53 protein-coding genes (1 of these 53 only partly in view) are annotated in these 57228 nt (G+C 71.3%); 40 read left to right on the top strand and 13 right to left on the bottom strand.

All coding sequences use genetic code 11. From position 1 onward, the window contains the following. The 3 genes in view from LK09_RS16165 to LK09_RS16155 are tightly spaced (at most 34 nt apart) and all read left to right on the top strand, a layout consistent with a single transcriptional unit that may run on beyond the window. A protein-coding gene (locus LK09_RS16165; RefSeq protein WP_039401823.1) for an SDR family NAD(P)-dependent oxidoreductase crosses the window boundary here: on the top strand, positions 1 to 319 show its 3' end. Its footprint begins 443 nt before the window's first position; 319 of the gene's 762 nt are visible here — the last part of the coding sequence; its start codon lies off the left edge, out of view; its stop codon occupies positions 317 to 319. Between the two features lie 19 nt (positions 320 to 338). Further along, complete coding sequence (gene dapA / locus LK09_RS16160; protein ID WP_039401821.1) at positions 339 to 1316, top strand: 4-hydroxy-tetrahydrodipicolinate synthase; 978 nt, start codon at positions 339 to 341, stop codon at positions 1314 to 1316. A 34-nt stretch (positions 1317 to 1350) separates the two neighbouring features. Further along, positions 1351 to 3024 (top strand): ribonuclease J, encoded by a 1674-nt coding sequence (locus LK09_RS16155; RefSeq protein ID WP_039401818.1) that lies wholly within the window; start codon positions 1351 to 1353, stop codon positions 3022 to 3024. 55 nt (positions 3025 to 3079) lie between these two features. On the opposite strand, the gene LK09_RS16150 is transcribed toward LK09_RS16155, so the two are convergent. After that, a complete protein-coding gene (locus LK09_RS16150; protein ID WP_039401815.1) occupies positions 3080 to 8161 on the bottom strand; it encodes an SCO7613 C-terminal domain-containing membrane protein in 5082 nt (1693 codons plus the stop codon). 61 nt (positions 8162 to 8222) lie between these two features. Beyond that, entirely contained in the window at positions 8223 to 8963 is a 741-nt protein-coding gene (locus LK09_RS16145) for a Pr6Pr family membrane protein (protein WP_052226901.1), read from the bottom strand. Between the two features lie 301 nt (positions 8964 to 9264). Between LK09_RS16145 and LK09_RS16140 the strand changes: the two genes are divergently transcribed. From LK09_RS16140 to dapF, 10 genes are all read left to right on the top strand, one after another. Beyond that, complete coding sequence (locus LK09_RS16140; protein ID WP_039401813.1) at positions 9265 to 11979, top strand: FtsK/SpoIIIE family DNA translocase; 2715 nt, start codon at positions 9265 to 9267, stop codon at positions 11977 to 11979. A 1-nt stretch (position 11980) separates the two neighbouring features. Beyond that, positions 11981 to 12550: a CDP-diacylglycerol--glycerol-3-phosphate 3-phosphatidyltransferase gene (gene pgsA, locus LK09_RS16135; protein ID WP_039401811.1), complete on the top strand. Its 570-nt coding sequence runs from the start codon at positions 11981 to 11983 to the stop codon at positions 12548 to 12550. Next, entirely contained in the window at positions 12547 to 13053 is a 507-nt protein-coding gene (locus tag LK09_RS16130; RefSeq protein WP_039401809.1) for a CinA family protein, read from the top strand. Before pgsA ends, LK09_RS16130 begins: the two co-directional genes overlap by 4 nt. A gap of 149 nt (positions 13054 to 13202) precedes the next feature. After that, positions 13203 to 13511, top strand: a complete 309-nt coding sequence (locus tag LK09_RS16125) for a helix-turn-helix domain-containing protein (protein ID WP_039401807.1) — start codon at positions 13203 to 13205, stop codon at positions 13509 to 13511. Between the two features lie 4 nt (positions 13512 to 13515). Further along, on the top strand, positions 13516 to 13743 hold the full coding sequence (locus tag LK09_RS16120; protein ID WP_039401805.1) for a DUF3046 domain-containing protein: 228 nt from the start codon (positions 13516 to 13518) through the stop codon (positions 13741 to 13743). A gap of 285 nt (positions 13744 to 14028) precedes the next feature. Next, positions 14029 to 15081: a recombinase RecA gene (recA, locus tag LK09_RS16115; protein WP_039401802.1), complete on the top strand. Its 1053-nt coding sequence runs from the start codon at positions 14029 to 14031 to the stop codon at positions 15079 to 15081. A gap of 17 nt (positions 15082 to 15098) precedes the next feature. Continuing rightward, on the top strand, positions 15099 to 15902 hold the full coding sequence (locus tag LK09_RS20905; RefSeq protein WP_052226900.1) for a regulatory protein RecX: 804 nt from the start codon (positions 15099 to 15101) through the stop codon (positions 15900 to 15902). A gap of 45 nt (positions 15903 to 15947) precedes the next feature. Then, positions 15948 to 17498, top strand: a complete 1551-nt coding sequence (gene miaB, locus LK09_RS16105; protein WP_039401799.1) for a tRNA (N6-isopentenyl adenosine(37)-C2)-methylthiotransferase MiaB — start codon at positions 15948 to 15950, stop codon at positions 17496 to 17498. After that, a complete protein-coding gene (gene miaA / locus LK09_RS16100; RefSeq protein WP_039402027.1) occupies positions 17495 to 18400 on the top strand; it encodes a tRNA (adenosine(37)-N6)-dimethylallyltransferase MiaA in 906 nt (301 codons plus the stop codon). The genes miaB and miaA overlap by 4 nt, the downstream gene beginning before the upstream one ends. A gap of 39 nt (positions 18401 to 18439) precedes the next feature. Continuing rightward, complete coding sequence (gene dapF / locus LK09_RS16095) at positions 18440 to 19303, top strand: diaminopimelate epimerase (protein WP_039401796.1); 864 nt, start codon at positions 18440 to 18442, stop codon at positions 19301 to 19303. A 24-nt stretch (positions 19304 to 19327) separates the two neighbouring features. Here dapF and LK09_RS16090 read toward each other — a convergent pair whose 3' ends face one another. Beyond that, positions 19328 to 20284, bottom strand: coding sequence for a Dyp-type peroxidase (locus tag LK09_RS16090; RefSeq protein ID WP_197061082.1), 957 nt, complete (start codon positions 20282 to 20284; stop codon positions 19328 to 19330). Between the two features lie 24 nt (positions 20285 to 20308). After that, positions 20309 to 20950 (bottom strand): class I SAM-dependent methyltransferase, encoded by a 642-nt coding sequence (locus LK09_RS16085; protein ID WP_039401790.1) that lies wholly within the window; start codon positions 20948 to 20950, stop codon positions 20309 to 20311. Between the two features lie 93 nt (positions 20951 to 21043). Between LK09_RS16085 and hflX the strand changes: the two genes are divergently transcribed. Continuing rightward, positions 21044 to 22552, top strand: coding sequence for a GTPase HflX (gene hflX / locus LK09_RS16080; protein ID WP_039402024.1), 1509 nt, complete (start codon positions 21044 to 21046; stop codon positions 22550 to 22552). Between the two features lie 12 nt (positions 22553 to 22564). On the opposite strand, the gene LK09_RS16075 is transcribed toward hflX, so the two are convergent. Then, positions 22565 to 24490, bottom strand: coding sequence for a prolyl oligopeptidase family serine peptidase (locus LK09_RS16075; protein ID WP_039401787.1), 1926 nt, complete (start codon positions 24488 to 24490; stop codon positions 22565 to 22567). A gap of 175 nt (positions 24491 to 24665) precedes the next feature. On the opposite strand from LK09_RS16075, the gene LK09_RS16070 reads away from it, so the two are divergent. Then, positions 24666 to 25598, top strand: a complete 933-nt coding sequence (locus LK09_RS16070; RefSeq protein ID WP_039401784.1) for a methylenetetrahydrofolate reductase — start codon at positions 24666 to 24668, stop codon at positions 25596 to 25598. Positions 25599 to 25648: 50 nt separating this feature from the next. Here LK09_RS16070 and LK09_RS20900 read toward each other — a convergent pair whose 3' ends face one another. Next, positions 25649 to 27151: a hypothetical protein gene (locus LK09_RS20900; RefSeq protein WP_156138861.1), complete on the bottom strand. Its 1503-nt coding sequence runs from the start codon at positions 27149 to 27151 to the stop codon at positions 25649 to 25651. Positions 27152 to 27278: 127 nt separating this feature from the next. Next, on the bottom strand, positions 27279 to 27893 hold the full coding sequence (gene lexA, locus LK09_RS16060; protein ID WP_231563110.1) for a transcriptional repressor LexA: 615 nt from the start codon (positions 27891 to 27893) through the stop codon (positions 27279 to 27281). 389 nt (positions 27894 to 28282) lie between these two features. On the opposite strand from lexA, the gene LK09_RS16055 reads away from it, so the two are divergent. Genes LK09_RS16055 through LK09_RS16025 form a run of 7 tightly spaced genes read left to right on the top strand, consistent with a single transcriptional unit; the run spans position 28283 to position 33604 of the window. Then, the gene (locus LK09_RS16055) at positions 28283 to 28630 is read left to right on the top strand and encodes a LysM peptidoglycan-binding domain-containing protein (RefSeq protein ID WP_039402018.1); all 348 of its coding nucleotides are present in this window, start codon (positions 28283 to 28285) and stop codon (positions 28628 to 28630) included. 22 nt (positions 28631 to 28652) lie between these two features. Next, a complete protein-coding gene (locus LK09_RS16050; RefSeq protein WP_039401779.1) occupies positions 28653 to 29738 on the top strand; it encodes a histidinol-phosphate transaminase in 1086 nt (361 codons plus the stop codon). After that, a complete protein-coding gene (gene hisB, locus LK09_RS16045; RefSeq protein ID WP_039401776.1) occupies positions 29735 to 30352 on the top strand; it encodes an imidazoleglycerol-phosphate dehydratase HisB in 618 nt (205 codons plus the stop codon). Before LK09_RS16050 ends, hisB begins: the two co-directional genes overlap by 4 nt. Further along, complete coding sequence (hisH, locus tag LK09_RS16040) at positions 30349 to 30993, top strand: imidazole glycerol phosphate synthase subunit HisH (RefSeq protein ID WP_039401773.1); 645 nt, start codon at positions 30349 to 30351, stop codon at positions 30991 to 30993. The genes hisB and hisH overlap by 4 nt, the downstream gene beginning before the upstream one ends. Before the next feature lie 60 nt (positions 30994 to 31053). Then, entirely contained in the window at positions 31054 to 31800 is a 747-nt protein-coding gene (priA, locus tag LK09_RS16035) for a bifunctional 1-(5-phosphoribosyl)-5-((5-phosphoribosylamino)methylideneamino)imidazole-4-carboxamide isomerase/phosphoribosylanthranilate isomerase PriA (protein WP_039401771.1), read from the top strand. Then, the gene (locus LK09_RS16030) at positions 31784 to 32569 is read left to right on the top strand and encodes an SseB family protein (RefSeq protein WP_039401768.1); all 786 of its coding nucleotides are present in this window, start codon (positions 31784 to 31786) and stop codon (positions 32567 to 32569) included. The genes priA and LK09_RS16030 overlap by 17 nt, the downstream gene beginning before the upstream one ends. A 39-nt stretch (positions 32570 to 32608) precedes the next feature. Then, positions 32609 to 33604: a methyltransferase domain-containing protein gene (locus tag LK09_RS16025; protein WP_039401765.1), complete on the top strand. Its 996-nt coding sequence runs from the start codon at positions 32609 to 32611 to the stop codon at positions 33602 to 33604. Positions 33605 to 33607: 3 nt separating this feature from the next. Here the strand turns inward: LK09_RS16025 and LK09_RS16020 are convergent, their stop codons facing one another. Beyond that, positions 33608 to 34009 (bottom strand): DUF1844 domain-containing protein, encoded by a 402-nt coding sequence (locus LK09_RS16020; protein ID WP_039401762.1) that lies wholly within the window; start codon positions 34007 to 34009, stop codon positions 33608 to 33610. Positions 34010 to 34264: 255 nt separating this feature from the next. Here LK09_RS16020 and infC point away from each other — a divergent pair, with 255 nt between their 5' ends. From infC to LK09_RS16000, 4 genes are all read left to right on the top strand, one after another. Further along, positions 34265 to 34891, top strand: a complete 627-nt coding sequence (gene infC / locus LK09_RS16015; RefSeq protein ID WP_082008337.1) for a translation initiation factor IF-3 — start codon at positions 34265 to 34267, stop codon at positions 34889 to 34891. Positions 34892 to 34954: 63 nt separating this feature from the next. Beyond that, entirely contained in the window at positions 34955 to 35149 is a 195-nt protein-coding gene (gene rpmI / locus LK09_RS16010; protein ID WP_039401759.1) for a 50S ribosomal protein L35, read from the top strand. 33 nt (positions 35150 to 35182) lie between these two features. Continuing rightward, entirely contained in the window at positions 35183 to 35572 is a 390-nt protein-coding gene (gene rplT / locus LK09_RS16005) for a 50S ribosomal protein L20 (protein WP_039401755.1), read from the top strand. Positions 35573 to 35649: 77 nt separating this feature from the next. Continuing rightward, the gene (locus tag LK09_RS16000) at positions 35650 to 36450 is read left to right on the top strand and encodes a TrmH family RNA methyltransferase (RefSeq protein WP_039401754.1); all 801 of its coding nucleotides are present in this window, start codon (positions 35650 to 35652) and stop codon (positions 36448 to 36450) included. Between the two features lie 92 nt (positions 36451 to 36542). Here LK09_RS16000 and LK09_RS15995 read toward each other — a convergent pair whose 3' ends face one another. The 3 genes from LK09_RS15995 to LK09_RS15985 all read right to left on the bottom strand — a co-directional run bounded on the left by LK09_RS15995 (position 36543) and on the right by LK09_RS15985 (position 39467). After that, complete coding sequence (locus tag LK09_RS15995) at positions 36543 to 37631, bottom strand: ABC transporter substrate-binding protein (RefSeq protein WP_039401751.1); 1089 nt, start codon at positions 37629 to 37631, stop codon at positions 36543 to 36545. A 67-nt stretch (positions 37632 to 37698) separates the two neighbouring features. After that, positions 37699 to 38619 carry an ABC transporter permease gene (locus LK09_RS15990; RefSeq protein WP_231563103.1) on the bottom strand — a complete coding sequence of 307 codons (921 nt, stop codon included), beginning with the start codon at positions 38617 to 38619 and terminating at the stop codon, positions 37699 to 37701. After that, positions 38616 to 39467 carry an ABC transporter ATP-binding protein gene (locus LK09_RS15985; protein WP_082008331.1) on the bottom strand — a complete coding sequence of 284 codons (852 nt, stop codon included), beginning with the start codon at positions 39465 to 39467 and terminating at the stop codon, positions 38616 to 38618. The genes LK09_RS15990 and LK09_RS15985 overlap by 4 nt, the downstream gene beginning before the upstream one ends. A 160-nt stretch (positions 39468 to 39627) precedes the next feature. Here LK09_RS15985 and LK09_RS15980 point away from each other — a divergent pair, with 160 nt between their 5' ends. From LK09_RS15980 to LK09_RS15925, 12 genes are all read left to right on the top strand, one after another. Beyond that, on the top strand, positions 39628 to 41238 hold the full coding sequence (locus tag LK09_RS15980; RefSeq protein WP_039401748.1) for a sensor histidine kinase: 1611 nt from the start codon (positions 39628 to 39630) through the stop codon (positions 41236 to 41238). Next, complete coding sequence (locus tag LK09_RS15975) at positions 41235 to 41939, top strand: response regulator (protein ID WP_039401745.1); 705 nt, start codon at positions 41235 to 41237, stop codon at positions 41937 to 41939. The genes LK09_RS15980 and LK09_RS15975 overlap by 4 nt, the downstream gene beginning before the upstream one ends. 29 nt (positions 41940 to 41968) lie before the next feature. Next, positions 41969 to 43036: a phenylalanine--tRNA ligase subunit alpha gene (pheS, locus tag LK09_RS15970; protein WP_039401743.1), complete on the top strand. Its 1068-nt coding sequence runs from the start codon at positions 41969 to 41971 to the stop codon at positions 43034 to 43036. Continuing rightward, a complete protein-coding gene (gene pheT, locus LK09_RS15965; protein ID WP_039401740.1) occupies positions 43036 to 45543 on the top strand; it encodes a phenylalanine--tRNA ligase subunit beta in 2508 nt (835 codons plus the stop codon). Before pheS ends, pheT begins: the two co-directional genes overlap by 1 nt. A 43-nt stretch (positions 45544 to 45586) precedes the next feature. Next, on the top strand, positions 45587 to 46330 hold the full coding sequence (locus LK09_RS15960; RefSeq protein WP_052226916.1) for a dienelactone hydrolase family protein: 744 nt from the start codon (positions 45587 to 45589) through the stop codon (positions 46328 to 46330). Between the two features lie 221 nt (positions 46331 to 46551). Next, positions 46552 to 47640: an N-acetyl-gamma-glutamyl-phosphate reductase gene (argC, locus tag LK09_RS15955; protein ID WP_039401738.1), complete on the top strand. Its 1089-nt coding sequence runs from the start codon at positions 46552 to 46554 to the stop codon at positions 47638 to 47640. Continuing rightward, positions 47637 to 48794, top strand: coding sequence for a bifunctional glutamate N-acetyltransferase/amino-acid acetyltransferase ArgJ (gene argJ / locus LK09_RS15950; protein WP_039401736.1), 1158 nt, complete (start codon positions 47637 to 47639; stop codon positions 48792 to 48794). Before argC ends, argJ begins: the two co-directional genes overlap by 4 nt. Beyond that, positions 48791 to 49693, top strand: coding sequence for an acetylglutamate kinase (argB, locus tag LK09_RS15945; protein ID WP_039401733.1), 903 nt, complete (start codon positions 48791 to 48793; stop codon positions 49691 to 49693). Before argJ ends, argB begins: the two co-directional genes overlap by 4 nt. Further along, complete coding sequence (locus LK09_RS15940) at positions 49690 to 50898, top strand: acetylornithine transaminase (protein WP_039401731.1); 1209 nt, start codon at positions 49690 to 49692, stop codon at positions 50896 to 50898. Before argB ends, LK09_RS15940 begins: the two co-directional genes overlap by 4 nt. Continuing rightward, entirely contained in the window at positions 50895 to 51830 is a 936-nt protein-coding gene (argF, locus tag LK09_RS15935) for an ornithine carbamoyltransferase (RefSeq protein ID WP_039401729.1), read from the top strand. The genes LK09_RS15940 and argF overlap by 4 nt, the downstream gene beginning before the upstream one ends. Further along, the gene (argH, locus tag LK09_RS15930; protein ID WP_039401725.1) at positions 51827 to 53251 is read left to right on the top strand and encodes an argininosuccinate lyase; all 1425 of its coding nucleotides are present in this window, start codon (positions 51827 to 51829) and stop codon (positions 53249 to 53251) included. The genes argF and argH overlap by 4 nt, the downstream gene beginning before the upstream one ends. 61 nt (positions 53252 to 53312) lie before the next feature. Then, positions 53313 to 53957 (top strand): SatD family protein, encoded by a 645-nt coding sequence (locus LK09_RS15925; RefSeq protein ID WP_039401722.1) that lies wholly within the window; start codon positions 53313 to 53315, stop codon positions 53955 to 53957. 9 nt (positions 53958 to 53966) lie between these two features. On the opposite strand, the gene LK09_RS15920 is transcribed toward LK09_RS15925, so the two are convergent. Then, the gene (locus LK09_RS15920; RefSeq protein WP_039401721.1) at positions 53967 to 54560 is read right to left on the bottom strand and encodes a hypothetical protein; all 594 of its coding nucleotides are present in this window, start codon (positions 54558 to 54560) and stop codon (positions 53967 to 53969) included. Between the two features lie 69 nt (positions 54561 to 54629). On the opposite strand from LK09_RS15920, the gene tyrS reads away from it, so the two are divergent. Continuing rightward, a complete protein-coding gene (gene tyrS, locus LK09_RS15915) occupies positions 54630 to 55931 on the top strand; it encodes a tyrosine--tRNA ligase (protein ID WP_231563101.1) in 1302 nt (433 codons plus the stop codon). Between the two features lie 36 nt (positions 55932 to 55967). After that, positions 55968 to 56762, top strand: coding sequence for a DUF4184 family protein (locus tag LK09_RS15910; RefSeq protein WP_039401718.1), 795 nt, complete (start codon positions 55968 to 55970; stop codon positions 56760 to 56762). Between the two features lie 168 nt (positions 56763 to 56930). On the opposite strand, the gene LK09_RS22045 is transcribed toward LK09_RS15910, so the two are convergent. Beyond that, the coding region (locus tag LK09_RS22045; protein ID WP_231563100.1) for a hypothetical protein at positions 56931 to 57228 on the bottom strand (298 nt) is incomplete at its 5' end.

Genomic DNA, 57228 nt, shown 5'->3' with positions numbered 1-57228 from the left:
CGCCGTCAAGGGCTGGCTCGTGCAGTTCAGCCGGTGGGCGAACGCCCGCTACGGCCCGCGCGGCGTCACGGTGACCGCCGTCTGCCCGGGGTGGGTGCACACCAACTTCCACGAGCGGCTCGGCCTGCCGCCGGGCGAGGAGGGGATCCCGGCGTTCCTGTGGCTGAACGCGCCCCAGGTCGTCCGCGAGGGTCTGCGGGATGCCGCACGCGGCCGATCCGTCTCGGTTCCGTCCGTGCGCTACCGCGTGATCCGGCGCCTGCTGCCGCTCCTGCCCGACCACGTCGGCGCGCACCTCGGGGAACGCGGCCGAACCTAATCCCGATAACCTGGGGTACATGACACATTCGGGCAATCCCTTCGGTCAGGTGCTGGTCGCGCTCGTCACTCCGATGACGGCCGACGGCGAAGTGGATTGGCCCAGCGTCGAGAAGCACATCGACGACGTGATCAACGCCGGCTGCGACGGCGTCGTGGTCACCGGCACCACCGGCGAGACCTCCACCCTGACCGACGCCGAGAAGCTGCGCCTGGTCGAGGTCGGCAAGTCGGTCGCCGCGGGCCGCGCCAAGATCATCACCGGCGGCGGCTCGAACGAGACCGCGCACGCGATCGAGCTGTACAAGGCGAGCGAGAAGGCGGGCGCCGACGGCGTCATGATCGTCACGCCGTACTACAACAAGCCGACGCAGGCCGGCATCCTCACCCACTTCCGGCTGGTGGCCGACGCCACCGACCTGCCGGTGATCCTGTACGACATCCCCGGCCGCACCGGTGTGCCGATCCAGTACGAGACCATCCTGCGCCTGGCCAAGCACCCGAACATCCTCGCGGTCAAGGATGCCAAGGGCGACTTCAGCGAGGTCAGCCGCGTGCTCAACCAGACCGACCTCATGTACTTCTCCGGTGACGACTCGAACGTGCTCCCGCACCTCGCGATCGGTGCCACCGGCCTCATCGGCGTGACCGCGAACATCACGGCCGCTCCGTACCGCACGATCGTCGACGCGGTCAACCGCGGCGACCTCAAGACGGCGACAGCCGAGCACAAGCGCCTCGAGCCGCTCGTGCGTGCCGCGATGACGCACGTGCCCGGCACCGTGGCGACCAAGTACATCCTGCACGGCCTCGGCCGCATCTCCAGCCCCCGCGTCCGTCTGCCCCTCGTGGGGCCGGAGGAGTGGGAGGCCGCCAAGATCGAAGACGAGCTGGCGCTGGTGAAGGACGTCCCGGGTGCCGACTTCTCGGACTTCCGCCCCGACCGCAACGCGGCCGCCGGCGGTGCGCTGCCGAAGGTGTCCGGCACCACCCGCTGAACCGCCCCGGGCGACAATTTTCGATAGGAACGCGATGACCAACCCGACAAACCCGCCCGCACTCCAGCCCGGCACCCTGCGTGTCATTCCGCTCGGCGGGCTGGGGGAGGTCGGGCGAAACATGACCGTGTTCGAGTACGAGGGCAAGCTCCTCGTCGTCGACTGCGGCGTGCTGTTCCCTGAGGAGCACCACCCCGGTGTCGACCTGATCCTGCCGGATTTCGAACCGATCCGCGGGCGGCTGGACGACATCGTCGGCGTCGTGCTCACGCACGGCCACGAGGACCACATCGGAGCGGTGCCGTACCTGCTCAAGCTCACACGTGACATCCCGCTGATCGGATCCGGCCTCACGCTCGCCCTCGTCGAGGCGAAGCTCAAGGAGCACCGCATCAAGCCGTACACCCTCACGGTGCGCGAAGGCCAGCACGAGAAGGTCGGACCGTTCGACCTCGAGTTCATCGCGGTCAACCACTCCATCCCCGACGCCCTCGCGGTCGCGATCCGCACGCCCGCGGGCACGGCGCTGGCGACCGGCGACTTCAAGATGGACCAGCTGCCGCTCGACGGTCGCATCACCGACCTGCGCTCGTTCGCGCGCCTCGGCGAAGAGGGCGTGGACCTGTTCCTGGTCGACTCCACGAACGCCGACGTGCCCGGGTTCACGCCCACCGAGCGCTCGATCGGCCCGGTCTTGGACCAGGTGATCGCGAAGGCCCCGCGCCGGGTCGTCGTCGCGAGCTTCTCCAGCCACGTGCACCGCGTGCAGCAGGTGCTGGATGCCGCACACGCCCACGGTCGCCGCGTCGCGTTCCTCGGACGCAGCATGGTGCGCAACATGACGATCGCGTCCGACCTCGGCTACCTGAAGGTGCCCGAGGGCGTGCTCATCGACTACAAGAAGGCCAAGGACCTCCCCGACGACCGGATCGTCTACATGTCGACCGGTTCGCAGGGCGAGCCGATGGCGGTGCTGAGCCGCATGGCGAACCTCGATCACGCGATCGAGCCGGGGCCGGGCGACACCGTCATCCTCGCGTCTAGCCTGATCCCGGGCAACGAGAACGCGGTCTACCGCGTCATCGACGGGCTCACGAAGCTCGGCGCGACGGTGGTGCACAAGGGCAACGCGAAGGTGCACGTGTCGGGGCACGCGGCGGCGGGCGAACTGCTCTACTGCTACAACATCCTGCGTCCGCGCAACGTGCTGCCGGTGCACGGCGAGTACCGGCACCTGATGGCCAACGCGAAGCTCGCGCAGGACACCGGCATCCCCTCCGAACGCACCATCATCGGCGAGAACGGCACCGTCGTCGATCTGCGCGACGGGGTGGCGTCGGTCGTCGGCCAGCTCGACCTGGGCTTCGTGTACGTCGACGGTTCCAGCGTGGGCGAGATCACCGACGCGGACCTGAAAGACCGGCGCATCCTCGGCGAGGAGGGCTTCATCTCGGTGATCGTCGTGGTGGATGCCTCCACCGGCCGCGTCATCTCCGGTCCCGAGGTGCACGCCCGCGGCGTCGCCGAGGACGACTCGGTGTTCGACGACATCGTCCCCAAGATCACGGCGGCGCTCGCCGAGGCGGCCGGCAACGGCGTACGCGACAACCACGCCCTGTCGCAGGTCGTGCGTCGCACGATCGGGCGCTGGGTGGCTCAGAAGCTGCGCCGTCGCCCGATGATCGTGCCGCTGGTCATCGAAGCCTGATCGTCCGCCGGCGGGACTCGGTCGAGCCCGCCGGCGAGCCGGATCGCTCCCGGTGTCACCGGAGCGCGGCCACCGTGCCGATCACGCGCTTCGCGAAGCGCAGCTGCCGCTCGTAGGTCGCGGCGATGACGATGAGGATGACGCCCGCGATCGCGAGCCATAGCCACCACCACACCTGGGCGTAGGCGAGCGCGATCATCGGCCACAGCTGGTTGATGCCGTGCACGGCCAGCACTCCCGCGCCGAGCAGGAACGGCGCCTGCAGACGGGCGAACACGCCGACCAGCATCAGTGCGAAGGCCACGACGCCGAGCGAGACGAGCCGCCACGTCTGCGGGTCGCCGAAGTCGGCGACGAGCGACGGCACGAGCAGCACGCTCAGCCCGGCGCCGAGGGCGGGCCAGCTGTGCAGCGACGGATCACGACGCATGCGGACCGCTCCGGCCGTGGTCATCGCGGCTCCGGCCACCACCGTGACCAGGTCGACGGGATCCACGACGCCCGCGAGCATCGTGACGCCCGCGGTGACCAGCAGAGTGACGAGGACGGTCCAGACGGTGAGCCGGTGCGCCAGGGGCGGGATGCCGGGCAGCGCCGTCAGCACGTGCAGCATCCCGAGGATGACGACCGGTGCCAGGGCGAGCAGCACCGGACGCGGGAGATCGGTGCTGAGAAGCACCGGAACGGCGGATGCCACGACGACCGCGGAGGCCAGGGCCGCATCGAGCCGGGCGTTCGTGACCGTGTGCCGCTGCCGGCGGATGACCGCCCAGAGACCCGCTGCGAGGGCGAACGCCGCCCACGCGCCGATCGCGACGGTCACCGGTATGGCGATGCCCGGCAGCACGGACGACGACGCACCCGACTGAGCCTCGCCGCCGAGCTCGATCGCGCGGATCGCCGCCGCGCCGGTCGACGCCGTCAGCGCCGAGCAGAGCGCAATCAGTCGCAGCGGGGTACGCCGGAAAAGGCGCGGGATCCACGGGATCGCGACGATGAGCGCGATTCCGACCCCGGCGAGGACCACCGGGCGCAGGGCGGAATCCCCGCCGGCGAGGGCGCTCGGGACGACCGCGACGGCGGCTCCCGCCCACACCGCCGCCGCGCGGCCGGAAAGGGCGCCGCCGACGAGAACCGACGCGCCCACAGTCACCGTGACGAGGTCGAACGGATCGATGTGGTCCAGAAGCAGGATGACAGCGCCGACCACGGCCGACGCGGCCACCGCGGTCGCCCCGACGAGCGGGTGAGACCAGGGCCTGCGCCCGGGGATGCAGACCGCCACTCGCAGCGCGGCGAGGGTCAGGAGCGGCGGCAGGACCACCGCCAAGGGCTGGGTGCCGTGAGCCAGCAGGACGAGCACGGGGAGCGTGGCGACGGCGATCGCGCTGGACGCGACCCAGGGCGCGACGTCGGCACGCACCTCGCCCAGCCGGTCGAGCAGCACCGCGCCGACGAGGCCGCCCACCAGGACGATCGCCGCCCAGACCTCGGCGGCCCACGGCATCCCGGCCCACGGCTCGGCGGCGACGAGAGCAGGATCGGCGGCCACGGCGAGCCCGCGGACGGCCGCGGCGCCGACCGCAGCGCCGGTCGCGGCGGCGAGGGCGATCGTCCGAACCGGAACCGAGCCCACGCGGCGCGGGATCCAGCGGGAGACGCCGAAGACCACGGCCGCCGCCGCGACCAGGAGGAGCGGACGCAGCGCCGGGTGATCGCTCGCGGCGACCGAGGGGAGGACCGTGATCGCCGCCCCCGTCCAGGCGAGCCAGGTCCGCCCGCCCAGGATGCCCGCGGTGACCAGCGACGCCCCGACGAGAATCGACACCGGATCGAACGGGTCGATGCCGCTGACGGCGATGCTCACGGCGCCGAGTCCGACGACCGACGTCAGCGACGCCCACCGCGACGCCGCCGCATCCAGCGGCCACAGCGTCGGCAGCGCCGTCGCCGCGTGCACGACGCCCAGCACGACGATCGGCGCCAGCAGCATCCACATCGGCACAGACGGATGCAGGCACAGCACGGCGGGCGGGGCAGCGGACAACAGGGATGCCGCGCCGGCTCCGGCGCCCGCGACGCGGGACGGCACCGCCGCGATCCGTGCCGCGAGGGCAGCGGCCGCCAGTCCGCCGACGAGGGCGGCTGCCGCCCAGACGTCGGCCGGCCAGTCTCCGTGCATCGCCAGGGCGACGCCGTGCACGGTCGCGGCTCCGGCGACGGCGACGCCGCCGGCGGTCACGGCGATCAGCCGGACCGGGATGCCGCGCCAGCGCGTCGCGAACCACGGCGACAGGGCCAGCAGCAGCACGCCTGCGCACACCGTGAGAACGGCCCGCAACGACGATTCCGCGCCGGCCACGACGCTCGGCAGGACGGCGACCCCGGCCCCCGTCCAGGCGAGCGCGGAACGACCGGCGAACCGGGCTGCGGACGGGTCGGCCGCAGCCGGGCGGCGGAAGGCGAGCACCACCGCGATCGCCGACACCACGGCGGCGGTCGGAATCGTGTACGCCTCGACGGCGCCCGCCCCGGCCTGATGCAGTGCCGTCCACAGGGCCACCAGCCCCAGCACAGGCGTCAGCCAGGCCAGGTGCCGCCACGGCGACGTGCCCGCGGTGGGCTCGCCATCGATCGAGGCGATCAGGTACGGGATCGGGGCGGCGAGCAGGACGACCAGCCACGCCTGCGGAGCGCCCGCGGCTCCGGCGATGGCGGCCGCGCCGACGAGGGCGCTCGACGAGAAGAGCGCGACGGCCGTGGACCGGCCGGCCGGGACCCGGATGAGCAGGGCGCTCGCCGTGAGGACGAGTGCCACGGCCGACACGGCGACCCAGCGCAAGCCCCGGTCGATCGCGAGCAGCGGCAGCACATGCCAGACCGTGACGGCAGCGGCGATGGGCAGGAGTGCAGCCAGGCAGGTCCGCAGGTGCGACCGGCGGTCGACGGTGACCCCCACGCCGCACACGACGGTCAGCACCAGCGTCGGAACCCAGGCGCCGGAGGCGGATGCCGGAGACGTCGCCGCGGTGGCGAGGCCCGCGGCGGCGCCGAGCAGCGCCGGAGCGGAGACCGCCCAGGTCGCGACGCGGTCGAGGGGGCGGACGGCGAGCGCTGCGGCGAGGACCCCGGCGGATCCGAGGACGAGCCACGGCCCGGCGCTCGTCCACGGCTCGACGAGGGTGATCCGTGCGGCCGGCGCCCACAGCGGCACCGCAGCGGCCGACACGCACAGCACCGCGGAGGCGATCGCGAGATGGATCGCTCGCGCCGGCATCCCGCTCGCGCTCGGCCACACCCGGGGCGCGAGCGCCGCACCGACCACGCCCACGGCGACGAATGCCGTCGTCGTCGGCAGGAAGAGCGCCGCGTCGGTCCAGGCGATCGCGAGGAGCAGGATGCCGGCCAGCATCTCCGCCGTCGTCAGGACGACGCGCAGGCCCGGTCCGTGCAGACGCGTCGCGAGCCCGAGCGACACGACCGCGATCGCGACGTCGGCGGTGGCGGAGAGCGCGGGGTCCGGGTACGTGGCGGCGGCCAGCGCCGCCCACGCGAGGAACAGCGCCGGCAGCCACGGCACCGCGCCGAGCCGGCGCCGCACGAACAGCGACGCGCCCGCCGCGACCGCGACCGCGAGGGGCGCGACCGCGGCCGCGGCACCGGTGACGACCGGACCGTACGACGCCGGCGCCCCGTCGCCGCCGACGAGCCATCCGCCCGCCGGAGCGGCGGCCACCGTGACGGCGCGCAGGACGCCGAGCAGCAGACCGGGGAGCGCGGCGATCGTCGTCACGACCGCGGCCGAGAGGACGGCCCCGCCGCCCACGTTCGGCCGGATGCGTCCACGGAGTGCAGCGATGCCGGCGGTGACGAGCCCGGCGCCGGCCGGTGCCACCCAGGCGCCCGCCTCGAGGGCCAGTTCCTGGGTGGCGGCGACGACGGGGGCGAGGGCGGCTGCGCCGCCGGCGACGACCGCGCAGACCACGCGCAGCCGGCGTGCCCGGACCGGGACCGCGGCGATCAAGGCGCCCCACATCCCGGCGGCGACCCCGAGAGTGAGGAGCGCGTGCCAGGGCAGGTCGGGCAGTGCATCCGCGGCACCGAGGACGGCCCCCAGCCCGAGCACCCCGCTCTCGACGGTCATGACCGTCGCCGGTCGCGAGCGCGGCAGCAGTCGCGCCGCGACGCCGACGAGGAGTGCGGCGAGCCCGCCCACCCAGAACCGGGTCGAGCCCTGTTCGGGAGCGAACGACGACGCGAACAGCGCAGCGCCGATCGGGGCGAGACCGGCAGCCGCGTAGCCGGCCGAACGGAGCCCGGTCAGTCGCCGCGCCGCGGCGAGGGCCGCAGCCAGGATGAGGGCGGTACCTCCGTAGTAGGCGGCCTCGTCGATCGTCCCGCTGCCGAAGGCGTCGTTCGCGCGCACGATCCACACGTCCAGCAGGAGCAGCACGATCGCGACGATCCCGACGCCCTCGCCGGTGACGATGAGGCCTCGCCGCCGCAGGAACCAGGCGAGGGCGAGCACGCCGATGCTGCCGACCGCGATGATCAGCGATCGCACCTCGAGGCTGGCGACCAGGTACGCCCAGAACAGGAAGACGACGGCGGCGACCGACGTGAGGATGACCCCCACGCTGAGGATCGTGAACTGCATGCTGAAGCGGTGCGCGAAGGCGCGCGGCCGCGGCTCGTCCGCGGGCGCCGGTGCCGGCGCGGGCGCAGCGGCGCTCGGGGCGGCTGCCGCCTCCGGGGCCGGTGCGGCGACGCGGGCGGCCTCGGCCCTCGCGGCGGCCTCGGCCTGCTCTGCCGCCTGCCGCTCGTCCTCGCGCCGACGCGCGGCCTCCTGCTCGCGCCGGACCGCCGCCGTGTGCGCGTCCCGCAGCGCCTGCTGAGTGCGCACCGAGACGAGCATCTCGGTGCGCTCGCCGACGAGCCGCTGGATGCTGCGTCCGGCCTCGAGGACCGGGGCCAGGCCCGGCATCCGGACGTCGAGGCCGCAGACCGCGCACACCATCGTGCTGATCGGTGTGAAGCAGATCGGGCACTTCGCGGTGTCGGCGAAGGCCGTGGGGTCCGCCGGCCATTGCGGCGGCATGACGGTGGCGGCGCCACTGCCGCCCAGAGAATCGGACATGGGATCAGCCCTTCATCGACGACGTTCGCGCGTCGGCTCTCGGTGGTCGGTGCGTCCGGCGTCAGCCGTGGACGCGCGGCCGCAGCCGCGAAGCGCGAGCGGTGTCGTGCCGGGGCACGTGCCGGTGCCGGTGCGTCAGCAGGATCAGGGCGCCGCCGGTGAGCACGAACGCGATCGCGATCGCGGCGATGTAGGTCAGCGGCGTCGCGTACCCGGTCGGCCCGTTCGGGTCGAGGAACGGGTACGGATACCAGTAGGCCGTCGATCCGTCCGGCGCGGGCACGAGCGGCCCGCGCGCCATCGTGTAGACCGCCCACAGCAGCGGGATGCCGACCACGGCCGACAGGGCGCTCCAGCGCAGCCGGCGCCGCCGCGGCCCGAAGACGGCGTCGACGACGATGAAGATCGGCAGCACCACGTGCAGCGTCTCGATCGCCCAGTGGTCGAGGAAGGCCACGACCGGCGGATCGGCCGCCGCGACCGCGGACGGGATGCCGCGCAGCAGCGCGTTGTAGACGATGCCCAGGATGATCACCGCCGCGCTCGTCGTGACCAGCGCGTTCGCGAGCGGCGCCGACTCCACGGCATCCGCCGGCGCGTCCGATCCCCGTCGGGCGGCGATGAGCAGCACCACGACCGTCGCCGTCGAGCAGACGATCGTGAACAGGCTGAAGTAGTTCGCCAGCACCAGGCCCAGATCCTGATGCATCCGCTCGGCGCGGGCGACGTTGACGATGAACCCTGCGATGACCCCGGTTGCCGCAACGGCGGCTGCGCCGGTTCGCCATGTCGACCAACTCATGGCCGGCTCCTTTCCCCAGCGGGGCTGCGGCGCCCCCGTGGTGCCGCAGCCCCGAACCCCCCGGCCGAGGACCCCCCTCCTCGACTTCTTCCAGCGTGGCAGGGCGGCGCCCGGCTGTCTGTCGGCACTTCGGGGGACATCTGCCGGGAGGAAACTCCGCAGAACGGGCGATTTTGTCGGTATTTCGGGGGACATTTGTCCCCATTTCGGGGGACAAGGGCCCTCGCGCGGCCTGTTCCGGACCTCGGGCGGATGCCGCGTCATTCCGGCCGATGTCCGAGGCCTGTCGTACCGTGGAGTAATGGCCAAGAGCACCGGCTCGACCACGCGTGGGCGCACGCCCGCGAAGTCCGCGTCCGCGGGCTCGTCGTCGCGCGCCCGCAAGCCCGCGCCCACCCCCAAGCGCTACGTCGACCAGCCCGACCGGCCCCCGGTCGTCCAGCGGGCGTGGATGGGCGTCGCGCACGGTGTGGGCGGGCTGTTCCGGGCGTTCGGCCCCGAGACCCTCGAGAAGGAGCAGCGCCGCGACGGTCTGCCGTTCCTCATCGTGCTGCTGGCGATCGCCGGGGCCGTGGTCGAGTGGTTCCTGATCGGCACGCCCGCGTCGGCGAACATCAGCGCCTACTCGGTCGGCGCGCTGGTCGGCCGGGTCGCCTTCGTGATGCCCGTCATCCTGGTGATCCTCGCCGGCTGGCTGTTCCGGCATCCCGCCTCGGTGCACGACAACGGCCGCATCGGGATCGGGTTCCTCCTGTTCGTCGTCTCGCTCGCCGGCATCTGCCACGTCGCCGGGGGTCGCCCGGCGCCGAGCCAGGGCCTGCCCGCGCTCAGCAAGGCCGGCGGCCTGTTCGGCTGGATGGTGGGGGAGCCCCTCGCCATGCTCCTGACGAACATCGGCGCATACATCGTGCTCGGGGCGCTCGCGGCCCTCAGCATCCTGATCCTCACCAAGACCCCGCCGAACCGCATCGGCCGGCGCCTCGGCGACCTCTACGCCTGGATGTTCGGGGCCGAGCGCCGCGAGCAGGCGCCTGCCGCCGCGACCGGACCCACGGTCGCCTTCACCCCCGACGAGCAGGCGGACGACGCCGACCCCGCCCTGCCGTGGTGGCGCCGCAACAAGTCGGGCCGCGAGAAGGACCCCGACCACGACGTCGATTCCGAGGCGCTCACCGAGCTGCTCTCGCCCGGGCAGTCGCAGGGCGGCTTCGACAAGGCGATCGCCACGACCGAGCCGCATCACGCCACCGACGACCTCACCGAGGTCGTCACGCGGGCCGTGCTCGCGGGTGCGCAGAAGGCCGCATCGGCCGCGCGCACCGGCCTGAAGGACGACAGCCTCACCGAGGTCATCGACGACGGCACGCTTCCCGGGCTGTCCGGCATCGGCGGAGCGAGCGAAGGGATGCCGCCGGGCGCCCCGTACCGTCTGCCGGCGGTGCAGACCCTCGCCGCGGGAAGCCCGCACAAGGCGCGCTCGGAAGCGAACGACGCCGTCGTCGCGGCGATCACGAGCGTCCTCGAGCAGTTCCAGGTGAATGCGCGCGTCACCGGCTTCTCGCGCGGGCCGACGGTGACCCAGTACGAGATCGAGGTGGGTCCGGGCGTCAAGGTCGAGCGGATCACCGCGCTGACCAACAACATCGCCTACGCGGTCGCCTCCAACGAGGTGCGCATCCTCGCGCCGATCCCCGGCAAGAGCGCGATCGGCGTCGAGATCCCCAACACCGACCGCGAGATCGTCACCCTCGGCGACGTGCTGCGCTCCAATGCGGCGCAGACCTCGACCCATCCGATGACGATCGGCGTCGGCAAGGACGTCGGCGGCGGGTACGTCGTCGCGAACCTGGCCAAGATGCCCCACCTGCTCGTGGCCGGATCCACCGGTTCGGGCAAGTCGAGCTTCGTGAACTCCATGATCACGAGCCTGCTGATGCGCGCCAAGCCCTCCGAGGTGCGCATGGTGCTCATCGACCCCAAGCGGGTCGAGCTCACGTCCTACACCGGCGTCCCGCACCTCATCACGCCCATCATCACGAACCCGAAGAAGGCCGCCGAGGCGCTGCAGTGGGTCGTCAAGGAGATGGACATGCGGTACGACGACCTGGCGTCGTTCGGGTTCCGCCACATCGACGACTTCAACAAGGCGGTCGTCGCCGGTGAGATCCAGCTGCCGGTGGGCAGCGAGCGCGTGCTCAAGCCCTACCCGTACCTGCTCGTGGTCGTCGACGAGCTCGCCGACCTGATGATGGTCGCGCCGCGCGACGTCGAGGACTCCATCGTGCGCATCACGCAGCTGGCGCGCGCGTCCGGCATCCACCTGGTCCTGGCCACCCAGCGCCCCTCGGTCGACGTCGTGACCGGCCTCATCAAGGCGAACGTGCCGTCGCGCCTGGCCTTCGCGGTCACCAGCGTCACCGATTCGCGGGTCATCCTGGACCAGCCCGGCGCCGACCGGCTCATCGGTCAGGGTGACGGCCTGTTCCTGCCGATGGGCTCGTCCAAGGCCCTGCGGGTGCAGGGCGCCTGGGTCAGCGAGTCCGAGATCGAGAAGGTCGTCAAGCACGTGACCGGGCAGGCGCGCCCCGACTACCGGGCCGACGTGCAGGCCGTCGTCGAGAAGAAAGAGGTCGATGCCGACATCGGCGACGACCTCGAACTGCTGCTGGCGGCGGCGGAGCAGATCGTCTCCACGCAGTTCGGGTCCACTTCGATGCTGCAGCGCAAGCTGCGCGTCGGCTTCGCGAAGGCGGGCCGCCTGATGGACCTGCTCGAATCGCGCGAGATCGTCGGCCCCTCCGAGGGGTCCAAGGCGCGCGACGTCCTGGTCACCCCCGAGCAGCTGCCCGAGGTGCTCGCGCGGCTGCGCGGCGAAGACGTCCCCGCACCCGCGCCGGCGGGTGCCGAAGCCGACGACCGCTACGGCACCGATGCGGTCGAGAAGCAGTACGAGGGCGTCCCGGTCGACGACCAGGACGGCGACGAAGACGCCTGGCAGCTGACAGGACGCGACTGACATGGCGGTTCCCCGGCAGCTGCCGAACACCATCACCGTCATCCGCATCCTGTGCGCGCCGGTCTTCCTGTGGATGCTGCTCGCCGACGGCGGTCAGAACGGCGCCCTGCGCTGGTGGGCCACGGTCCTGTTCGTCGTCGCCATCGCCACGGACGGCATCGACGGATGGCTCGCGCGGCGCAACGACATCGTCACCGATCTCGGAAAGATCCTCGATCCGATCGCCGACAAGGCGCTCACGGGGTGCGCGTTCGTCGGGCTGTCGATCCTGGATGAGCTGCCCTGGTGGATCACCGTCATCGTGCTGGTGCGCGAGATCGGCATCACGATCTACCGCTTCATGGTCATCAGCGACCACGTGCTCGCCGCGGCGTGGATGGGCAAGCTCAAGACGGTCGCCCAGGCCGTCGCGCTGACGCTCGCCCTCGCGCCGCTGTGGACCCTCGTGGGGGATTGGATCTTCTGGGTCAACGGCATCACGATGACGATCGCCGTGGTGCTCACGATCGCGAGCGGCATCGACTACGTCGTCAGCGAGGTGCGCGGCCGCCGCGGCAAGGCGGCCGGGTGAGTGCGTCCGGAGCGGATGCCGAGGCCGCGACGCTGCTGGCCGCGCTCTCCGCGCGCGGCTGGTCGGTCGCGGTGGCCGAGTCGCTGACCGGCGGGCTCGTGGTCGCGTCGCTCGTGTCGGTGCCGGGTGCATCGGCGTGGGTGCGCGGGGGAGTGGTGGCCTACGCGACGGAGCTCAAGCAGTCGCTTCTCGGCGTCGATGCGGCGCTCCTGGCCGCGCACGGCGCCGTGCATCCCGAGGTGGCGCGGCAGATGGCGACCGGCGTTCGCCGCGCGGCATCCATCTCCGGGAGGGATGCCGACGTGGGCATCGCGACCACCGGCATCGCCGGACCGGACTCGCCCGACGGGCAGGAGGTCGGCACGGTCCACGTGGGCATCGCCTGGCCGGGCGATGACCTGGTGGTCTCGCTGCAGCTGCACGGCACGCGCGACGAGATCCGCATCGCGTCCGTGCGGCACGCGCTGCGCGCCGCGACCGATGCGATGACACGCGCGGAATAGGCGACGCGCCGTTTCCGTTCTATGTGACGTATCCCCAGCGAGTGGGAAGATTCACGGGTTAGGGTGAGGATGACGTCAGGTAGACTGGCCAGCCAATCGAGATCGCGGCGCACAGCACGTCCGGGGGCGACAGAATGAAGGGGGCTCCGATGGTTCTGGTACGACAGGAGATCGGCGACGTTCTGCGCGATCTCCGACTGCAGAAGGGCCGTACCCTTCGCCAGGTCGCAAGCAAGGCGTCGGTCGCGCTCGGTTACCTCAGCGAGGTCGAGCGCGGGCAGAAAGAGGCGTCCAGCGAGATCCTGGCGTCCGTGGCGGATGCGCTCGACACCCCGGTCTCGGTGATCATGCACGAGGTCGGCGACCGCATGGCCGTGATCGAGGGGCTTCACCTCGTTCCCGACGTGGTGCCCGACGACCTCGTCGCCTCGGTAGGACCCGAGCTCTCCCTGCGCTGACACGGTGCGACGAAGCGAGTTCGATCGCGCCGTCGAACGCGAGTTCGGCGCGCGCGCGGCATCCTTGGTGACCGACCTCGGCCTGACCGGCGTCGGCGGCCGGACGGCGCGCGAGGCGCTGGATGCCGGAGTACCTCCGCGGGAGGTCTGGATGGCGCTGTGCGAAGAGACCGACGTTCCCCTGTCGCGCCGGCACGGCGCGGGGCGTCAGGAACCGCACGCTCGGCGCTGAGCGCCGCGATCCCGCCCCGATCTTTTCGGCGTGTCGTCGAAGATGCGTTCGAGGACTGCGTAGTCTGTCCACAAGGTGATCGTCCACGTGACTTTCCACAGTACGGGGCCCGATCGGACCTTCTCGAAGGGCCGATGTCGGACCCCCCTCGTACTGTGAGCGGTGGTGAACGACACCGACGCCTTGTCGCAGTCTCCCGGACGGCCCGGCCGCCCGGAGCGCGACAGCCTATAGGCGGCAGAACCGAGACCGGAGACATCCGGAGACGCATCCTCAGGAGGAGCAATGCCCACTCAGGCAGACCGCGAGAAGGCCCTCGAATCGGCCCTCGCACAGATCGACCGCCAGTTCGGCAAGGGCTCGGTGATGCGTCTCGGCAGCGACGAGCGCGCGCCGGTCGAGGTCATCCCCACCGGATCGATCGCGCTGGATGTCGCGCTCGGCGTCGGCGGCCTGCCGCGCGGCCGCATCATCGAGATCTACGGCCCCGAGTCGTCCGGTAAGACCACCCTGACCCTGCACGCCATCGCGAACGTCCAGCGCGCCGGCGGTATCGCAGCTTTCATCGACGCTGAGCACGCCCTCGACCCCGAGTACGCCAAGAAGCTCGGCGTCGACATCGACCAGCTCCTCGTCTCGCAGCCCGACACCGGTGAGCAGGCCCTCGAGATCGCCGACATGCTGGTGCGTTCCGGAGCGATCGATCTCGCCGTGATCGACTCGGTCGCGGCCCTCGTGCCGCGAGCGGAGATCGAGGGCGAGATGGGCGACTCACACGTCGGCCTGCAGGCCCGCCTCATGTCGCAGGCGCTGCGCAAGCTCACCGGTGGTCTCAACCAGACCAACACCACGATGATCTTCATCAACCAGCTGCGCGAGAAGATCGGCGTCTTCTTCGGGTCGCCCGAGACCACCGCGGGCGGCAAGGCGCTCAAGTTCTACGCCTCGGTGCGTCTGGACATCCGCCGCATCGAAACCCTGAAAGACGGCGCCGACGCGGTCGGAAACCGCACGCGCGTCAAGGTCGTCAAGAACAAGATGGCGCCGCCGTTCAAGCAGGCGGAGTTCGACATCCTCTACGGTGTGGGCATCTCGCGCGAGGGCAGTCTCATCGACTTCGGCGTCGAGCACGGCATCGTGAAGAAGTCCGGCTCCTGGTACACGTACGAGGGCGATCAGCTCGGCCAGGGCAAGGAGAACGCCCGCAACTTCCTGATCACCAACCCCGATATCGCCGCCGACATCGAGCAGAAGATCAAGGTCAAGCTCGGCATCGGCGTGCCGCGCGCGGCGGCTGACGAGCCGGCCGACGAGCTGGCGAAGAAGCGCACCGCCTGAGGTCCGGCGGGTCGACCATGGATCAGTGGCACGGGAGCGACGAGACCGAGCGCGACGACCTCGCTCCTGTCATTCCGCTGTTCGCCCAGCGGATGCCGACGCCGACCGGCGCGGCATCCGCTCGGGCGATCGCCCCGAACCATCCGGCGTTCGCCGGCGGCGCCCGCACCGGCCGCGACGACGCCGAAGCAGCAACGGCCCCGCGCGCTGCGCCCGAACCGCTGCGGCCGTCGCGATCGCATTCGGTGCGGTTCGTCGAACTGGATGAGTCCGAACCGGCAGGGTTCGACGCCGACGACGCCGGCCACGACGCCGCGGGGCCGGCCGTAGCCCAGGCGCACGCGGAGTTCGCGGAGAAGGCGCTGCTGCGAAAGCTCCGAACGCGGTCGCTCTCGGTCCGCGAGGCGAGAGCAGTTCTCGTCGGGTTCGATCTGGCCGGAGAGGCGGTCGACGACATCGTCAACCGCTTCGAGCAGAGCCGCTACCTCGACGATGCGGCTCTCGCGGAGCAGCTCGTCCACACCGGGTCCGCGCGCAAGGGTCAGGGCCGCCAGGCGATCGCCCAGACGATGGCCGGCCGAGGCATCCCGCGCGAGGTCGCCGATGCCGCCCTCGCCGATCTTCCCGACGACGACCTCGAACGCGCCCTCGACTACGCCCGCACCAAAGCGGTGTCCCTGGCGCGCCTCGACCCGCAGACCGGGCTGCGCCGGCTGATGGGGCAGCTCACCCGGCGCGGCTACCCGTCGCACATCGCCATGACCGCCGCGCGGCAGGCCCTCGACGAGCAGTCGCGTCCGCGCGGTCCCCGGTTCAGCTGAGGGGGCGCCCCGGCTCACAGCCCGCGATCGTAGAATGAGCGGATCATGACTTCCCCCTCTTCCACACCGACGCTCATCGCGCCGTCCGCTGCGGCGACGATGCCCGACGGCCGCGCGCGCACCTACGAGGTCCGCACCTTCGGGTGCCAGATGAACGTGCACGACTCCGAGCGGTTGTCCGGCTCGCTGGAGAGCGCCGGCTACGTGCCGGCCGAGGCGGGCGCCGAGGCCGACGTCGTGGTCATCAACACGTGTGCCGTGCGCGACAACGCCGCCGGCAAGCTGTACGGCACCCTCGGACACCTCAAGTCCCGCAAAGACCAGCACGAGGGCATGCAGATCGCCGTCGGCGGATGCCTCGCGCAGATGGACAAAGACACCGTGCTCGACAAGGCCCCGTGGGTCGACGTGGTCTTCGGCACCCACAACATGGGGTCGCTTCCCAGCCTGCTCGAGCGGGCACGCCACAACGACGAGGCCGAGCTCGAGATCCTCGAGGCCCTCGAGGTGTTCCCCTCGACGCTGCCCACCAAGCGCGACAGCGTCTACAGCGGCTGGGTGTCGATCTCGGTCGGGTGCAACAACACGTGCACCTTCTGCATCGTGCCGAGCCTGCGCGGCAAAGAGAAGGACCGCCGCCCCGGCGACATCCTGAGCGAGATCAAGCTCCTCGTCGACGACGGAGCGATCGAAGTCACCCTGCTCGGGCAGAACGTCAACTCCTACGGCGTCGAGTTCGGCGACCGTCAGGCCTTCGGCAAGCTGCTGCGCGCCGCCGGCGAGATCGAGGGGCTCGAGCGCATCCGCTTCACCAGCCCGCACCCGGCGGCCTTCACCGACGACGTCATCGACGCGATGGCCGAGACCGGCGCCGTGATGCCGCAGCTGCACATGCCGCTGCAGTCCGGCAGCGACCGCATCCTCAAGGCGATGCGACGCTCCTACCGCAGCGACAGGTTCCTCGGCATCCTCGACCGGGTGCGCGCGAAGATCCCGAACGCGGCCATCACCACCGACATCATCGTCGGCTTCCCCGGGGAGACCGAGGAGGACTTCGAAGACACCCTGCGCGTCGTCGAGCAGGCCCGCTTCTCGGCGGCGTTCACCTTCCAGTACTCCATCCGCGAGGGCACCCCGGCCGCGACCATGCCCGACCAGGTGCCCAAGCACATCGTCCAGCAGCGCTACGAGCGCCTCGTGGCGCTGCAGGAGCGCATCTCGCTCGAAGAGAACCAGAAGCAGCTCGGCCGCGAGCTGCAGGTGCTCGTCTCCACCGGCGAGGGCAAGAAGGATGCCGCGACCCACCGCCTGACCGGCCGTGCCGAAGACAACCGGCTCGTGCACTTCGAGGTGCCGGCCGGGTCCGACCTGCCCCGTCCCGGTGACATCGTCTCGGTCGTGGTCACCCACGCGGCGCCCTTCCACCTGCTCGCCGATGCGCCCGACGGCGCCCCGCTGCGCATCCGGCGCACCCGCGCCGGCGACGCCTGGGACCGCAGCCAGGCCGAGTCGTGCGCGATCCCGGCACCCGCCGGGGGGCCGGGCGCGCCGCGCGCCGTGTCGCTGGGTCTGCCGACCCTGCGCGCCGGCGTGTGAGCCCCCGCCTCTACGCGATCGTCGGGGCCACCGGCACCGGCAAGACGGCGCTGTCGCTCGACGTCGCCGAGCAGCTGACCCGTGCGGGTCGCCCCGCCGAGATCGTCAACGCCGACGCCATGCAGCTGTATCGCGGCATGGACATCGGCACGGCGAAGCTCCCGGAGTCGGAGCGGCGCGGCATCCCGCACCACCTCTTCGACGTGCTCGAGGTCACCGATGAGGCGGCCGTCGCCTGGTACCAGGATGCCGCCCGCACCGCGATCGCCGACATCCAGGCGCGCGGTGCCGACGCCGTGCTCGTCGGCGGCTCCGGGCTCTACGTGTCGAGCGTCGTCTACGATTTCCGGTTTCCGCCCCACGACGACGAACTCCGCGCCGAGCTCGAAGCGGAACTCGACCGGCACGGACCCGGTGCGCTGTACGCGCGCCTGCAGCGCGAGGACCCGGCGACGGCGGCCCGGGTCGACCCCCGCAACGGCCGGCGCATCGTCCGCGCGCTCGAAGTGCTCGCGCAGGGGGAGGCCACGCACGGCGCGGCCCTTCCCGACGAACCCGTGCTCTGGCACCCGGACACCCGCCTCGTCGGCGTGCAGGTGCCGCGTGACGAACTCGTGCCGCGCCTGGACGCGCGCGTCGAGAAGATGTGGGCAGACGGGATCCTCGACGAGGTCGAGATGCTGCGCGCCCGCGGGCTCGAACGGGGCACCACGGCGCGCCGGGCGATCGGGTACGCCCAGGCGCTCGCCCAGCTGACCGGCGAGAAGACCGAAGCCGACGCGATCGCCGAGACGCAGGCGCTCACCCGGAGGTATGCGCGTCGCCAGGTCTCGTGGTTCCGCCGCTATCCCGGACTCCGCTGGGTGGACCCGGGCCAGGATGCCGTCACCCTGACGGGCTGACGGACGGGCGGGCGATCGCCGCCCCCTAGACTGAGAGCCATGTCGCGCACCGTCTCGTTCACCAAAGGTCACGGCACCGGCAACGACTTCGTGATCGTGCCCGACGCGGACGGCGAGCTCGACCTCAGCGCCGATCAGGTGGCCGTGCTGTGCGACCGCCGCTTCGGCATCGGCGGCGACGGGATCCTCCGCGTCGTGCGATCGTCGCGCATCGAAGTCGGGGCGGATGCCGCAGCCCAGGGTGCCGAATGGTTCATGGACTACCGCAACGCCGACGGCTCCATCGCCGAGATGTGCGGCAACGGCATCCGGGTCTTCCTGCACTACCTGCTCAACACGGGCCTGGCCACCCTCGACGCCGCCGGTGAGATCGGCATCGGCACGCGCAACGGGGTGCTGACGATGACGCGCAGCGACCTCGGCTACGAGGTCGATCTCGGTGCGTTCCGGGTGGAGTCGGGCGAGCCGCTGGTGCGCGCCAAGGGGCTGCCAGTCGCGCGCCCCGGCCAGGGCATCGACGTGGGCAACCCGCACGTCGTCGTCGCGATCGCCGGCGACACCGAGCTCGACGGCCTCGACCTGACCGTTCAGCCCGTCATCCAGCCGGAGCCGCCGCTCGGCGCCAACATCGAGTTCGTCGTGCCGGCCGATCCGCTGGTGCACGACGGCGTCGGGCACATCCGCATGCGCGTGTTCGAACGCGGGGTGGGGGAGACCCTGAGCTGCGGCACCGGCGTCGCCGCGGCCGCCCTCGCCGTGCGCGAATGGGCCGGCGCGGCCGCACCCGACCGCTGGCGCGTCGAGGTCCCCGGCGGGGTGCTCGGCGTGCGCATGGTCGACGGCCACGTGCTGCTGTCGGGGCCGGCATCCCTCGTCTTCTCCGGCGAGGTCGCGCTCGCCTGAGCGCCTCTGCGGCGCCGCCCCCCGTCAGTCGCCGAAGGTCTCCAGCAGGCTCGCCGACGGGACGAAGAACACGCCGCCGGTCAGCGCCGTCGAAAAGTCGAGCAGCCGGTCGTGCTTGCCCGGCGGATCGCCGATGAACATGCGCTCCAGCATCCGCTCGATCACCCACAGCTCGCGGGCGTAGCCGATGAAGTACGTGCCGAACTCGCCCCGACCCGGCGAGCCGAACGGCATGTTGTCGCGCAGGATGTCGTGCTCCACGCCCTCGTCGTCGGTGATCGTGGTGAGCGTCTTGTGGGCCTTCTGATCGGGTGCGGCCGCGTCGTCGAGTTCGATGTTGTCGGACTTGGTGCGCCCGAGGATCGCCTCCTGCTGCTCGGTGGTGAGGCCTTTCCAGGCGGCCAGATCGTGGACGTACTTCTGCACCACGAGGTAACTGCCGCCCACGCCGGCGGGATCCTCCTCGCCGATGATCGTCGCCGCCGGGAGCGCAGGGCCGACCGGATTTGCGGTGCCGTCAACGAACCCGAGAAGGTCGCGGACGTCGAAGTAGCGGAACCCGACAGTTTCGTCGGCGACCTCGACCGCGTCGCCGAAGAGGCCGAGCAGTTGGCGTTCCAGCTCGTAGCAGAGGTCCCGGCGGTCCGCCCGGATGTGCAGCAGGACATCGCCCGGCGTGCCGGGGGCGCGGTGGACGGAGCCGCGCACCTCGCGGAACGGATGCAGGTGCGCCGGCCGCGGTGCGCCGGTGACGGCGTCCCATGCGTCGCTGCCGATCCCGACCGTGCAGGCAAGGGATGCCGACAGATCGCGAAAGGCCACGTTCTTCGTGACGTCGGCGAGGGCGCCAAGAACCTCCCGCACCCGTTCGGCCGCATCCGGCGCATCGGTGAGCGTGAGGGTCAGGAGCACGGCGGATGACGTCAGTGGCGCGTCCACGCGCTGCGGCTCGATCGGAACGCGGGCGTTGGAGCTGTCCACGATCCGAGACTAGACCAGCCGCGCTCAGACGACCGTGATCGCCTCGGTGGGGGGAGTCCCGTGCCGGCGCACCTTGAGCACGCGGTACCCGCGGGCGGTCGCCGCACGGTGCACGCTGTAGCCGTTCGTGAACGTGGCATCCAGCCAGCGCTGGAGCGAGTCCGACCCGAGGTCGCGCTTGACGACGAACCAGCCGTCGCTGCGCTCGCCCAGTCGCGGGATCCACCGCTCCAGCATCCCGTGCAGCTCGTTCTTGCCGACGCGGATGGGCGGATTGGAGCGGATGCCGCGCAGCTCGACGTGCTCCGGGACCTGATCGGGCGTGACGGCACGGATGTTGTCGAGTCCGAGCGCCTGCGCGTTGCGGCGCACGAGATCCAGCGCGCGTTCATTGACGTCGACGGCCCACACCGTGGCGTGGGGCGACTCCATCGCCATCCACAGCGAGATCGGGCCCCAGCCGCAGCCGAGGTCGAGAAGATCGCCGCCGGGCGGCGGAGCGGGCGTGTTGGCCAGCAGAACCTGGGTTCCGGCATCCAGACGGTCGGGACTGAACACACCGCTGGCGGTGGTCACCTCGACTTCGCGGTCGACCAGGCGAACGCGGATGCGTCGCAGGCTCTCGGGACTGGCCGGTGACGCCGTGAAGTAGTGGTCACTCGGCATAGGAGTGAGCGTACCGGACCAGGACCGCTCTGCGTGGGGATAGAGTTTACGGATGCCGGCACATCGCGTGCGGCCTTCTATCGAAGGAGCCTCCTGATCGAGACGTCACACCCCGCCGATCCCACCGATCCCATCGAACGCGTGCTGCAGAATGCCGATTCGCATTCCGGGGTGCACCGGTTCGGCCCGGCGCAGGCGCTCCAGGATGATGCGACCGCCGAGGGCGGCGACTTCGACGGCGGTCAGTGGGACCGTGAGGATCGCGCCGCGCTGCGGCGCGTGGTGGGCCTGTCGACCGAGCTCGAGGACGTCACCGAGGTCGAGTACCGCCAGCTGCGCCTGGAGAACGTGGTGCTCGTCGGCGTGCACCCCCAGGGGGCGACGGAGGATGCCGAGAACTCGCTGCGCGAGCTGGCCGCCCTCGCCGAGACGGCCGGAGCCGTGGTGCTCGACGGCGTGCTTCAGCGCCGCCCGCATCCGGACCCGGCGACGTACGTCGGACGCGGCAAGGCGGAGGAACTGCGCGACATCGTCGCGGCGGTCGGGGCCGACACCGTGATCGCCGACACCGAGCTCGCACCCAGCCAGCGTCGTGCCCTCGAAGACGTCGTCAAGGTGAAGGTCATCGACCGCACCACGGTGATCCTCGACATCTTCAGCCAGCACGCCAAGAGCCGCGAGGGCAAGGCCCAGGTCGAACTGGCGCAGCTCGAGTACCTGCTGCCGCGCCTGCGCGGCTGGGGCGACTCGATGAGCCGCCAGGCCGGTGGCCAGGTCGGCGCCGGCGGCGCCGGCATGGGCTCGCGCGGACCGGGTGAGACGAAGATCGAGCTGGACCGTCGCCGCATCCGCACCAAGATGGCGCTGCTGCGCCGGCAGATCAAGGACTACGCGCCGGCGCGCGAGGCGAAGCGGGCCGAGCGCAAGCGCAACACGATCCCGTCGGTCGCGATCGCCGGGTACACCAACGCCGGCAAGTCCAGCCTGCTCAACCGCATCACCCACGCCGGCGTGCTGGTGGAGAACGCCCTGTTCGCCACGCTGGATGCCACCGTGCGCCGCGTGGAGGCCGAGGACGGCCGCATCTACACGCTCGCCGACACCGTCGGCTTCGTCCGCAATCTGCCGCACCAGCTGGTGGAGGCCTTCCGCTCCACGCTGGAGGAGGTGGGGGATGCCGACATCATCGTGCACGTGGTGGATGCCGCCCACCCCGACCCGGCCGGACAGATCCAGACCGTGCGCGACGTGCTCGGCGAGATCGGTGCCCGCGACATCCCCGAGATGGTGGTGTTCAACAAGGCCGACCTCGTCGACGACGACACCCGGCTGGTGCTGCGCGGCCTCGAGCCGCGCGCGCACTTCGCGTCGTCGCGCACCGGCGAGGGCATCGCCGACCTGCGCACCGCGATCGAAGCGGCACTGCCGCTGCCGGCCGTGGAGATCCGGGCGGTCGTGCCGTACGACCGCGGTGACCTCATCGCCGCGGTGCACGAGACGGGCCACGTGGTCTCGCTGGAGCATGGCCCCGACGGCTCTCAGCTGCACGCCTTCGTGGGAGAGCGTCTCGCCGCCCGGCTCGCGCCGTTCCTCGCCGCCTGACGGCGCGACGGATCAGTCGAGGGCGATCGGGTCGACCCCGGGCGTGGCGAACCCCAGCACGGCGCCGAGGAAGGCATATTCGGCCTCCAGCGTGCGCACGATCGTCTCCGACCGCCGGAAGCCGTGTCCCTCGCCCTCGAACGTCAGGTAGGCCGACGCGATCCCCTTCGCGGCGAGGGCATCGCGGACCGCTTCGGACTGCGACGGCGGGACGACGGCGTCGTCGAGTCCCTGTTCGAGGAGCATCGGCGTCGTGAATCCGTCCAGGTGCGACAGCGGCGACCGCTCGATGTAGACGGCCTCGGCCTCGGGGAGGGGCCCCACGAGCCCGTCCACGTACCGGGCCTCGAAATCGTGGGTGTCGGCCGCGAGGGCGCGGAGGTCCGCGACGCCGTACCGGCTGATGCCGGCGGCGAAGCGGTCTGAGGCGGTGAGGGCGCAGAGCACGGTCCAACCGCCGGCCGAACCGCCCTTGATCGCGAGGCGCGCGCCGTCGGCGAGGCCCTGGTCGGCCAGGCCCGCCGCCGCGGCGATGACGTCGTCGCGGTCGACGATTCCCCACTGGCCGCGCAGCCGGTCCCGATAGGCGCGGCCGTAACCGGTGGAGCCGCCGTAGTCGACGTCGAGCACGCCGATGCCACGGCTCGTGAAGTACGCGACGTCGAGGGATGCCCCGCCCGAGGCGCTCGCCGTCGGCCCGCCGTGCGCGAGCACGAGGTAGGGCGCGAGCTCGCCGTCGGGCGCCTGCGCCTCCGGGCTGGTGGGCGGATACGCGTAGGCGTGGACCGGCCCGTGCGGGCCGTCGACCGTGACGGCCCGCGGCACGGCCAGCCACGCGGCATCCACCCCGGCGTCGCCGCCGGCCACCGGGTGCGGGCGGCCCTCCGGGTCGTCGAGGTCGAGCATCCAGACGGCTCCGAACGTCTGCGCGCCGGCGCCGCGCAGGAGCACCCGGGAGCCGCGCACGTCGTCCAGCAGCACCCGCGAGGTCACGACCGCGGGCAGCTGCCGGATCGCCCCGGAGACGGGATCGAGGACCACCAGAGTGTCGCCGCCGTCAGTGCGCACCGCGAGGATGCGGCCGTCCGCGAGGGGGAGGAACCAGCGCACGCCGAGGTTCCACAGCGGTCCGCCGGTCTCGGCCTCGGCGGGTGCGAGGGCCGAGGTCTCGTCGTCCGCCCACCGGTACAGGTTCCACCATCCGGTGCGATCCGAGACGAAGGTCAAGGCGCCGGGGCCCGTCCATTCCGGCTGCAGCACCGATTCCCCGGGGCCGCCGGCGAGGTCCCGCCACGAGCGCACCTCGCCGCCGCGCAGATCGCCGACCCGCAGCCGGGTCTCGTCCCAGGGCATGTTCGGGTGGTCCCACGCGATCCACGCCAGCCGGGTGCCGTCCGGCGACACCCGCGGGTACGCCACGAAGTCGCTCCCGCCGACGACGCGGCCGAGGGCCCGCGCGTCGCCGGATGCCGAACCGTCGAGCGGGATCCGGACGATGTCGCGGGGCGGAACGGCCGCCCCGGTCCCGTGCGTCTCGCGCACCGCCCAGACCTCGTCGCCGACGATCTGCAGGTCGGCGAAGCGCATCCCCGCGTCGGCGGGCGTCAGCGGCTCCGGCTCCGCCCCGGGCACGAGGATCCGGAGGCGCTGGTCGCTCTTCTCCGCGAACACCAGGCGACCGTCATCGGTCACGGTCCAGGCCCCGCCGCCGTACTCGTGGACGCGGGAGCGCGCGTCCCAGGGAGCGGGCAGCACCGTCTCGTCGCCGTCGGCACCGCGCCGCATCACGGCAGTGCGACCGCCCTCCTCGGGCACGCTCTGTCCCCACCACACGTCGTCGCCGACGAAGCGGGCCCCGTCGAGGCGGGGAGCGGCGGCCGCCGCCTGGGCGGCCGTGATCGGGGACGGCCAGGAGCCGTAGGGGAGCGTCGTGGGCATGGCCCCACGCTACGCGGTGTCACGCGGCGTCATCCGCGCGGAGCCATCGCGTACTCTGAAAGTGTCGGATCCGGACATCGTCTCCGGGCCGGCCACGCGACAGCCGAGCCCGGCATCCGCGACGAACGCCTCCGGGCGTCGCCGTCTTGTCTGTCTGCCCCGAAGCGAGGTCCGCATGCCCGCCACCGTCGAAGTGCCGGTGTCGTTCGAGCTCTATCCGGCACGCACGGATGCCGGCATTCCCGCGCTGCACGAGACCGTCCGGCGTCTCGCCGCCATCGATCCCGCCTTCATCTCGGTCACCTATGGGGCCGGGGGCTCCACGCGGGACAGGTCCCTCGCCCTGCTGCGGCACATCCTCGACACCACCGACGTCGAGCCGATGGCGCACCTCACCTGCGTCGGCACCAGCTACTCGGAGGCGACCGCGCTCATCCGGGAGTTCCTGGATGCCGGCATCACGCGGTTCCTGGCGCTGCGCGGCGATCCCCCCGAGGGCGCCGCCGAAGGCGACGACTTCCTCGGCGACATCCGCAGCGCCGCCGAACTCGCCCAGCTCATCGACCGGGTGCAGGCCGAGCGCGTGCCGTACGGCGAGGCGCCGGTGCCCGGGCTTCCGCAGGCGGCGCGCGTGGTCGAGCCCCACGACGTGCAGATCGCGGTCGCGGCGTTCCCCAACGGTCACCCGCGATCGCGCCACTCGCGCGAGCACATCGACGCCCTTCTGGCGAAGGAGGCGGCCGGCGCGACCCTCGCGATCACCCAGCTGTTCTTCTACGCCGACGACTACCTGTCGTTCGTCGACCGGTCGCGCACGGCCGGCGTGACAATTCCGATCCTTCCGGGGATCATGCCGATCATCTCGCCCAGGCGCCTGCAGCGGGTGCTGCAGCTGTCGGGGGAGAGTCTGCCCGGCGAGCTCGCGGTCGCGCTGGACGTCGAACCGACCGCCGAGGGCCAGCGTGCAGTCGGCATCGCGCACGCATCCGCGCTGGTGCGGGCGGTGGTCGAAGGCGGGGCGCCCGGCGTGCACCTCTACGCGTTCAACAACCATGCGACGGTGCTCGACGTGCTCGCGGCGGCCGACCTGCTTCCCTCGCGGGCCTGAAGAACGCGGAGGGGGTCGCAGCGTCCTGGTGCGACCCCCTCCGCGATTGCTCAGCGTCGTCCGAGCGGCTCCGTGGCGGTGGCGTCCTCGTCGGCCGGGAGCGGGGCGGTGTCGCCGTCGGACCCGGGCTCTGCTTCGGGCTCGATCGCCGTGTCGCCGGGGTGCTCGTCGACGGGCTCGGCGGACGGCGCCGGGACCTCGTCCGGACGCTTCTGCAGGAGCTCGATCACCCAGGTGATGAGGAGCACGACGACGATGACGAGCACGATGTCGCCGAACGAGAGCGGGCGCAGGGCCAGTAGCCACACCACGGCGGCGACCACGGCGAGCACGTGGATGAGGGTGCGGAACCGGAAGAGTCCCTCCCCGAACCGCCCGGTGTTCATGCCGCGTGCGGCCAGGGACGTGCGCGCGCTGCTGTTCAGCCCTCCGACGAGGCCGCGCATCCGGCGGGAGGAGGACCAGCTGCCCAGAGCCCAGCCGATCACGGCGATGAAGAGGCCGAGGACCGCTCCGATCGTCGCCGTGTGCAGCATGTCCTTCACGAGCGCCTGGTAGACGACGTCCAGGCCGCTCGCGGACACCTTCAGCCGGGAGGCCGCGACGCCCACGACGCTGTCGCCGATCTGGAACGAGATCGCAAGCGCACCGGCTCCGACGAACAGGCCGATGCCGGACCCGACCACGGCGACGCTGCGGCGACGGGCCAGCAGGATGCCGAGGAGGAAGAGGGCGAGGGTGACGAAGGGCAGCCAGTACCCCGCTGTGACGGCGAGGCTGTACACGGTCTGGATGGTCGTCACCGCGCTGCCGTCGCCGATGATGATCACCTTGTCGACCGTCGGGATCATGTTCGCCACGCCGATGCCCTGGGCGACGAGCTTCTGCTTGACCTGATCGACGATGGGGCCGAGGTTCAGGCCGAGGCCCTTGTCGGTCAGGACGAACGCCCCGGTGTTGTCGGCGGTCGCGACGGCCGTGAGGGCCCGATGCGCGCTGCGGACGGCCGTGTTCCAGACGTCTGTGAACTGATCGGACTGGACGACCTTGGTCACGCCGGTCTCGACGAGGTTCTGCAGGCCGCTGGCCGCCGGGGCCTTGAGGAGGTCGAGCGCCTGCGCCGCGCGCGGCGGCATGCCGTTGAGGCCGGCGACGCCGTCGATCACGTTGCTCGTGATCTGCTGGAAGTCGACCTTCTGCTCGATGGCCGTCATCGTCTCGTCGATGACCATGTTCTGCACGGCCGGATCGGCCGCGAGCGGGCCGAGGGTGGCGACGAACTGGTCTTCGTTGACGAGCTCCGCCCGCGCCCACGCTCCGACCACCGAGACGGGAACGAGGATGGTGGCCAGGGTGATGCAGATCGCCGACAGGACCGCCCGCCACCAGGATCCGCGTGGGTAGCGGCGCTCCTTCTCGACGGCCGCCGGACGGCCGGCGTCGGCGGCGAGCCGCGCGTTCTCGGCTTCGAGTTCGGCGATGCGCCGCTCGAGTACCGTCACATCTTCGGCTCCGGCGTCATCGGCCGGGACGGCCTTCGAGTTGTCGGCCACGTTGATCCCCTGTCGCTCATCGGACGTCGCACCGCGCCCGAACTGCCCCAGCGCGCGTGCTGATGCCCATTCTGCACTGTCGGCGGGGGCGCGCACACGCGCCGCGCGCTGAGCCTGCGGGGAGGGATCAGACGGCGCGCAGAACCGCCACGACTTTGCCGAGGACCACGGCCTCGTCACCCAGGATCGGCTCGAAGGCCGAGTTGCGCGGGAGCAGCCAGGTGTGCCCGTCGCGCTGCCGGAACGTCTTCACGGTGGCCTCGCCGTCGAGCATCGCCGCGACGATGTCGCCGTTCTCGGCGTCGGACTGCGAGCGCACCACGACCCAGTCGCCGTTGCAGATCGCGGCGTCGATCATCGAATCGCCCTGGACCTTCAGCATGAACAGGTCGCCCTTGCCGACGAGGCGCCGCGGGAGCGGGAAGATCTCCTCGACCTGCTGCTCCGCCGTGATCGGCACTCCGGCCGCGATCTGGCCGACCAGGGGCACGAGCGCGGCATCGCCCATGGCGGGGGCGACGTCGACCGGGTTCTCGGTCGCGGCGCTCGGGATGTCGATGAGCACCTCGAGCGCGCGGGTCTTGCCGGCGTCGCGGCGCAGGTACCCGCTGAGCTCGAGCTGATTGAGCTGATGCGTGACCGACGACAGCGACTTGAGCCCGACGGCGTCGCCGATCTCCCGCATGCTCGGCGGGTATCCGTAGCGCGAGATCGACTGCTGGATGACCTCGAGGATCGCCATCTGCTTGTCGCTCAGGCTCTTGCGGCGACGGGTCTGCCGCTTGGGCGCGCCGGATGCCGGCGTCGCCTCGCCGGCCGCGGTGGTGGGTTCGTCGCTCATCTCGGGCTCCTGTTCATCGTTCGTGTCGCGCCGGTCCGTCTTCGAATGTCGGAGGTGGGTGCTTTGATCCCTGCATCGAAACGGTATCCGCTTCCGGATGCCCTCGCCGGGAGGCGCATCGCGTGTCGCTCGACGAAGGTATCCGAAATCGGTCGGCCATTGACATTCTAGAGAATCGAAAGTAACTTCGGAAGAGAAGTTCGCATCAGACATCCCACGGGTTTCGTCCGATGGTGAACACTTCGACCGAACGCGGTTCCGATTCTGCTTCCGACGAGGGGGAAGAGCACATGAGCACCATCGACATCACTCCGGCGATGACCACCCGGCTGCGCCTGACGATGCGCGGGCGGCGCGTGCTCGCGGCGATCGCCGCGATTCCCGCCGCGATCGCCCTCGGCGTCGCGATCCTCGGGGGCGGCGCGGCGCTGGCCTCGCACGCGAGCGGAGCGACGGTGCACTACGAGACGATCACCGTGCACCCCGGCGACACGCTGTGGGGCATCGCGCAGGAGGTCGCGCCGCGCGACGATCCGCGCGACGTGGTCGATGCCATCGTGAGCCTGAACGCGCTCGACCAGGTCACGCTCGTCCCCGGCCAGCGCATCGCCATCCCGTCGGAGTACACCGGCAAATGACCGCCGCCGTACGATGGGTGGGGTGAGCCCGCGACTTCAAGACCTGCCCCTCCGAGACGATCTGCGCGGGCTCCAGCCCTACGGCGCACCGCAGGCGCCCCTGCCGGTGGCGCTCAACGTGAACGAGAACACCCATCCGGTTCCCGAAGAGGTCGCGGACGACATCCTCGACTCGATCGCCCGCGCACTGCGCGATGTCAACCGCTATCCGGATCGCGAGTTCATCGGCCTGCGGGAGGGGTTCGCCGAGTACCTCGGCCACGGGCTCTCCGCGGAGAACATCTGGGCGGCCAACGGCTCCAACGAGGTGCTCCAGCACATCCTCCAGGCGTTCGCCGGACCAGGAAGACGCGCGTTCGGCTTCGCGCCGACGTACTCGATGTACCCCCTGCTCACGCGGGCGACGGGAGCCCAGTGGGTCGCGGGCACGCGGGGTCACGACTACGTCCTCGAACCGGAGTCCGCCGCCGAGCAGGTGGCCGAGGCATCTCCGGACGTGGTGTTCCTGTGCTCTCCGAACAATCCCACCGGCACCCCCCTGTCGATCGAGGTCATCGAGGCGGTGTACGAGGCCACGGACGGCATCGTCATCGTCGACGAGGCGTACTGGGAGTTCGCGCCCCACGAGGAGCGCTCGGCGCTGACGCTGCTTCCCGGCCGCGAGCGGATGGTCGTCTCGCGCACGATGAGCAAGGCGTTCGCGTTCGCGGGCGCACGCGTGGGCTATCTGGCCGCCGACCCGGCCGTCATCGACGCCCTGCGGCTGGTGCGGCTGCCCTACCACCTCAGTGCCCTCACCCAGGCGGCGGCCTCCGCCGCGCTGCGGCACGCGCCGACGATGCTGCGCATGGTGGACGAGATCGTCGCGCAGCGCGATCGCATCTCGGCGACCGTGGAGGCGCTCGGGTTCCACGCGTACGAGTCGTGGACCAACTTCGTGCTGTTCTCGGGCGTCGACGACCCGGGGGCGACGTGGCAGGCCCTGTACGACCGCGGCATCCTCATCCGCGACATCGGACTGCCGCACAGCCTGCGCGTCACCGCCGGCACCGAAGAAGAGACCACGGCGTTCCTGGACGCGCTGGCCTCGATACAATCGGCCTCATGACCGCACCCGCCCGCGACCACCGCACCGCGTCTGCGCGGCGCGTCACGAGTGAGTCCTCCGTCGAGCTCGACATCGATCTCGACGGCGACGGCACCGCTCACATCGACACGAGCGTCCCGTTCTTCGACCACATGCTCAACGCGTTCGCGAAGCACTCGCTGACGAATCTCACCGTGCGCGCGTCCGGAGACACCGACATCGACGCGCACCACACCGTCGAGGACGTGTCGATCGTGCTCGGCACGGCGATCCGCGAGGCGCTCGGCGACAAGTCCGGGATCTCCCGGTACGGCGACGCGCTCGTCCCGCTCGACGAGGCTCTCGCGCAGGCCGTCGTCGACATCAGCGGGCGCCCCTACCTCGTCCACGACGGGGAGCCGGCGGGATTCGAATACCACCTCATCGGCGGTCACTTCACGGGCTCCATGGTCCGTCACGCCTTCGAGGCGATCACCTTCAACGCGGGTCTGACCGTGCACGTGCGCGTGCTGTCGGGGCGCGACCCGCACCACATCGCCGAGGCGGAGTTCAAGGCCTTCGCCCGGGCGTTCCGCCAGGCGAAGGCGCTCGATCCGCTCGTGAACGGCGTGCCGAGCACCAAGGGCGCCCTGTGAGCTCCGCGCCGCTGGTCGCGGTGCTCGACTACGGCTCCGGCAACGTGCACTCCGCCGTGAAGGCGCTCGAGGCGGCGGGGGCGGATGCGCGCCTGACCGCCGATCGCGGTCTCATCCAGGACGCCGCCGGGCTCGTGGTGCCCGGTGTCGGCGCTTTCCAGGCCGTCATGGCGGCGCTCCGGGCAGCGCGCGCCGACGAGCTCATCGACCGCCGGCTCGCCGGGGGCCTCCCGGTGCTCGGCATCTGCGTGGGCATGCAGGTGCTCTTCGAACGCGGCGTCGAGCGCGGCGTCGACACCGAAGGACTCGGAGAATGGCCGGGCGTCGTCACCGAGCTCGACGCCCCGGTGCTGCCGCACATGGGCTGGAACACGGTCCGCCCGGACGCGGGTTCGCGCCTGTTCGCCGGGATCGAAGACGAGCGCTTCTACTTCGTGCACTCGTTCGCGGCGCAGAGCTGGCAGCTCGAGGTGCAGGATCCCTTCCCGCCGGCCACCCTCACCTGGTGCGACTACGGCACGCCGTTCCTGGCGGCCGTCGAGAACGGCCCGCTCTCGGCGACGCAGTTCCACCCCGAGAAGTCGGGGGACGCCGGCATCCGGCTGCTGGCCAACTGGCTCGGCACCCTCAGCGTCGGCTAGTACTGTGGGCGTGGGTCGTTCGACCCTTTCATGCATCCCCACTCTCCCGTCGAGGACCCCATGACCGACTTCGCCCTCACTCCCGCCCTCGAGCTGCTGCCCGCCGTCGACGTCGCCGACGGTCAGGCCGTGCGCCTCACCCAGGGAGAGGCCGGCAGCGAGACGAGCTACGGCGACCCCGTCGACGCGGCAGCCGAGTGGGCGGGGCAGGGTGCCGAGTGGATCCACCTCGTCGACCTCGACGCGGCGTTCGGTCGCGGCAGCAACCGGGACGTGCTGCAGCGCGTCATCCGCCACGTCAAGGGCGTGAAGATCGAGCTGTCCGGCGGCATCCGCGACGACGCCTCGCTCGTGTCCGCGCTCGAGTCGGGCGCGACGCGCGTCAACCTCGGCACGGCCGCGCTGGAGAACCCGGACTGGGCCGCCGACGTGATCGGCCGGTTCGGCGACGCGATCGCCGTCGGCCTCGACGTGCGCGGCACGACCCTCGCAGCCCGCGGCTGGACCCGCGACGGCGGCGACCTGTGGGAAGTGCTGGCGCGCCTGGAGGAAGCCGGGTGCAGCCGCTACGTCGTCACCGACGTCACCAAGGACGGCACCCTCCAGGGCCCCAACCTGGAGCTGCTGCGCGAGATGACGCGGCGCACGGACAAGCCCGTGGTGGCGTCGGGCGGCATCTCGAACCTCGACGACATCGCCGCCCTGCGCGAGCTCGTGCCGCTCGGCGTCGAGGGCGCCATCGTCGGAAAGGCGCTCTACGCGGGCGCGTTCACGCTCACCGAGGCGCTGGATGTCGCATCCCGCTGACGACGCGCACGCGTGCGGTCCGGCCGACTCCGCGGGGCAGCCGTGGGCCGGGCGCAGCTTCCAGCCGAGTCCGTTCGCCGGCGATGACGGATCGGCCGATCCGGCTCTGCTGGCGGCGCTGACGGCGTTCCGCGCCGGAACCGGCGACCAGGTCGCCGTCATCGACGCGTACCGCTCGGCGCGCCTGCTGATTCCGCTCGTCGCCGAGAAGGGCGACGAGGGCGTCGGCCCGACCGGCCTCACGGTGGACAAGACCCAGGAGCTGTCGATCGTGACGGTGGCGGCCCCGGACGGTCGCCGGGTGCTGCCGGTGTTCACCTCCGTCGCGACGATGACCGCGTGGGATGCCGGCGCGCGCCCCGTCCCCGCCGACGGTGTGCGCACGGCGCTGGCCGCGGCCGACGACGACACCGACCTGATCGTGATCGACCCGGCATCCGCGACGGAGTTCATCATCCGCCGTCCCGCGGTGTGGGCCATCGGCCAGGGCATCCACTGGGAGCCCAGCCACCTCTCGCCGGAGGTCATGGCCGGACTGACCGAGTCCGTGGCGTCGGAGCTCGCGATCATCGACGTCGCCGTCGCCCCCGGCGATCCGGAGGCGCGCATGCGCGGGCCCGAGCTCGTCGTCCTCCTGACCCTGATGTCGGGGCTCGACAAGCCCGAACTCGACGCCGTGCTGGCCCGCCTCGCCAAACGCTGGGCCGCCGACGAGCGGATCGCGGTGCTCGTGGATTCCCTGACCGTCAGGCTGCAGCGCGCCGCCTGACCCGGCGTGTCCGGCCGGACGCGGGGCTAGAGTCTGGCCATGCCGGACACTCCGCTCCTCTTCCAGCATCTCGCGGGCATGTACGCCATGCAGCTGCTCGCCGTCGGCCAGCGATCCGGGGCGCTCGCAGCGCTCGTGGAGGGGCCGGGCACGGCGGACGAGCTGGCCGAACGCGCCGGCCTCGATCGCCGGAACGTGGCGCAGTGGCTGCGCGGCATGGCCGCCGCGGGGTTCGCGCGGCACGACGACCGCGTCTTCACGATCGATCCGCAGACGGCCGCACTCCTGGCGGGCGGGCTGCCCGTCGACGTGGTCGGCATCCTCGATTTCGTGCTGGCGCTCTCGGCGGAGCCGGTGCGGCGGCTTCCCGATGCGATGCGCACGGGGCGCGGCATCCCGAGCGCGATGTTCGACGAGATCGGTGCCGCCGCGGGCGGGATCAACGGTCCGGCCTACGCGGGTTCGCTCGTGGACGAGTGGATCGCGCACGATCCCGCACTGCTCGCCCGGCTGCAGGCCGGCGGGCCGATCGCGGACGTGGCGTGCGGCAACGGGGATGCCGCCGCGGTGATGGCCCGGGCGTTCCCGCGCAGCACCGTCCTCGGGATCGACCCGGGCGCGCCGCCGCGCACCGATCCGCCGAACCTGCGGCTGCTCGGCGCGACCTCCGGCGAACTCGCCGCGCACGGCGAGTTCGCGCTGGTCACGTGCCTGGACAGCCTGCATCACCTCGGCGACGTGCGCGCGGTCGCGGCCCAGGTGCGCGCCGCGCTCGCGGACGACGGGGTCTTCCTCGTCGCCGAGGGCGCGATGACGGGGGACCTGGATCAGGATGCCGCCGACCCGTTCGCCCTGTTCACGCACGCCTCGGGACTGCTCTACTGCATGCAGGAGAACCTGGCCGAAGGCGGCGCGGGGGAGACCTCGTCCATCGGACTCGGCTGGGTGACCGACGCGCTTCGGGATGCCGGATTCGGCGCCGTCACGGAGTTCGACTCCGACACCGGCTTCCGGGTGTTCCTCGCCCGCAAGTGAGGGTCAGGTGACCGGGCCGGTCCACTTCTCGCCGGGGCCCTTGCCCACGGCATCCGGAACCGGCGACGCCTCGCGGAAGGCCAGCTGCAGGGAGCGCAGTCCGTCGCGGAGCGACCGGGCGTGCATGTCGCTGATCTCCGGGGCGCCGGCGGTGATGAGCCCGGCGAGGGCGTTGATGAGCTTGCGGGCCTCGTCGAGGTCGAGCTGCGTGGCGGGGTCGTCCGCCAGGCCCACCTTGACGGCGGCGGCGCTCATGAGGTGCACGGCCGCGGTGGTGATGACCTCCACGGCGGCGACGTCGGCGATGTCGCGGCTCGCGGCCGCCGCTTGACGCTCCTGCTCCTCCCATCGAGCGAGTCGCTCGGCGTCGTCGTTCGGGGCATCCTGGGGCGGAATCGTCGTCACGGGTCACTCTCTGCTAGACTTGTGCGGGCTCTGAGGCATCCTGCCTCGGACCGAAAGAGGATCACATCCCACCCGCGCTTGCCGTTCCAGGCTACCGGGTCACCAGCACCCCGCTGTTCGTCTGAGCAGTCGAGGCCCCTGCGGGCCACGGGTGCAGAGCCGGTGCTCAACGTGCCGCTCGGGTGGAATGCATCTTCTTTCCGCCCGCGGCACCCGTGTCGCGGTGGCCAACACCCACACGAAGAGGAGTTCCGCATCAGCGATCCCCGCACCAACGAGCGCATCCGCGTGCCCGAGGTCCGACTCGTCGGCCCCAACGGCGAGCAGGTGGGCGTCGTGAGCATTCAGGTTGCCCAGCGCTTGGCGCAGGAGGCCGATCTCGATCTCGTCGAGGTCGCACCCAACTCGAAGCCCCCCGTGGTCAAGATCATGGACTACGGCAAGTTCAAGTACGAGGCAGCGCAGAAGGCCAAGGAAGCACGTCGCAACCAGGCCAACACCGTGCTCAAAGAGGTGCGGTTCCGCCTGAAGATCGAGGCGCACGACTACACGACCAAGCTCAAGCGTGCCGAGGGCTTCCTGCAGGCCGGCGACAAGGTCAAGGCGATGATCCTGTTCCGCGGCCGCGAGCAGTCCCGTCCCGAGCAGGGCGTCCGGTTGCTCCGCAAGTTCGCCGAAGACGTCGCCGAGTTCGGCACCGTCGAGTCGAACCCCACGATCGACGGCCGCAACATGGTCATGGTGGTCGCGCCGCACAAGAACAAATCCGAAGTGAAGACCGAGCAGAACGCCGCCCGTGCGGCGAACAAGGAAGCTGCGCGCCAGGCGCGCAGCGGTGCCCCCGCCGGGGATGCCGCAGAAGCCTCCGACTCGGCCGAATGAGCTCCCCCCGCGCACGCGGGGGACTGTGACTCCCGCCGCGCGGGATGCAACGAAGGAAGAGAAATGCCGAAGCAGAAGACGAACTCGAGCGCCAAGAAGCGCTTCAAGGTCACCGGCAGCGGAAAGATCATGAAGCAGCAGTCGGGCATGCGTCACCACCTCGAGGTGAAGCCGAGCAAGCGCACCCGTCGCCTGAACCAGGACGAGACGATCTCGCGCGCCGACGTCAAGAACGTCAAGAAGCTCCTCGGCCGCTGAGGCGCGCCGACGCAGAAGGAATAGGAACGAAAAATGGCTAGGGTCAAGCGGGCGGTCAACGCCCAGAAGAAGCGTCGCGTCATCCTCGAGCGCGCCTCGGGTTACCGGGGTCAGCGTTCGCGTCTCTACCGCAAGGCGAAGGAGCAGGTCACCCACTCGCTCGTCTACGCGTACCGCGACCGTCGCAAGCGCAAGGGCGACTTCCGTCGCCTGTGGATCCAGCGCATCAACGCTGCGAGCCGCCAGAACGGCCTCACCTACAACCGCTTCATGCAGGGCCTCGGCCTTGCCGGTGTGCAGGTCGACCGTCGCATGCTCGCCGAGCTCGCGGTGAACGAGCCGAAGGCATTCGCCTCGCTCGTCGAGACCGCCAAGAAGGCGCTGCCGAGCGACGTCAACGCCCCCAAGGCGTCGGCTGCGTAAGCATCCATGCGTGAACCGGGCGTCCTCCTTCGGGAGGGCGCCCGGTTTTCGCTTTTGCGCGCCCCTAGACTGAATCCGTGCTCGAGAATCCGCGTTCAGCCCGCGTGCGCACGGTGGCGAAACTGACCAAGCGAACCGCCCGTGCCGACACCGGCCTCTTCCTTCTCGAAGGGCCCCAGGCGGTGCGCGAGGCACTCGTCTACCGGCCCGAGTCGGTCGTCGAGCTGTTCGCGACCCCGACCGCGCTGGAGCGTCACTCCGACCTGCGGCAGGCCGCCGCCGAGCGCGACGTGGAGGTCGTGTTCGCCACCGAGCACGTCCTGGACGCGATGGCCGACACGGTCACGCCGCAGGGCATCGTGGCGGTCGCCCGGCAGTTCCCCGCCCGGCTGCGCGACGTCTTCGGCGCATCCCCGCGCCTGATCGCCATCTGCGAGGAGGTGCGCGACCCGGGGAACCTCGGCACGATCATCCGCGCAGCCGATGCGGCCGGGGCGGATGCCGTCATCCTCACCGGCCGCACCGTCGACCCGTACAACCCGAAGGTGGTGCGCGCCACCACGGGGTCGCTCTTCCACGTGCCGATCACCGTGGGCGGCGAACTGGCCGATGTCGCGATCGCCGCCCGCGCCGCCGGGCTGCGCGTCGTCGCCGCCGACGTCAAGGGCGGCGACCTGCTGGAGGCCCGTGCCGCCGGCGACCTCGCAAAGCCGACCGCCTGGCTGTTCGGCAACGAGGCGCGCGGGCTCACCGACGAGGCGCTCGCACTCGCGGACACCGCGCTTCGTCTGCCCATCTACGGGCGTGCCGAATCGCTGAACCTCGCCACCGCGGCATCCGTCTGCCTGTACGAGTCGGCGTTCGCCCAGCGCGCCTGACGCGCGGCATCCGCACCCCGGCGCCAACCCCGGGAACAGCAGAACGGGCCGCGCACCCGAAGGTGCACGACCCATTCGTCGTGATCGGTCGATCAGCCGTTGGCGCCCGCGGGGGACGTGGTGACCTGCGTGCCCTCCAGCTTGTTCGCGGCCTGCGCGTACTTGTTGGTGAAGGTGTTGGCGAGGGTCACCTTGGAGGTGTCGACGCCGAGGGCCTTCTCCATGGCCAGCACGGTGGCCGGGCCGCCGGCGGGCATGATGCCGTCCGGCAGGAACTGGCCCTTGTCCTGCGCCAGCGCCTTGACGTACTGGTCCTTGGTGATCGTCGCGTTCTGCACGAAGTCCTGCGGCAGCTTGTCGGCGATCTGGGCCGCGGTGTGGGTGTTGATCCAGTGCATCGTGGCCACGAGCGCGTTGACGACGCCCTGGGTCGCGACCGGGTTCTGCTTCACCCAGGTGGCGTTTCCGAGGAGGCCGGCGGCCGGCCACTCGCCGCCGAGTGCCTTCAGGGCACCGCCGGTGGTCGCGAGGTCGACCGCGGAGTAGGCGATGTTCTTCGACTCGAGGGCGCCGACGGTCGGCTGCGTGGTCATGGCGCAGTCGACGCTGCCCTGCTGCAGTGCGGCGATCGCGGTGCTGCCCGCGTGGACCGCGACGGTGCTGTAGTCGCTGTGCTTGACGCCCGCCTTGAGCGCGATGAACTGGGTGAGCTCATCGGTGCCCGAACCGAGGTCGGTGACGCCCATCTTCTTGCCCTTGATGTCGGAGGGGGAGTGCACGCCGCTCTTCGGGGTGCACATGATCCGCTCGCCCGGGGCGCCGGAGAGCTGCACGACGTTGATGACGTCCTTGCCCTTGGACTGGAAGTCGATGGCGTGGATGTACCAGGCACCGGCGAAGTCGACCTGGCCGGAGGCCATGGCGTCCTCGGCGCCGACGCCGCCGTTCTGCTCGGTGGACAGCTCGGCGTTCACGCCGTACTTCTTGTAGTAGCCGAGCTGCTGGGCGAGCTGGTAGGGCAGGTAGATCTGCTTGTCGATGCCGCCGACCATGATCTTGACGGTCGGGACGGTCTTGCCCCCCGCGGTTGATCCGCCCGACGAGCCGCCGCTGCTGCTGCAGGCGGCGAGTCCGAGGGCCAGGGCGCCGACAGCGACGATGCTGAGGATGCGCTTGTTCATTGCTTTCCTTTCGTGTGCCGAGCCGGGGCTCGGCGGTTTCCTGGTGAAGGTCTTGGGTCTTCGCGGGTCAGATCGACGCGGCGCTCTCGGAGCGGCTCGGGGGACGCCACTTGAGCACCCGGCGCTCGAACATCGAGATGACGTACTCGGCGGCGAGAGTGAAGACCGCCATGATCGCCATGCACGCGAACACGGTGCTCGGGTCGAAGTTGCCCTGGGCCGTCGAGATGATGAGGCCGATGCCCTTCTGGGAGCCGAGCACTTCGGCCACGAGCGCGCCGATGATGGCGAAGCCGAATGCGGTGTGCAGGCTCGCGATGATCCACGTCATCGCCGAGGGGATCGTCACGTGCCGGGCGATCTGCAGCGGGGAGGCCCCGAGGACGCGCACGTTCGAGACGAGGTTCGGGTCGACCTCCCGCACGCCCTGGAACGCGTTGAAGAACACGGCGAAGAAGACGAGCACCGTCGCGAGGAGCACCTTGGGGAAAAGTCCGAGACCGAAGGCGATGACGAACAGCGACCCCAGGACGATGCGCGGGACGGCGTTGACGATCTTGATGTAGGGCCCGCACACGTCCGCGAGGTAGGCGTTGGTGCCGAGCAGGATGCCGACGACGATGCCGAGGACGGTTCCGACGAGGAAGCCGCCCAGCGCCTCCTGGACCGTCACCCAGAGGTTCTCCCAGATGGACCCGAACGAGGTCCCCTCGGTGAACAGGTGCACGAGGCTGCCCCAGATCATGGTCGGCTGCGAGAAGAAGAACGGGTCGACGATCGCGGTCGTGGCCCCGGGGAGCTTGACCGTGGTGAGCAGCTGCCAGGTGCCGAGGACGAGGACGAGCAGGGCGACCCGGCCGGCCCAGACCCACGCGGTGCGGCGGGCGCGGGCGCGCTGGCCCTTGGCTCGAAGCTCGGCTTCGGTCTCGATGTGGACGGCGCGTGCGGAGCTGTCGGCCGTCACGGCTGGTTCGAGAGTCATGGTCATGCCGCCACCGTCCGTGCGTAGGCGCTGGTGACCTCGTCACGCAGCGAGTTCCAGATCTTGCCTTGCAGTTCGAGGAAGTGCGGGTCGCGCCGCAGCTCCTGGATGTCGCGGCGGGGCCGCGGGATGTCGATGGGGAAGACATCCTTGACCGTGCCCGGGCTCGAGGTCATGATGACGACCTTGTCGGCGAGGGCGACGGCCTCGTCGAGGTCGTGGGTGATGAACAGCACCGAGGGGCGCAGCTGCTCCCACAGCTGCAGCAGCTCCATCTGCATGATCGCCTTGGTCTGCACGTCGAGCGCACCGAAGGGCTCGTCCATGAGCAGGATGCGCGGGTCGTTGATGAGGGCCGCCGCCATCGCGACGCGCTTGCGCATGCCGCCGGAGAGCTGGTGGGGGTAGCGGTCCTCGAAGCCGGCCAGGCCCACGCGGCGCAGCCAGTCGCGGGCGAGCATCTCGGCGTCCTTCTTGGCCATGCCCTTGAGCACGGGGCCGATGAGCACGTTGTGCAGCACCGACTTCCAGGGGAACAGCGAGTCGGCCTGGAACATGTAGCTGACGCCGTCGGTGATGCCGTCGACGCGCTTGCCGCCGACAGCCACCGCGCCGGCGCTGGGCTTCTCGAGCCCCGACACCTGGGCCAGGGTCGTCGACTTGCCGCAGCCGGTCGGGCCGACGATGGCGCAGAACTCGCCGGGCTCGACCGTGAGCGTCACGTCGGTGATCGCGGTGAACGGCTCGCCCTTGGGGGTGAGGAAACGTTTGGTGAGCCCGCGGATCTCGATGCGGGCGGCATCCTCCGTGCCGGCGGCACGGGGCGATGCGGGAGTGGGGACGGCGGTGTCCATGACGGCAGACCTCTCTGTCTTCGTTGGTGAACCGAATGTAGGCAGGCCGCGTGAGCCGGCGCGCGCTTGCGCGCCATTCGGCGTTTTGTGCGCGTTTCGGAGAGTTCTGCGCGTTCTGCGCACCTTGCTTTCCGGCCGCGGAATACCGACAATCAGGCGGATGCCCGTTCGTTTCCGCAAGATCAGCACCCAGATCTTCCTGGCCCAGCTGGTGATCCTCGCCGTCTCGATGGCGGTGGGGTTCGTGCTGTTCACGCAGGAGGCGCGCAGCAACCTCGACCACGAGTACCAGGCTCGGGCGGCGGCGATCGCGCAGACGTTCGCGCAGATCCCCACGGTGCGCGGCTGCATGGGGTCGAGTCCGGTGAGCACGGGGTGCTCCGCGACGATGCAGCACCTGGCCACGTCCACCGCCGACAGCACCGGGGCATCCTTCGTGGTGGTGATCGGCTTGGACCGCGTGCGCTACACCCACCCGGATCCGGCGCTCATCGGACAGAAGGTGAGCGAGCCGATCGTGACCAAGGACGGCAAGGTGCACCTGCGCGTCGACCCCGGCGCCACCGGGGTCAGCGCCAACGCGCGGGTTCCCCTGTATGCGCCCGGCGGCGCGATGGCCGGCGAGGTCTCGGTGGGCATCCGCGAGAGCTCCGTGTCCAGCGAGCTGTTCGCGCAGCTGCCGACGTACGCCGCCTGGCTCGCGGTGGCCCTGGCGATCGGCGCGATCGGCTCCTGGCTCCTCGCGCGACGTATGAAGAAGCGCACCTTCGGGCTGGAACTCGATGAGATCGCCCACCTGCTCCAGGAGCGCGAGGCGACCCTGCACGGCATCCGCGAGGGGGTGATCGCGCTCGACCCCGACGGCCGCATCTCGGTCATCAACGACGAGGCGCGGCGTCTTCTCGGCCTGTCCGGCGTGCCGCTGCGCCGGCGCCTGAACGAGGCGCTGCCGCCCGGCCGGATCCGCGACGTCCTGCTGGATGAGGGAGGCGTCGAAGACGAGCTCGTCGTGACCGACGACTTCCGCCTCGTGGTGAGCCGGATGCCGGTCGTGCTGAACGGACGCCCGCACGGCAGCGTCGTCACCGTGCGCGACCGCACCGAGGTGGAGGCGCTCGCCGTGGAGCTGACCGGCACCCGGTCGCTCACCGAGTCGCTGCGCGCTCAGCAGCACGAGTTCTCCAACCGGATGCATGCGATCGCCGGGCTCCTCGAACTCGGACGCCTGCCCGAGGCGCTCAGCTACGTGCACGAGATCCGCGGGACGAGCGCGGACCTGGATGAGACTCTGCGGGCGCACATCGCCGCCCCGCAGCTGATCGGCCTGCTGCTGGGCAAGGCCGCCGAGGCGGGGGAGCGGGGCATCGACTTCGTCATCTCGCCGGACACCCTGGTCGGCGAGGTGCCCGAGCGCGTCCAGGCGCTGACCACGATCGTGGGCAACCTGGTCGACAACGCGTTCGACGCCGTCGCGGCGACCCCCGCCCCGCGGCGGGTGGAGCTGAGCATCGTGGAGTCGCCGGACGCGGTCGTCGTGCGCGTGGCCGACAGCGGGCCGGGGGTCGACGACGATGCGGCGCCCCACCTGTTCGAGGCGGGATTCACGACGAAGGCGGCCGATCTCGCCGGCCACAGCGGGATCGGGCTGGCCCTGGTGCACGCGGCGGCGACGCAGGCGGGCGGTTCGGTCGCGGTGACGACGGGGCCCGGTGCCGTCTTCACGGTCGTGCTGCCCCGGCCCGCCGCCCGGTTCACGACGGAGGAGTCATGAGCGATCCGGCAGAGTCATCCGCGGTGCGCATCCTGGTGGTCGACGACGACTTCCGCGTCGCCGCCGTGCACGCGGGCTTCGCCGCGCAGGTCCCCGGCTGCACGGTCGTCGGCGAGGCGCACACCGCCGCCGAGGCCCTCACCCGGATCGAGGCCGACCGCCCCGACCTGGTGCTGCTGGACCTGTACCTTCCGGACGGCAACGGCCTGGACCTCATCCGGGCGATGCGCGCCATGCCGGAGCCGCCCGACGTCATCGTCGTGTCCGCGGCCAACGACGTGGCATCCGTGCGGGCGAGCCTGCAGCTGGGCGCGGTGAACTATCTCGTGAAGCCGTTCTCCTTCGCCGACCTCTCGGCACGCCTGGTCGCGTACCGCGACGCCCGCGCGCGCATGGAGGAACTGCCCGGCGAGGCGACGCAGGCCGACATCGACCGCCTCTTCGGGATGCGTCGCCCGGCCGCCGTCCCGGGGCCGCCGGTGGAGGCATCCCGGCTGGCACCGACCCTGCGCCTGGTCTATGAGACCGTCGCGCGCGGCGAGGCCTCCTCGGCGAGCGAGGTCGGGGCGGTGGTCGGCATCAGCCGGGCCACGGCGCAGCGGTACCTCACCCAGCTCGAGCAGAGCGGGATGCTGCGGCTCGAGCTCCGGTACGGCGCCACCGGCCGCCCCGAGCACCGGTACTCCGTGCGGCGGGGCTGAGGAGCCGGCACCCCGCGAAGGCGGGACGGATGCCGCCGGTAGAATCGATTCTCGTGTCCGAAGAGGTTCCCCAGATCACACCCGAAGCGGTGTCCGAGGCCGTCGATGCCGCTCTCGCGGCGATCGCGTCCGCGGGCGACACCGCCCAGCTGAAGGCCGCCCGCGCGGCGCACACCGCCGAGGGCTCGACCCTCGCGCGCCTGAACGCGAGCATGCGTCAGGTCGCGCCCGAGCACAAGGCCGAGTTCGGCAAGCTCGTCGGCCAGGCGCGCGGCCGCGTGAACCAGGCCCTCGCCGCGCGCGAAGCCGAGCTCGAAGAGGCCGAGACCGCCGCCCGGCTGGAGGCCGAGCGCGTGGACATCACCGCCGTGGCATCCCGCGCGCGCACCGGCGCCCGGTTCCCGATCTCGCTCCTGCAGGAGGAGATCGCCGACATCTTCGTCGGCATGGGATGGGAGGTCGCCGAGGGGCCGGAGCTCGAGCACGAGTGGTTCAACTTCGACGCGCTGAACTTCGACGAGGACCACCCGGCCCGCCAGGAGCAGGACACCTTCTACGTGGCGCCGGCGTCCCGGCACCTGGTCATGCGCACGCACACCAGCCCGGTGCAGGTGCGCTCCATGCTCGACCGCGAGCTGCCGGTGTACGTCGTGTGCCCGGGGCGCGTCTACCGCACCGACGAGTTCGACGCGACCCACCTTCCCGTCTTCACCCAGGTCGAAGGTCTCGTCGTCGACAAGGGCATCACGATGGCCAACCTCAAGGGCACCCTCGACCACTTCGCGAAGGTGCTCTTCGGCCCGGAGGCGCGCACGCGCTTCCGCACCAACTTCTTCCCGTTCACCGAACCGTCCGCCGAGCTCGACCTGTGGCATCCGACCTTCAAGGGCGGCGCGCGCTGGATCGAGTGGGGCGGCTGCGGCATGGTGAACCCCAACGTCCTGCGCGCGGCCGGCATCGACCCCGAGGTGTACTCCGGGTTCGCGTTCGGCATGGGCATCGAGCGCACGCTCATGTTCCGCAGCGACGTCCAAGACATGCGCGACATGGCCGAGGGCGATGTCCGCTTCAGCGAGCAGTTCGGAATGGTGGTCTGATGCGCGTCCCGCTTTCGTGGTTGCGTGAGTTCGTCGACGTCCCGAAGGACGCGACCCCCGAGGACGTCCTGGCGGCGCTCGTCTCGGTGGGCTTCGAGGAGGAGGACGTCCACGGCTTCGAGATCACCGGTCCCGTCGTCGTCGGTCAGGTGGTCTCCGCCGAGCCGGAGCCGCAGAAGAACGGCAAGACGATCAACTGGTGCCAGGTCGACGTCGGCGAGGCGAACGGGGGAGTGCGCGGCATCGTGTGCGGCGCCCACAACTTCGGCCCCGGCGACAAGGTCGTGGTGACCCTGCCGGGCGCCGTACTGCCCGGCCCGTTCCCGATCGCCGCGCGCAAGACGTACGGGCACACCTCCGACGGCATGATCGCCTCGGCGCGCGAGCTGGGCCTCGGCGACGAGCACGACGGCATCCTGCGGCTGGTGGACCTCGGCATCGATGCGGAGGTCGGCAGCGACGCGATCGCGCTCCTCGGCCTCGACGACGTCGCGGTCGACATCAACGTCACGCCCGACCGCGGCTACGCGCTGTCGATCCGCGGCGTCGCCCGCGAGTACGCGCACGCGACCGGTGCCGCCTTCCACGATCCGGGCGTGCGCGCCCACGACGAGGTCGCCCCCGGCTCGGGCTTCCCGATCGCGGTGAACGACGACGCCCCCATCCGCGGTCGCGTCGGCGCGAGCGAGTTCGTCGTGCGCATCGTGCGCGACGTGGATGCCTCGGCTCCCACGCCGCCGTGGATGATCGCCCGGCTCGCGCTGGCCGGCGTCCGGTCGCTGGGCGTGCTGATCGACATCACCAACTACGTGATGCTCGAGCTCGGCCAGCCGATCCACGGCTACGACCTCGACAAGCTCACCGGCGGCATCACCGTGCGCCGCGCGGCGGCCGGCGAGAAGCTGACCACGCTCGACGGCCAGACGCGCACCCTGAACGTCGAGGATCTGCTCATCACCGACGAGTCCGGGCCGATCGGCCTGGCCGGAGTGATGGGCGGCGGCACCACCGAGATGTCCGCCGACACCCGCAACGTTCTCATCGAGGCGGCGACCTTCGAGACCGTGTCGATCGCGCGCACGGCCCGCCGGCACAAGCTGCCCTCGGAGGCGTCCCGCCGCTTCGAGCGCGGTGTCGACCCGGCCGTTCCCTTCGTCGCCGCCCGCCGCGTGGCCGACCTCATGGTCGAGCTCGCCGGAGGCACGCTCGACCCGGAGCTCGGGGCGGCTCTGTTCACCGAGACGACGCAGACCGCCATCGCGCTGCCGAAGCCGTTCGTCCCCGGCATCATCGGGGTCGACTACACGGATGCCGAGATCACCGGCGCCCTCGAGATGATCGGGTGCGACGTCGTGGATGCCGGCGACCAGTGGCAGGTCTTCGCGCCGAGCTGGCGCCCCGACCTCACCGACAAGTGGACGCTGGCCGAGGAGGTGTCGCGCATCCACGGTCTCGACCGCATTCCCTCGGTGCTGCCGACGCCGCCGTCCGGACGGGGGCACACCGCCGCGCAGCGCGCCCGGCGCCGCGTCGCGAACGCGCTCGCCGCGGCCGGCTACGTCGAGACGCCGTCGTTCCCGTTCACCACGGCGGAGCAGAACAGCCTGCACGGTTCCGCATCCGGGGAGGACCTCCCCTCGGTGGAGCTGGCGAACCCGATCGACGGGCAGACGCGGTTCCTGCGTCGCTCGCTCCTCCCGGGCCTGCTGCAGACCGCGCACCGCAACCTGTCGCGCGGCTTCACCGACCTGGCCGTGTTCGAGCTCGGCTCGGTGTTCCTCCCGGCTCCGGGCGTCGAGTACGGCACCGACTTCGTGCCGCCGCTCGCCGAGCGTCCGGATGCCGAGACCCTCGCCGTGCTGAACGCCTCGATCCCGCCGCAGTCCCGGTTCGTCTCGGTGCTCGTCACCGGCCAGGCCGTCCCGAAGCAGCCGGGACAGGCGGCGGTGCCCGCCGGGCTCGGCGACGTGCTCGGCGCGGTGGAGACGATCGCCTCGGCGGCGGGCGTCGCCGTCCGGGTGGAGCAGACGCGTCGCGCCGCCCTGCACCCGGGTCGTGCCGGGGTCGTCCTCGCCGGCGACGTCGAGGTGGGTTACCTCGGCGAGGTGCTGCCGGCGGTGTCGGCCGACGCCGACCTGCCCGGTCGCGTGTACGTCGCCGAGCTCGACCTCGACGCGCTCACCGATCTGGCGGGGCAGCGCGTCACGGCGGCCTCCCTGTCGACGTTCCCGGCAGCCACGCAGGACGTCTCCCTCATCGTCAAGGCAGACCTTCCCGCCGCCGATGTCGCCGCCGCCCTGCGCGAGGGCGCCGGCGACCTCCTGGAGTCGCTGCGGCTCGTCGACGACTACCGCGGCGCCGGCGTGCCCGACGACTCCAAGAGCCTCACCTTCGCGCTGCGCTTCCGCGCCGAGGACCGCACCCTCACCGCCGCCGAGGCGACCGAGGCGAAGCTCGGCGGCGTCGCGGTCGCGACCGACCGGTTCGGCGCCACTCTGCGCGAGTAGGCCCTTCAGTCTGCTCATGGGCGCCCCGCGTACCGTGGCGCCCATGAGCGAGACCCTGCAGCTGACGGCTCCCGACGGGACCGACTTCGACGTGTACATGGCCGAGCCGGAGGGGACGCCGAAGGCCGCCCTCGTGCTCGTGCACGAGATCTGGGGACTGCAACCCCACATCCGCGAGGTCGCCGACCGCTTCGCCGCCGACGGCTACCTGGTGGCCGCGCCCGACATCCTCAGCTGCGCCGGCATCGCGCCCGACCTGGGGGAGGAGCTCTTCACCCTCATGCACCACCCCGACGAGGAGGTGCGGGTGGCCGCGCAGCCGCGTCTGCGCGACGCGCTCACCGAGGCGCGATCCCCGGGGTACGCCGGCTGGGCGACGAGCGCGCTCGTCAGCACCGTGGACCGACTTGCCGCGCAGCCGGGAGTCGCCGGCCGCATCGGTGCTGTCGGCTTCTGCTTCGGCGGCACCTACACGTTCCTCCTCGCCGCCGCCGACGACCGTGTCCGAGCCGCCGTCCCGTTCTACGGGCACGCCCCGACGCCCGACCGGCTCGCCGGCATCCACTGCCCGGTGCTCGGCCTCTACGGCCAGAACGACGCCGCGCTCGTGGAGGGGCTGCCCGAGCTGCGCGAGCAGATGGCCGATGCGGGCGTCCGGTTCGAAGACGTGGTCTATCCGAATGCCGGCCACGCCTTCTTCAACGACGCCGGTCCCCGCTACGTGGAGGCGGCGGCGCAGGACTCCTGGGACCGCGTGCGCGCCTTTCTCCCCGCGAACCTCGGATGACGACCCGCGTCATCCGGATTTGCGGATGCCGCCCGCCGCCCGATAGCCTCGCCCCATGTCCTCGGCCGTCGCCAACCTCGAGCAGCTCCGCGTGAGCCTCGGTGGCGCGCGCCGACGCCCGGGTCAGCGCCGACTTTAGGCGACCCTGCCACGCGCCTCTTCCGCGCGCGCAGCGGGCGTCGCCGCCTACGCCCGACTGACCTGGAAACTAAGGTGGAACCATGCCCTATTCGGTCGCCGTCTCCGGCGCCTCCGGCTATGCCGGCGGCGAGCTGCTGCGCGTCCTCGCCGGCCATCCCGACATCGAGATCCGCACCGTCACCGCGCACTCGAACGCCGGTGACCCGCTCGTCGCCCATCAACCGCACCTGCGCTCCCTCGCGCACCTCACGCTTCAGCCGACGACGCCCGAGATCCTCGCGGGCCACGACATCGTCTTCCTCGCCCTGCCGCACGGCCAGTCGGGCCAGTACACCGACGCACTCGGCGACGTGCCGCTGGTCATCGACGCCGGCGCCGATCACCGGCTGACCTCGCCGGATGCCTGGGACGCCTTCTACGGCGGCGCGTTCCACGAGCCGTGGACCTACGGCGTGCCCGAACTCCCGGTCGCGGGCGGCAAGCAGCGTGACGCACTCGTCGGGGCGTCCCGGATCGCCGCGCCCGGCTGCAACGCGTCCACGGTGAGCCTGAGCCTCGCGCCCGGGGTCGCCGCCGGCGTCATCGACCCGGGCGACATCGTCACGGTGCTCGCGGTCGGCCCGTCCGGTGCGGGCAAGAGCCTGAAAACGCACCTGCTCGGCAGCGAGCTGCTGGGCTCCGCCAACCCCTATGCGGTCGGCGGCACCCACCGGCACATCCCCGAGATCAAGCAGGCGCTGGCCGGGGCATCCGGCCCTTCGACAGGCTCAGGCCCTTCGACAGGCTCAGGGACCGAGTTGAACGGTATCCACGTCTCGTTCACGCCGGTGATCGTGCCCATGGCGCGCGGCATCCTCGCCACCAGCACCGCCCCGATCGTCCCCGGCGTCACCGACGAGCAGATCCGGCAGGCGTGGGAGGACGCCTATGCCGGGGAGACGTTCGTGCAGGTGCTTCCGGCCGGCCAGGTGCCGCGCACCGCCGACGTGCTCGGCGCGAACACCGCGCTGCTCGGCCTCGCGATCGACCGCGACGCCAACCGCGTGGTCGTGGTCGCCGCCGTCGACAACCTCGTCAAGGGCACCGCCGGTGCCGCCGTCCAGTCCATGAACATCGCGCTCGGTCTGCCCGAGGACCGCGCACTCACCGTGAACGGAGTCGCGCCGTGAGCGTCACCGCACCCCAGGGATTCGCCGCGGCCGGGGTCGCCGCCGGCCTCAAGTCGACCGGCAAGCCGGATGTCGCCGTGGTCGTCAACCGCGGGCCGCGCAAGGTCGGTGCGGCGGTGTTCACCAGCAACCGCGCGCAGGCGAACCCGATCATCTGGTCGCGGCAGGCCATCCAGGACGGCATCGTCGAGGCGGTCGTGCTCAACTCCGGCGGCGCGAACTGCTTCACCGGCACGTTCGGGTTCCAGACCACCCACCAGACCGCCGAGAAGGCCGCCGAGCTCCTCGGCGTCAGCGCCGGAGACGTCCTGGTGTGCTCCACCGGCCTCATCGGGTCGGGCGACGAGGTGTTCCGCGGCAAGGTGCTCGCCGGCACCGCCGATGCCATCGCACAGCTGAGCGAGGACGGCGGCGACGCCGCCGCGGCCGCGATCATGACCACCGACACGCGCCCCAAGACGGCCGTCCGCACCGGCGACGGCTGGACGATCGGCGGCATCGCCAAGGGCGCGGGCATGCTCGCCCCGGGCCTGGCGACCATGCTCGTGGTGATCACCACCGACGCCGACCTCGACGCGGAGCAGGCGGATGCCGCCCTGCGCGCGGCGACCGGTCGCACCTTCGACCGGCTCGACTCCGACGGCTGCATGTCGACCAACGACCAGGTGACGCTGCTGGCCAACGCCGCGTCCGGCATCCGGCCCGACCTCGACGCCTTCGCGGCATCCCTCGCCGATCTCTGCCGCGACCTCGCCGAGCAGCTGCAGCAGGATGCCGAGGGCGCCGGCCACGACGTCACCATCGAGGTGGCGAACGCGGCCTCCGAGTCCGACGCGGTCGAGGTGGGCCGCTCGGTCGCCCGCAACAACCTGTTCAAGGCGGCGATCTTCGGCAACGACCCGAACTGGGGCCGCGTGCTCGCCGCGATCGGCACCACGACGGCGGAGTTCGACCCGTACGACACCGACGTCTGGATGAACGGCGTGCGCGTGTGTACGGCCGGCGGCCCGGACCGCCCGCGCGAGGACGTCGACCTCACCCCGCGCGCCACGCACGTGCTCATCGACCTCAAGGTCGGGACCGCGACGGCGACCATCCTCACCAACGACCTCACCCACGACTACGTTCACGAGAACAGCGCATATTCGTCATGATCCACGCTCCGCTGCAAGACACCGACCCTGCGGAGGCCTCCAAGAAGGCCGCCATGCTCATCGAATCGCTGCCCTGGCTCAAGCGCTTCCGCGATCAGATCATCGTGATCAAGTACGGCGGTAACGCCATGGTGTCCGATGAGCTGCAGGACGCCTTCGCCGAGGACATCGCCTACCTCCGCTACGTCGGCGTGAAGCCCGTCGTGGTGCACGGCGGCGGCCCGCAGATCTCCGACATGCTCGACCGGCTCGCGATCCCGAGCGAGTTCAAGGGCGGCTACCGGGTGACCAGCACCGAGGCGATCACCGTGGTGCGCATGGTGCTGACGGGCCAGATCAATCCGCAGCTGGTCGCCAAGATCAACGCGCACGGACCCCTCGCGATGGGCCTCAGCGGCGAGGATGCCGGCCTGTTCGGCGGTCGTCAGCGCGGCGTGCTGGTCAACGGCGTCGAGCAGGACCTCGGCCGCGTGGGCGACATCGTCAGCGTCGACCCGCAGCACGTCCTCGACCAGCTCGAGGCGGGCCGCATCCCGGTGGTGTCCTCGATCGCCCCCGACCTCGACAATCCGGGTCACTCCCTGAACGTGAACGCGGATGCCGCGGCATCCGCGCTGGCGGTCGCGCTCCGCGCCGAGAAGCTCGTCATCCTCACCGATGTCCCGGGCCTGTACGCCGACTGGCCCGACCGCTCCTCGCTCGTGTCGCACCTGACGGCCGCCGAGCTGCGGGAGCTGCTGCCCAGCCTCGAGTCCGGCATGATCCCGAAGATGCGGGCGTGCCTGGACGCCGTCGACGGCGGGGTCGAGACCGCCGCGATCATCGACGGCCGGGTGCCGCACTCGGTGCTCGTGGAGATCTTCACCGAGAACGGCATCGGAACGGAAGTGGTCGCATGACCGGCACGACCTGGCGCGACGACGTCGCACGCGACCTGATCAAGAACGTCGGCCCCCGGATGGAGCTGTTCGTCCGCGGCGAGGGCGCCCACATGTGGGATGCCGAAGGTCGTCGCTACCTCGACTTCCTCGCCGGCATCGCCGTGAACTCGCTCGGGCACGCCCACCCCGTGTTCGTCGAGGCCGTCACCGCGCAGGCGGCGACCCTCGCGCACGTGTCCAACTACTTCGCGACGCCCCCGCAGCTCGCGCTCGCCGCACGTCTGAAGCGTCTCGCCGGGACGGGCGAGACCGGTCGCGTGTACTTCGCGAACTCGGGCGCCGAGGCGAACGAGGCCGCGTTCAAGCTGGCCCGCCTGCACGGCGGGGCCGAGCGTCCGCGCATCCTCGCGCTGCACGGAGCGTTCCACGGTCGCACCATGGGCACCCTCGCGCTCACCGGCAAGCCGGCGATGCGGGCCCCCTTCGAGCCGATGCCCGCGGGCGTGGAGCACCTCGAGTCCACGATCGAGGCGCTCGAGGCCGCGATGGGCGACGACGTCGCCGCCGTGTTCGTCGAGCCCATCAAGGGAGAGGCCGGCGTCGTCGACCTTCCGGTCGGGTACCTCGAGGCGGCGCGGGAACTGACCACCCGTCACGGGGCGCTGCTGATCGTCGACGAGATCCAGACGGGCGCCGGCCGCACCGGGGCCTGGTTCGGGTTCCAGCCATCCGGCATCACGCCCGACGCGATCACGGTCGCCAAGGGCATCGGCGGCGGATTCCCGGTGGGGGCCCTCATCACGTTCGGCGCCGCGAGCGACCTCTTCTATCCGGGAACGCACGGATCGACGTTCGGCGGCAACCCGCTGGCGGCGGCTGTCGCCGTCGCGGTGCTCGGCGAGATCGAGGCATCCGACCTGCCCGCGAACGCCACCCTGCGCGGCGCGCAGATCCGGCAGGCGGTCGCCGAGCTCGGATCCCCGCTCGTCGCCGGCACGAGCGGCCGGGGCCTGCTCATCGGCGTCCAGCTGACCGCCCCGGTCGCGAACGACGTGGTCGCCGCCGCCCAGGAGCGCGGCCTCATCGTCAATGCCGCCAACGAGAGCACCATCCGCATCGCCCCGCCGCTGAACATCGGAGACACCGAGATCGCCGAGTTCCAGCCCCTGTTCGCCGAAAGTCTCGCCGCCGTCGCGGCACTGTCCCCGGAGGTTTCCGCATGACCCGCCACCTGCTGCGTGACGACGATCTGACCCCCGCCGAGCAGGCCGAGATCCTGCAGCTGGCCGCCGAGCTGAAAGCCGACCGCTGGGGCCGCAAGCCCCTCGCCGGCCCGCAGACGGTCGCCGTGATCTTCGACAAGTCCTCGACGCGCACCCGCGTCTCGTTCGCGGTCGGCATCGCCGACCTGGGCGGCTCGCCGCTGATCATCTCCACCGCCAACAGTCAGCTCGGCGGCAAGGAGACCCCGAGCGACACCGCCCGCGTGCTCGAGCGGATGACGGCGGCCATCGTGTGGCGCACGTACGCGCAGGCCGGCCTCGAGGAGATGGCGCGCGGCACGACCATCCCCGTCGTGAACGCGCTCAGCGACGACTTCCACCCGTGTCAGCTGCTGGCCGACCTGTTCACGATCCGCGAGCACAAGGGCGACCTGGCCGGACTGACGGTCACCTTCTACGGCGACGGGAAGTCCAACATGGCACACTCGTTCGTGCTGGCCGGCGCGATCGCCGGGATGCACGTGCGGGTGGCGTCGCCGGAGTCGTACGCCCCGAGGGAGGACGTCGTCGCCGACGCGCACCGCATCGCCGCCCAGACCGGCGGGTCGCTGACCCTCCTCAGCGACCCGGAGGCCGCGGCCGAGGGGGCGGACGTCATCGTCACCGACACGTGGGTCTCGATGGGCAAGGAGGACGAGAAGCAGCACCGCCTGCTCTCGCTCGGCAGCTACAAGGTGACAAGCGACATCATGGCCCGCGCGGCCTCCGACGCGATCTTCCTGCACTGCCTGCCCGCCGACCGCGGGTACGAGGTCGACGCAGAGGTCATCGACGGTCCGCAGTCGGTCGTCTGGGACGAGGCGGAGAACCGTCTGCACGCGCAGAAGGCGCTGCTGGTGTGGCTCCTCGCGAAGCAGGAAGAGGCAGCATGAGCACTCCGCACGGCACCAACGAGGGCTCGCTCTGGGGCGGGCGCTTCGCGTCCGGTCCGTCGCCCGAGCTCCAGGCGCTGAGCCGCTCCACGCACTTCGACTGGACCCTGGCGCTGTATGACATCGCCGGGTCGCACGCGCACGCGAAGGCGCTCGAGGCGGCCGGGTTCCTGGATGCCGCCGAGGCCGAGGCGATGCATGCCGGCCTCGACCGGCTCGCCGAGCGGATCGTCGACGGCACCCTCGTCGCTCAGCCGGGCGATGAAGACGTGCACGGCGCGCTCGAGCAGGCGCTCATCGCCGAGGTCGGTGCCGAGCTCGGCGGCAAGCTGCGCGCCGGCCGCAGCCGCAACGACCAGATCGCGACCCTGGTGCGCATGTACCTGCTCGATCACTCGCGCACCATCGCGCGCGATGTGCTGCGGGTGATCGATGCGATCGTCGCCCAGGCGGAGGCGCACCCCGACGCGATCATGCCGGGGCGCACGCACCTGCAGTCCGCCCAGCCGATCCTGCTCGCGCATCACCTGCAGGCGCATGCGTGGCCGCTGGTGCGCGACCTGGAGCGGCTGCGCGACTGGTCCGCGCGGGCGTCCGTGTCGCCGTACGGCGGGGGAGCGCTCGCCGGCTCGTCGCTCGGTCTCGACCCCGCGCTGGTCGCGCGCGAACTCGGTCTCGCCGGCCCCGCCGAGAACTCGATCGACGGCACCGCCGCGCGCGACGTCGTCGCCGAGTTCGCGTACATCGCGGCGCAGATCGGCATCGACGTCTCCCGGTTCGCCGAGGACGTCATCATCTGGAACACGCGGGAGTTCGGCTTCGTCACCCTGGACGACGGCTTCTCCACCGGTTCCAGCATCATGCCGCAGAAGAAGAACCCGGACATCGCCGAACTGGCGCGCGGCAAGGCCGGTCGCGTGGTCGGCAACCTCACCGGGCTCCTCACCACGCTCAAGGGCCTGCCCCTCGCGTACAACCGTGATCTGCAGGAGGACAAGGAGCCGGTCTTCGACTCGGTCACGACGCTCGAGGTGCTTCTGCCGGCGTTCGCCGGAATGGTGGCGACGATGCGCTTCGACACCGAGCGCATGGCCGCGCGTGCACCGGAGGGCTTCTCGCTCGCGACCGACGTGGCGGACTGGCTGGTGCGCCGGGGCATCCCGTTCCGCGACGCGCACGAGATCTCGGGCGCGCTCGTGCAGGCGTGCGAAGAGCGCGGCATCGGCCTGGCGGATGCGTCGGACGAGCTGTTCGCCCAGGTCTCGCCGCTGCTGGACCCCGCGGTGCGCGAGGTACTCACGATCGAGGGGTCGGTCGCGTCCCGCGCCGGCGTCGGCGGGACCGCCCCGCTCCGCGTCGCCGAGCAGCGCACCGAACTCATCGCCCGGTCGCAGGCCGTCGCGCACGCCCTCGGTCTCTAATATTCTCGACTCGATAAGATAAACACTTATCAACTGCGAATATCAGTGATACCCTGATGTCATGATCGCGGTCACCGCCGACATCATCGGCTCCCGGGCACTCGCGGACCGCGCGTCCGCGCAGCGCGCGCTCGAGGCCGCCGTCACGCGGGTCGAGACCGATCTGCCCGTGGTTGAGCGGCCGCTGCGGCCGACGGTCGGCGACGAGCAGCAGGGCGTGTATCCGACGCTCGAAGCGGCGCTCGGGTCACTCCTGCTGCTGCGCCTGGCGCTGCCCGACGGCATCGAGTGCCGCTACGGCGTGGGGATCGGGCCGATCGGCGCGGTCGCGTCCCGGGCGGCCGCCACCGGCGAGATCCCGGAGGGCCCCGGCTGGTGGGCGGCCCGCGAGGCGATCGACCACGTGCACGGCCTGCAGAAGCGCACCGTGCCCGGGGCGCGCACCTGGGTGGTGGCGCACGAGTCCGAGCCGGATGCCGTGCACGCCGCGGCGCGCCGGGCCAACGCGTATCTGCTGGCACGCGACCAGCTCGTCTCGGACATGACCGCGCGCGCTCGCCGGCTGACGTACGGGCGCTGCCTCGGCCGCACGCAGCGGGAGCTGGCGGACTCCGAGCAGATCACGCAGTCCGCGGTCTCGCAGACGCTCGCGGCATCCGGCTCCGCCGCGGTCGTCGAGGGATTCCGGCTGCTCGGCGTGTCCTGACGCGCGCGATCAGAACATCGCGAGGCGGACGAGCCCGCCGACCACGCACGCCCACAGCAGGCTCGCGAGCGTGCCGATGATGAACCGCTCCCGCGCGTCGGCGGAGGCGAGCTCCGAGAACCGGCCGATGCCCTTGATCGCCACGACCACGGCGATCGCCTCCGGATAGCCGGCGATGATCGAGATCACCACGGCGATCCGCTCGAGGTAGCCGATGACCGTGCCGCCGCGCATCAGGGCGCGCGTCCCCTCCTCCTCGCCGTCGTCGCCCTCGACGGGGACGAGGATGCCGCCGTCCTCCGTCTCGCGCACCCGGCCGCCGGTGGCGACCTCGAGGACGCGTCGCGTCACCGGGTTGCCTCCCACCACCGCGACGGCGGTGCCGAGGACGGCGAGGATCATCCCGAACAGATTCGGGATCTTCACCGGCGAGAGCGCCACCACGATGAGGGCCAGCAGCACCAGGCCGCCGGCGATCAGCAACGGCAGCGTCATCGGTCGCTGCAGACTCACGATGCTCAGCACCAGGGCCCCGCAGAGCACGACGAACAGGAAGATGGCCAGTATCGCCGCGAGGAACGGCTCGGCGCCCAGGGACAGCATGCCGCTCAGTCTTCCACGGGCCTCCGACGTCGACGGGGCGCCGCACCGCCCGCTGATAGCCTGAAACGCGTGACCGAAACCCTCCCTCGCGCCCTCGCGCCCGCCAACGATCCCGCGTTCGAGAACGTGTGGGACGAACTGGTGTATCGCGGACTGGTGCACGTGTCCACGGATGCCGAGGCGCTGCGCGCCGCGCTCGGAGGAGAGCCGATCACGTACTACTGCGGGTTCGACCCGACGGCGCCGAGCCTGCACCTGGGAAACCTCGTGCAGCTGCTGCTGCTGCGCCGGATCCAGCTCGCCGGTCACAAGCCCCTCGGGCTCGTCGGCGGCTCGACGGGCCTCATCGGCGACCCTCGTCCCACCGCGGAGCGCACCCTGAACACCCGCGAGACGGTGGCCGAGTGGGTCGCGCGCCTGCGCGCCCAGGTCGAGCGCTTCCTGAGCTTCGACGGCGACAACGCGGCCCGCCTCGTGAACAACCTCGACTGGACCGCCCCGCTGTCGGCGATCGACTTCCTCCGCGAGATCGGCAAGCACTACCGCGTGGGCACCATGCTCAAGAAGGACGCCGTCGCGGCGCGGCTCAATTCGGACGCGGGCATCAGCTACACCGAGTTCAGCTACCAGATCCTGCAGGGGCTGGACTACCTCGAGCTGTACCGCCAGTACGACTGCACGCTGCAGACCGGCGGCTCCGACCAGTGGGGCAACCTCACCAGCGGCACCGACCTCATCCATCGCGTCGAGGGCCGGTCCGTGCACGCGATCGGCACGCCGCTGATCACCAACAGCGACGGCACGAAGTTCGGCAAGAGCGAGGGCAACGCCATCTGGCTCGACGCCGAGATGTGCAGCCCGTACCGCATGTACCAGTTCTGGCTCGGCACCGCCGACGCCGACGTGGCCGCCCGGCTGAAGATCTTCACGTTCCTCACGCGAGCGGAGATCGAGGAGTACGAGCACCTCGTCGAGACCGAGCCGTTCCGCCGCGCCGCGCAGAAGCGCCTCGCGCTCGAGGTGTGCACCACCGTGCACGGTCTCGAGGCCACGCAGGCCGTGATCGCGGCATCCGAGGCGCTGTTCGGCAAGGGCGACCTGTCGACGCTGGATGCCGCGACCCTGCGCTCCGCGCTCGAGGAGCTGCCGAACGCGACGGTCGCCGGCGGCACGCCCGTGGTCGATGCGCTGGTTGCGACCGACCTGGTGTCCAGCGTCAGCGAGGCCCGACGCGCGATCGCGCAGGGCGGCGTGACGCTCGACGGTCAGAAGGTCGACTCCGACGACGCGGTCGTCACGGGCGCGCTGCCGGGCGGTGTGTCCGTGCTGCGCCGCGGCAAGAAGACCCTCGCGGGGGTGTTCGTCGCCTGACCGGCGATCGCCTCGCGATCCGCCAGGATGTGAGTTGTGCCGTTCACGCCCAGCCACGCCATCGTCGCCCTCCCGTTCATCCGCACGCCGCTGCCGGCGGCCGCCGTGGCGATGGGGGCGATGGCACCCGACCTTCCGCTGTTCGTCCGGGCGTACCCGGAGGACTACGGGATGACCCACAGCTTCACGTGGCTGCCGGTCACGGTGCTCACGGCCCTCGGCCTGCTGCTGCTGTGGCGCTGCGTGCTGCGCCCCGCGACCCGGGAGCTCACGCCGACCTGGCTGGCGTCGCGCCTGCCGGGGGAGTGGGATGCCGGAGCGGCCTCCGGGTTCCGGGAGACCTTCGCCCGACGCGGAGCCGCGGCCCCGTCGGTGATCGGCACGCTGCTGCTGGTCATCGCCCTCGCGATCGGCGTCGCGTCGCACATCGTGTGGGACTCGTTCACGCACGAAGGGCGCTGGGGCATGACCGCGCTCGACCTGGCCGTGTCGTGGGGACCGCTTCCCGCCTACAAGTGGCTGCAGTACGGCTCGAGCATCCTCGGACTGGTGGTCCTCGCCGTCTGGGCGACGCTCTGGCTGCGGCGCCGCAGGCCGGCCTCGGTCACCCGGGTGCTTCCGGCGTGGATCCGCTGGTCGTGGTGGATCGCGCTTCCCGTCCTCCTGGTCGGTGCGGCCGCGATCGGGTATGCGCACTGGGGACCGTTCACCTCGGAGTTCACCCCTCAGCACCTCGGCTATCGGGTGCTCCCGCGGGCGAGCGCGGTGTGGGCGGGACTGGGTGTTCTGCTCGCACTGGTCGTCCCGATCGCGCGGCGCCTGCGGGCCTGATCCCGGGCCCGGAGCGGGTGGCGGCACCGTCAGTCCCGGTCAGCGCACGGATCCGTGGCAGCGACACGCCCGGGGTGCGGCCCGGATTCGCCGGGTCCGCGGGATCCACGTAAAGTATTACTTGTTCGCCCCAAAGGGTAGAGCGAAGAGCCGGAAGGCCCGCTCCCCTCAAGTTGCGAACACGATCCCCTCACAGAAGAGCAGGCCTGCGGGTCTGGTCAGATGTGGGGCTCGTTCGTCTTCCGTCAGACGGAAGCGGGACGCGACGAAGTCGCGACACGCCGAGTTTGACAAACGAAATCGGGCGAGTTTAGGATAGAGAAGTTGCCCCGGAGGGAAGCGACCAGTCAGGTCGCGGACGCCGGGTGCATCCGATCCTTGAGAACTCAACAGCGTGCACTTGTCAAATGCCAAATAACCTCGTCCAACCGTTTTTCGGTTGGTGAGATTCCTTTGGATCAATTCA

Origin of the sequence: Microbacterium mangrovi (assembly GCF_000802305.1) — a bacterium.
Classification (GTDB): Bacteria; Actinomycetota; Actinomycetes; order Actinomycetales; family Microbacteriaceae; genus Microbacterium; species Microbacterium mangrovi.
This window is presented reverse-complemented; position numbering and strand designations above follow the sequence as displayed.

Excerpts from the sequence above, each read along its gene's own strand:
- dapA (WP_039401821.1), top strand. The coding sequence starts at position 339 with ATGACACATTCGGGCAATCCCTTCGGTCAGGTGCTGGTCGCGCTCGTC.
- LK09_RS16155 (WP_039401818.1), top strand. The coding sequence starts at position 1,351 with ATGACCAACCCGACAAACCCGCCCGCACTCCAGCCCGGCACCCTGCGT.
- LK09_RS16150 (WP_039401815.1), bottom strand. The coding sequence starts at position 8,161 with ATGTCCGATTCTCTGGGCGGCAGTGGCGCCGCCACCGTCATGCCGCCG.
- LK09_RS16145 (WP_052226901.1), bottom strand. The coding sequence starts at position 8,963 with ATGAGTTGGTCGACATGGCGAACCGGCGCAGCCGCCGTTGCGGCAACC.
- LK09_RS16140 (WP_039401813.1), top strand. The coding sequence starts at position 9,265 with ATGGCCAAGAGCACCGGCTCGACCACGCGTGGGCGCACGCCCGCGAAG.
- pgsA (WP_039401811.1), top strand. The coding sequence starts at position 11,981 with ATGGCGGTTCCCCGGCAGCTGCCGAACACCATCACCGTCATCCGCATC.
- LK09_RS16125 (WP_039401807.1), top strand. The coding sequence starts at position 13,203 with ATGGTTCTGGTACGACAGGAGATCGGCGACGTTCTGCGCGATCTCCGA.
- recA (WP_039401802.1), top strand. The coding sequence starts at position 14,029 with ATGCCCACTCAGGCAGACCGCGAGAAGGCCCTCGAATCGGCCCTCGCA.
- LK09_RS20905 (WP_052226900.1), top strand. The coding sequence starts at position 15,099 with ATGGATCAGTGGCACGGGAGCGACGAGACCGAGCGCGACGACCTCGCT.
- miaB (WP_039401799.1), top strand. The coding sequence starts at position 15,948 with ATGACTTCCCCCTCTTCCACACCGACGCTCATCGCGCCGTCCGCTGCG.
- dapF (WP_039401796.1), top strand. The coding sequence starts at position 18,440 with ATGTCGCGCACCGTCTCGTTCACCAAAGGTCACGGCACCGGCAACGAC.
- LK09_RS16085 (WP_039401790.1), bottom strand. The coding sequence starts at position 20,950 with ATGCCGAGTGACCACTACTTCACGGCGTCACCGGCCAGTCCCGAGAGC.
- LK09_RS16075 (WP_039401787.1), bottom strand. The coding sequence starts at position 24,490 with ATGCCCACGACGCTCCCCTACGGCTCCTGGCCGTCCCCGATCACGGCC.
- LK09_RS16070 (WP_039401784.1), top strand. The coding sequence starts at position 24,666 with ATGCCCGCCACCGTCGAAGTGCCGGTGTCGTTCGAGCTCTATCCGGCA.
- lexA (WP_231563110.1), bottom strand. The coding sequence starts at position 27,893 with ATGGCGATCCTCGAGGTCATCCAGCAGTCGATCTCGCGCTACGGATAC.
- LK09_RS16055 (WP_039402018.1), top strand. The coding sequence starts at position 28,283 with ATGAGCACCATCGACATCACTCCGGCGATGACCACCCGGCTGCGCCTG.
- hisB (WP_039401776.1), top strand. The coding sequence starts at position 29,735 with ATGACCGCACCCGCCCGCGACCACCGCACCGCGTCTGCGCGGCGCGTC.
- priA (WP_039401771.1), top strand. The coding sequence starts at position 31,054 with ATGACCGACTTCGCCCTCACTCCCGCCCTCGAGCTGCTGCCCGCCGTC.
- LK09_RS16030 (WP_039401768.1), top strand. The coding sequence starts at position 31,784 with ATGTCGCATCCCGCTGACGACGCGCACGCGTGCGGTCCGGCCGACTCC.
- LK09_RS16025 (WP_039401765.1), top strand. The coding sequence starts at position 32,609 with ATGCCGGACACTCCGCTCCTCTTCCAGCATCTCGCGGGCATGTACGCC.
- rpmI (WP_039401759.1), top strand. The coding sequence starts at position 34,955 with ATGCCGAAGCAGAAGACGAACTCGAGCGCCAAGAAGCGCTTCAAGGTC.
- rplT (WP_039401755.1), top strand. The coding sequence starts at position 35,183 with ATGGCTAGGGTCAAGCGGGCGGTCAACGCCCAGAAGAAGCGTCGCGTC.
- LK09_RS15995 (WP_039401751.1), bottom strand. The coding sequence starts at position 37,631 with ATGAACAAGCGCATCCTCAGCATCGTCGCTGTCGGCGCCCTGGCCCTC.
- LK09_RS15990 (WP_231563103.1), bottom strand. The coding sequence starts at position 38,619 with ATGACCATGACTCTCGAACCAGCCGTGACGGCCGACAGCTCCGCACGC.
- LK09_RS15985 (WP_082008331.1), bottom strand. The coding sequence starts at position 39,467 with ATGGACACCGCCGTCCCCACTCCCGCATCGCCCCGTGCCGCCGGCACG.
- LK09_RS15980 (WP_039401748.1), top strand. The coding sequence starts at position 39,628 with ATGCCCGTTCGTTTCCGCAAGATCAGCACCCAGATCTTCCTGGCCCAG.
- LK09_RS15975 (WP_039401745.1), top strand. The coding sequence starts at position 41,235 with ATGAGCGATCCGGCAGAGTCATCCGCGGTGCGCATCCTGGTGGTCGAC.
- pheS (WP_039401743.1), top strand. The coding sequence starts at position 41,969 with ATGCCGCCGGTAGAATCGATTCTCGTGTCCGAAGAGGTTCCCCAGATC.
- pheT (WP_039401740.1), top strand. The coding sequence starts at position 43,036 with ATGCGCGTCCCGCTTTCGTGGTTGCGTGAGTTCGTCGACGTCCCGAAG.
- LK09_RS15960 (WP_052226916.1), top strand. The coding sequence starts at position 45,587 with ATGAGCGAGACCCTGCAGCTGACGGCTCCCGACGGGACCGACTTCGAC.
- argC (WP_039401738.1), top strand. The coding sequence starts at position 46,552 with ATGCCCTATTCGGTCGCCGTCTCCGGCGCCTCCGGCTATGCCGGCGGC.
- argB (WP_039401733.1), top strand. The coding sequence starts at position 48,791 with ATGATCCACGCTCCGCTGCAAGACACCGACCCTGCGGAGGCCTCCAAG.
- LK09_RS15940 (WP_039401731.1), top strand. The coding sequence starts at position 49,690 with ATGACCGGCACGACCTGGCGCGACGACGTCGCACGCGACCTGATCAAG.
- argF (WP_039401729.1), top strand. The coding sequence starts at position 50,895 with ATGACCCGCCACCTGCTGCGTGACGACGATCTGACCCCCGCCGAGCAG.
- argH (WP_039401725.1), top strand. The coding sequence starts at position 51,827 with ATGAGCACTCCGCACGGCACCAACGAGGGCTCGCTCTGGGGCGGGCGC.
- LK09_RS15925 (WP_039401722.1), top strand. The coding sequence starts at position 53,313 with ATGATCGCGGTCACCGCCGACATCATCGGCTCCCGGGCACTCGCGGAC.
- LK09_RS15920 (WP_039401721.1), bottom strand. The coding sequence starts at position 54,560 with ATGCTGTCCCTGGGCGCCGAGCCGTTCCTCGCGGCGATACTGGCCATC.